This window comes from Streptomyces sp. NPDC023481 (assembly GCF_055560195.1).
Genome location: NZ_JBVHJE010000003.1, coordinates 281,544 through 335,303 on the forward strand (window position 1 = coordinate 281,544; position 53,760 = coordinate 335,303).

The window sequence follows — 53,760 nt, forward strand, 5'->3', positions numbered from 1 at the left end:
GGGTGCGCGTAGTCCAGCGGGACGGTGACCTTCGCGCACTGGAGGTCCTTCGGCATGTCCGGGCCCCGGCAGGCGGCCCAGGCCGGTTTCTGCCGGTAGAACCGGGACAGGTCGGGCTGGGGCCGGTCGGCGGCCACCGCGGGCAGCCCGGTGCCGAGCAGCGCCAGGGCGAGGGCCGAGGCGCCCGCGCAGCGCCGCACGGCGGCCCGTGTGGACAGCTTGGCCAGCATGGTCGCCTCCCGGGGCGCCGCCCGCCACGGACCGGGGGCGATGCCCTCGGATCACCATAAGCGGGCCCGGGACGGCCCGCCTCCCGGCGAGCGGGGCGCCGCCCACGGGCGTGAACTCCGCGTCCGCGTTCACCCCTTGATGATCATTGTGCGGCTTTGCATCCCGTTCGATAACAGTGCCGCTCGATGGGGTGAAAGACCGATAAGCCATAACTCGGATGGTTCGCCTGCGTTTTACGTGGTGCGAGTGAGTACTCGCGACGACGTCTGGAAGGCAGGAACTATGAGACGGGCTACCCGAAACGGTGTGATCGCCGTCGCCGCAGCGTCCGGCGCCATGGCCGTGGCGTTCCCGGTGTCCGCCGCCTTCGCGGCCGGCGGGGCCGACGCCGAGGGAGCGGCGGTCGGCTCGCCGGGGCTGGTCTCCGGCAACGGCATCCAACTGCCGGTGCACGTGCCGGTGAACCTCTGCGGCAACACGGTGAACGTCGTGGGACTGCTCAACCCGGCGGCGGGCAACGCGTGCGCCAACACCGGCGGCGGGAAGAGCGGCGGTACGGGGAAGGAGACCGCGTCGGGCGCCTCCGGCGGGGCCGTGGCGCACGGCGGCACCGCGGACGCGCCCGGCGTGCTCTCCGGCAACGGCATCCAGCTCCCCGTCGACCTGCCGGTGAACGTCAGCGGCAACAGCGTCGACGTGGTCGGCGTCGGCAACCCCGCCCTCGGCAACCAGTCGGTCAACGGCCCCGCCGAGACGCCGCGTCCGGTCCCGCGCGCCCCGGTCCCCAAGCCGCGCGCCCCGAAGCCCCCGGCCCACCACGCCGCCCCACGGGCTTCGACGCCCGCGCTGGCGCACACCGGTGCGGACCTGACGGCTCCGGCCGTCGGCGGCAGCGCCGCGCTCCTGCTCACGGGCACGATCCTCTACCGCCGCTTCCGCCCCGGCGTCCTTCGCTGACCCCCTCCCACGGCCCCACCGGACACCGGCCCGGTGGGGCTTCGTGCTGCGGGGCCGTCCCGGGGGAGCGGCTCGTGCAGCCGGCGCACCGAGCCTGACGAAGGCTTGCTCGGCACGCACAGGGGGACGCGGGCACGTACACCAACTCAGAAGCCACCTCCGGGAGTCGGTCGTCCGACGCGGTCGGCGACCGCACCCCGCACCCCGCACCCGACTCCCGTACCCCGCGTCCTCGTCGACCCCGTCGGCTGATCTCCCCATGGCGTGCCCGCACTTGATCCGGAAGGATGCGGTGGGCGGCGCGGCCGAGGGCCGGGCCGTATGGCAGGCGACCCCGATGGAGACGGAGCGTACCGATGACCTCTGCGGCCCCCCAGGACCTCGTCGTCACGCAGGCCACCCTCGCCGACTGGCCGGTGATCAGCGGGTGGGCGGCGGCGGAGGGCTGGAATCCCGGGCTGTCCGACGGGCCCGCGTTCTTCGCGCAGGACCCCGACGGGTTCTTCCTGGGCCGGATCGACGGGGAGCCGGTGTCGGCCATCTCCGTCGTCAACCACGGCCCCGACTTCGCCTTCCTCGGCTGCTACCTCGTCCGCCCCGACCTCCGCGGCCACGGACACGGGCTCACCACCTGGAAGACGGCCCTGGCCCACGCCGGGAACCGGACCGTCGGCCTGGACGGGGTCGTCGCGCAGCAGGACAACTACCGCCAGTCCGGGTTCCGGCTCGCACACCGCACCATCCGGTACACCGGCGCCGCCCCCGAGCGCGCGACCTCCACCGGCGTACGCCCCGCCACCCCCGCCGACCTGGCCGCGCTCACCGCCTACGACGGCGCCTGTCACCCCGCCGACCGCCCCCGCTTCCTCGCCGCGTGGCTCACCGCGCCCGGCCACCGTGCCGTCGTCCGCGAGGACGGCGGCCGCCCGACCGGCTACGGCGTGATCCGCCCCGGCCACGACACCCTGCGCGTCGGCCCCCTGTTCGCGGACACCGCCGACGACGCCCGGGCCCTGTTCGACGCCCTGACCGCCGGCGCGGCCGGCCGCGAGATCGCGATCGACGTGCCCGAGCCGAACACGGCCGGCGTCGCCCTCGCCGAAGAGGCCGGGCTGCGGCCCTCGTTCGAGACCGCCCGCATGTACACCGGTCCGGTGCGCGCCCACGTCCGGGAGCGGGTGTTCGGCGTGACCACCCTCGAACTCGGCTGATCCTCAGGGCACTCGGCTGTGGCTGCGGCGGTGCAGCTCCCGTACCGCGTCCACCAGCTCCGGCACCGGCCCCTCCACCGTCACCGCGGGCGCGACGTCCCGCACGGGCAGCGCGCGCACGGGCGGCGCGGGCGCCCCCAACTCGGCGAGCCAGCAGGAGAGCTGTCTGGCCGAGGCGACGTACACGATCCGGCCGAGCCCCGCCCAGGCGTGCGCGGCCGCGCACATCGGGCAGTGCTCGCCCGAGGTGTAGACGGTCGCCGCCGCCCGCTCCCCGGGCGTCAGGTGCGCGGCCGCCCAGCGGGCCAGCTCGAACTCGGGATGCCGGGTGCCGTCGCCGTCCGCCACCCGGTTGCGGTCCTCCGCCAGCACCGTGCCGTCCCCGGCCACGAGCACCGACCCGAAGGGTGCGTCGCCGGCGTCGAGCGCCTCGGCCGCCAGCTCCACACAGCGGCGCAGATGCCGCAGCTCACCGTCGCGTACCATCGGCACACCTCCTCCCGTCATGGTCCCCGGCCGGGCGGGCCCCGGCCACCGCGACCGGTCCGGCGGGCGAGGGTGCCCCGGGGGCGGCGGCCCGCCGGGCCGGGAAGGCGTACCGGCGCCCCGCGGCGACCGTCCCGAGCGCCAGCAGCACCGGCGGCAGCGCGGCCCAGGGCAGCGCCCCCGCGCCCGCCGCGTCCAGCACCAGCCCGCCGGTGAGGGAACCGGCCGCGATGCCCGCGTTGTACACCGTGGTCTGCAACGAGGTCGCCACGTCGGCGGCGGCCGGACCCGAGGCGTCGACCAGCGCGGTCTGGATCAGCGTCGGCGCCCCGCCGAAGGCCACGCCCCACAGCGCGACCGCACCGACCAGCACCCCGTGCGCCCCGGCACCGAGGCCCAGGGCCGCCAGCACGGCCGCCATCAGGGCGAGTGCCCCGAGCAGCGTGGGCCGCGGGTGCCGGTCGACCAGCGCTCCGGTGAGCCAGATCCCGGCCACCGTGGCGGTCCCGAAGACCCCCAGCAGCACGCCCGTCCGGCCGTACCCCACGTGCGCGGCGAACGGGGCGACGTACGTGTACATCACCTGGTGCCCCAGCAGCAGCGACAGCGTCACCGACAGCACCGGGCGGATCCCGGGGCGCGCGGCGACCCGGACCACGGGCACGCGCGCGTGCGGCGGCTCGCCCGGGAAGGCGGGGACCCGGAGCCGTACCCAGACCACCAGCAGCACGGTCAGCGCGGCGAGGCCCGCGAACGCGGGCCGCCAGCCCACCGCACCGGCCAGCGCGGTCCCCGCGGGCACCCCGAGCGCCAGGGCGAGCGTGATCCCGGCCAGCACGACCGCGATGGCCCGGCCGCGCCGCCCGGCCGGCACCATCCGGGCCGCGTACCCGGCGAGCATCGCCCACAGCGTGCCGCCCATCGCCCCGGCCAGCAGCCGGGCCGCGACGGTCAGCGGATACGACGACGACAGCGCGACCAGCGCGTTGCTCACGGCGAAGCCCAGCAGCGCGCCGCACAGCACCGGCCGCCGGGGCAGCCCGCGCAGCGCCGCGGTGACCGGGATCGCGGCCGCGAAGGAGGCGGTGGCGTACGCGGTGACGAGGAAACCGATCCGGGACTCGGCCACCCCCAGCGGGGGCGCCATCACGGGCAGCAGGCCCGCCGGGAGGAGTTCGGTCAGTACGGCGGTGAACGCGGCGCAGGACAGGGCGAGCAGCCCCGACCAGGGCAGCCGGCCGCCCTTGACCTGGGAGGACAGGGTCATGCGACCATGGTCGAAGCCTCACACCAGTGTGAAGGTCAAGCGCGGATCGGGAGGCCGGCATGCGGATCGGTGAGTTGTCCCGGCGTACCGGCGTTCCCACCCGGCTGCTGCGGTACTACGAGGAACAGCACCTGCTGACTCCGGAACGCACCGGGAACGGCTACCGCAGCTACCCGGAGACGGCGGTCGCCCAGGTGCGGCAGATCCGCGGCCTGCTGGACTCCGGCCTGACCACCGGGATGATCCGGGCGATCCTGCCGTACCTCTGCGGCCCCGGCGATCTCGTGCCGTCCCCCGAGTCCGTCCCCCGGGAGACGGCCGCCCTGCTGCGGGAACACATCGACCGCATCCAGTCCCGCATCGACTGCCTCGCCCGCAACCGGGACCGGCTCACCGCCTACCTCGCCGCGGTACGGCCGGACGACCGCCGGGACGCCTGAATCGGCTTGGCCCGCCGGCGCGTTCGTGCTGGAGTGTCACCATGGATCACGCCGCTGTGCTCGCCGTGTACGACCGGGACCTGCGTGAGGGCGCCCGGCCCGACGGACCCGGGGCCCGGATCGAGCGGGCCGGGAACGTGGTGCGCCAGGTCGCGGACCCGCCGGGCTGGAACGCCGTGCTCTGGTCCGGCCTGGACGCGGCGGACGCGGACCGGGCCGTCCGCGAGCAGATCGACCGCTTCACCGGCCTGGGTCGGGACTTCGAGTGGAAGCTCCACGGCCACGACGGGCCCGCGGACCTCGGTGACCGGCTGCTCGCCGCCGGGTTCCGGGCCGAGCCCACGGAGACGCTGATGGTCGCCGAGGTCGCCGGGCTCGCGCGGGACACCGCCCCGCCGGCCGGCGTCCGCTGCGTGGAGGTCACCGACGCGGCCGGCGTGGACCTCGCCGTGACGGCGCACGAACGGGCGTTCGACACCGACGGCACCGCGCTACGGCACCAGCTGCTCGCCCGGCTCGCCGCCGACCCCGGCACGGTCGTCGCCGTGGCCGCCCTCGCCGATGGCGAGCCCGTCGCCGCCGCCCGCCTGGAGCCGGTGCCCGGCACGCCGTTCGCCGGGCTGTGGGGCGGCGGCACCGTCGCGGCCTGGCGGGGCCGGGGCGTCTACCGCGCCCTGGTCGCCCACCGCGCCCGCGCCGCCGCCGACCGGGGCTACCGCTACCTCCAGGTCGACGCCTCGTCCATGAGCCGCCCGATCCTGGAGCGCCTGGGCTTCCACGCCCTGAGCACCACGACGCCCTACCTCCACGGGGCCTGACCCGGCGGCGGGACCGGGTCCCGGCTCAGCGCCGGGACCGGGCCCGGTCCAGCGCGGCCACACCCACGGCCGCCAGGGCGATCTGGATGAACCACTCGATCCAGTCGGGCCCCTTGGTGTCGGCCACCCCGAACCCGGCGGCGATCGCCGAGCCCAGCAGCGCGGCCACGATGCCGACGACGATCGTCCACAGGAAGCCGATGCGCTGCCGTCCCGGGACGACCAGCCGGCCCAGTACACCGATGACGATGCCGATGACGATGGCACTGAGGATGCCTGAAATCTCCACGGCCGCCCCTCCCTGACGCTGGTGCTCGTTGATTCCCGCTGCCCTGGTATGTGCCCGCTGTAAGCGGAGCCACTCAGCCCCGGTTGCCGTCGGGACGGCTCTGTTCACCGCACCTTCATGCCATGTACCTTTCAATAAATCGACGCGTGTAGAACCCTCAACCGGGTTCTACGCGCGCAGACTTGGCGCCCCCAACGCCTCTCCCCACCCCTCATGGAGGTTCGACGGATGCTCACATCCAGGAGATCCCGCCGCAGATGCACCACCGCCCTGGCCGGCCTGGGGCTGCTGCTCACCGGAGCCGCACTCCAGATCGGCACCGGCACCCCCGCCCACGCGGCGACCCCGCACCGGATCCTGTTCGACAACGCCCACGCCGAAACGGCGGGCAACGCCGACTGGATCATCTCCACCAGCCAGCCCGACCCGCTCGGCCAGAACTCCTCCCCGTCCGCCGAGACGGACTGGACCGGCGCCCTGTCCTCCTGGGGCGTCGCGCTGCAGAAGACGGGGAACTACAGCCTGAAGACCCTGCCGTCCGGCTCCAGTCTCGGCTACGGCGGCAGCTCCGCGACCGACCTGTCGAAGTTCGACACCCTGGTCCTGCCGGAACCCAACACGCTGTTCACCAGCGCCGAGAAGACGGCGATCATGAACTTCGTGAAGAACGGCGGCGGGCTGTTCATGATCTCCGACCACACCGGATCCGACCGCAACAACGACGGGGCGGACGCGGTCGAGATCCTCAACGACCTGATGACGAACAACAGCGTCGACTCCACCGACCCGTTCGGCTTCTCCATCGACTCGCTCAACATCGGCTCCGACCACCCGTCCGCGATCGGCGACAGCACCAACCCCGTGCTGCACGGCTCCTTCGGCACGGTCTCCAAGAGCCTGATCGCCAACGGCACCACCGCCACCCTCAAGCCCGCCGACAACCCCGGCGTCAAGGGCCTGCTCTACCGCACGGGTTACTCCGGCAACACCGGAGCCTTCTTCGCCACCAGCACCTTCGGCAACGGCCGGGTCGCCTTCTGGGGCGACAGCTCACCCGTCGACGACGGCACCGGCCAGTCCGGCAACACGCTGTACGACGGCTGGCACGACTCCAGTGCCACCAACGCGGCCCTCGCCCTCAACGCCACCGAGTGGCTGGCCGGCGCGAGCGGCAGCGGCAGCGGCGGGGGTGGCGGCTCGACGTCCTGCACCCCCGCCCAGCTCCTCGGCAACAGCGGCTTCGAGTCCGGCAGCGGCACCTGGAGCGCCACGAGCGGTGTCATCACCAACTCCACCGGCGAACCGGCCCGCTCCGGCTCGTACTACGCCTGGCTCGACGGCAACGGCACCGCCACCACCGACACCCTCGCCCAGTCGGTGACCATCCCCGCCGGCTGCTCGGCCCGGCTCGGCTTCTACCTCCACGTGGACACCGCCGAGACCTCGGCCAGCACCGCCTACGACACCCTCAAGGTCCAGGTGCTGAACAGCTCCGGCACCGTCCTCGGCACCCTGGCCACCTACTCCAACCTCGACGCCGCCTCCGGCTACACCCAGCGGAGCTTCGATCTGAGCGGCTACGCCGGGCAGACCGTCACCCTGAAGTTCACCGGCACCGAGGGCTCCAAGTACCAGACGTCGTTCGTCGTGGACGACACCGCGCTCAACGTGAGCTGAGCCGGCGCGGCGGGCGGGCCGCCCGGGCCCGCCCGCCGCGGCTTCAGGCCGCCGGCACCGTCCGCTCCGGCGTGTTCCACCCGGAGACCCGCACGCCCGGTGCCGAGCCGTGCAGGTCGGCGGTGCGGTAGGTGGCGGTCAGCGTCACCGACTCGCCCGGCCACAGGCTGACCTCGTTGTCCGACCAGCGCACCGGCAGCACCGGCCTGCCCTGCGCGTCCACCAGGTGGACGTCCGTGAGCAGCGCCGGCGTCGTCCCGGTCCCGGCGTGCCGCAGCGTCACCGTCGTGGTCGACGTGCCCTCCGACGACCTGGTGGCCGCCGTCGCCGACACCGGCACCCCGGCCATCGAGGACAGTCCCCTGAGGTCGGCGTAGCCGGTCGTCGGCGTGTAGTACCAGGTGGTGCCCTTCCAGTCGAGGGTGTCGGCCCGGGTGGAGAGCCAGTACACGTTCCGGCTCACCTCCGTGCCGTCCTGGTCCGTCAGCACCAGCCGGAGCAGGTACGTGCGCGCCAGCCCGGGCACCGACGACGGCAGGGTGAGCGGTGTGCCGTGCGCCCCGCCCCCGCCCACCGACACACCCGTGACGGTCCTGTCGTACCTCCGTGCGCCGTCGGGGTCGAACAGCGTGGCCCGGGCGGTGAGGCCCCGGGCGGGGGCCGTCCGGTTGTTCACGACCACGACCGAGCGGTTGTCGTACGAGTACTGGATGTGCAGCGGTTCGTTCGCCTTCTTGGCCCCGAAGTAGGAGCCGTTCTGGTCGAGATAACGGTCTGTCAGCTGCCAGTGCAGGGAGGTCCAGCCGCTGTTGAACATCCAGTGGATCACCCCGGTGGCCGGCCGGTCCGGGTCGCCCGCGTTGCGGCCGTAGGCCTCGAACTGGGCGCGGACGTTCTCGTACTGGGCGAGCTGGGCCTTGCGCACGTAGTCGGCGAGGCTGGTGGGGGCGCCGTAGCGGCCGGCGAGGGCGTCGTCGTAGATCCGGAGCGTGCCGAAGACGGTGGACGGCGAGCGGTGGTACTGCCGGGCGTCCGGGTCATGCCACAGGGTGTCGAGTTCGGCGGGGGTCATCATCCGGCGCAGGCTGTCGAGCGTGGGGATGCTCGGGCCCGCGCTGGTCTCGGAGTTGAACCCGGCGGCCCCGCCCTCGCGCTTGTCGTACCAGTAGCCGGGCGGCACCCAGTCGTAGGGGCCGGTCATCTTCAGGCCCGAGGCGCCCAGCCGGGGGGAGGGCCGGTCGGAGGCGGAGGAGACCACGGGGGTGGGCCAGTCCGCGGCCCGCAGGGCGTCCAGGTAGTTCTTCTCGATCGTCGCGTCGGGGGCGAAGTCGCTGCCGATCAGGAAGGACAGCACGCTCGGGTGGCCGCGCAGCCGGGCGGCCTCGGCGGCCATGGACGCCTTGGCGACCGGATAGTCCGCCGCGGTCCAACGCTCTCCGTTCTCCGTGCCGTTGACCTCGCCCTCCCACTTGCCGCAGCACTCCCAGCCCGGCAGGATCAGCAGGCCGAGGCGGTCGGCCTGGGCGAAGAACTCGTCCGGCTCCAGGTGGCCCTCCAGGCGGAGGGTGTTCAGGCCCAGGTCGAGGGCGTACTTCAGGCGGTCCTCGACGTAGCCGGGGTCCCAGCGCAGGAACGCGTCCGGGGACCAGCCGCCGCCCTTGACCAGCAGCGGGCGGCCGTTGACGCGGTACTGCCGGGCTCCGTCGGGGTTCAGCGGGGCCCGCACGTCCCGGATGCCGAAGGTCTCGTGCGCGGTGTCCGAGACCGTGCCGGCCACGGTCGCGGTGAGGTCGAGGTCGTACAGCGGGTGGCCGCCCATCCCGGCCGGCCACCACACCCTGGGCTTGGTGAGGTGCAGGCCGGGGGTGTCGGCGGGGGAGAAGGTGACGGTCTTCGTCTCGTGTGCGGCGAGCGTCACCCTCCTGCCGAACGCCGTATCGCCGACGGTGCCGCGGACCTCGGCGGTGACGGCCGCGCCCGTGTCGTTGCGGGCCCGGGCCTTGACCGTCAGGTCGGCCGTGGCGAGCGACGGCACGTCCAGCCGGGTCACCACGTGCGCGTCACGCAGCGCGACCGGGCCGCCCCTGCGCACCACGACGTCCCGGACGAGGCCCATGTTCCGGTCGGGCGGCGGCTGGATCCAGTCGAGCCAGCCGACGGTCAGGTCCTTGGCCGGGTCGGTGGGCCGCACCCGGAACGCGACCGTGTTGGTGCCGGGCCCGACCAGCGAGGTGATGTCCAGCTCGTGGTGGGTGTAGGCGCCGGTGACCTCCTTGGCCGAGGCGACCTGCCGGCCGTTGACGAAGACGTCGGCCGCCGAGACGACCCCGCTGAAGTCGAGGGAGGTGCGCCGGGTGGTGTCGTCGACGGTGAAGTCGGAGCGGTACCACCAGGGCACCTCGAAGTCGGACCGCGGGATCCTCTGCAGGTTCGTGGAGCGGAACGGGTCCGCGTACACGCCGTTCGCCAGCAGCGCGGCCAGCACCGTGGAGCGGGGGCCCGCCGGGTACCAGCCGCGCGCCGGGTAGCCGGGGGAGGACACGGCCGCCGCGGAGTCGCGCACCCGGGCGGTCGACTGGAGGGCGTAGCCGGTCAGCGGGGTGCCGGTGCCGGCGGCGGAGGGGACGTGGGTGATCCGGGCGGGCCGCCGGGGCTCCGCCGTGTCCCGCGGGGCGGCGGTCCAGGCGCCGGTGGTGAGGGCGCCGGCCAGGGCGAGGAGTGCGGCGGCGGTGGGGAGCCGGCGGGCGGCGCTAGGGAACACGGCGGTCTCCAGCCTCGTAAAGTTAGGAAACTTTACAAATCGGGGTCACGCTAGGGGCCGCCCCTGGCCGTGTCAACGACCCGCGCCGCCGTGGCCGTTGCCCGGGTCAGGTTCCGGCCGTCCGCCGTTCGAACACCAGGTGCCGGGCGGTGTCCAGGGCCGTGGCCACCGCGCCCAGCAGGACGGCGTCCGCGCCGAGCCGGCTCGGCGCGATCCGGGGGCGCAGCGGGGTGAGGGCGCGCAGCCGTTCCCGCACGGGCCCCAGCAGCAGGTCGACGCTGTGGCCGACCCCGCCGCCGAGCACCACCAGGTCCGGGTCGAGCACGGCGGCGGCCGCCGCCACGGTGTGCGCGATCCGCTCGGCCTCCAGCTCCACCGCTCGCACGGCCGCCGGATGGCCCTGCCGGGCCGCGTCGAACACCGCCTTCGCCGTGAGCTGCCCGCGCATCCCGAACTCCCGGGCCGCCTCCACCACCGCCACCCCCGACACCGCGTCCTCCAGCCGCTCCGGCTGCCGCCGGCCGTGCCACGGCACGAACCCGATCTCGCCGGCCAGGCCGTGGGCGCCGGTGAACAGCCGCCCCTCGCCGACGATCCCCATCCCGAGACCGGTGCCTATCAGGACGTACGCGAAGAGCCGGCTGCCCGCGCCGACGCCGTACGTGTACTCGCCGAGCGCCGCCAGATTCGCGTCGTTGTGCACCTCCAGCGGCACGCCCAGCTCCGCCCGGATCCGGTCCACGAGCCCGGCCCGCCCCCAGCCCGGCAGATGCATGGCGTACCGCACCCGCCGCCGCCCCTCGTCGTACACCCCGGGTGTGCCGATCACCCCGTGCACCACCTCCGCCGGGTCCACGCCCGAGTTGGCGATCACCTGGCGGGCGGTGGCCACGACCAGGTCGGTCAGGGCGGCGGAGGCGCGGGCCCGGTTGCGTACGTCAGCCCGGGCGACGACCGTGCCGTCCAGGTCGGCCACCGCCACCCGCAGCCAGCCCCGGCCGATGTCCACACCCAGCGCGTACCCGGCGGCCGGGTCGGGGGCGTAGAGCACGGCGGTGCGGCCGCGCTCCGGGGCCTGGGTGCCTACCTCGTGCACCAGGCCGGCCGCCGCGAGCGAGGCCAGCGCGCTGGACACCGTCGGCTTGGACAGGCCCGTGTCGCGGGCGAGTTGGGCGCGGGAAGCGGCGCCGAGCGCGCGCAGCCGGTCCAGGAGCAGCCGCTCGTTGGCACTGCGCAGGCGCCGGCGGCTCCAGGGCTCCTCCTGCTGCGCTACGACGTCAGGGGCGGGCATCGCACCATTGTCGTGCATCCGTGTCGCACCCTTGACGCTTCTGGTAAGGCTCCTTAACTTTGTCGCCCTGTCCGCCTCCGCCGGGAGCGTCGGCCCGGCCGGGGCGCCCGCCGCGTCAGGAGTGTCCATGTCCGGTAGCCCGCCGCCCCCGGGCGGTTTCGTCCGCCGTGTCGGCCTGTTCCAGGCCACGGCGATCAACATGAGCCAGATGTGCGGCATCGGCCCGTTCGTCACGATCCCGCTGATGGTCGCCGCGTTCGGCGGCCCGCAGGCGGTCATCGGGTTCGTCGCGGGCGCGGTGCTGGCCCTGTGCGACGGGCTGGTCTGGGCCGAACTGGGAGCCTCGCTCCCGGGCTCCGGCGGCAGCTACGTCTATCTGCGCCAGGCGTTCCGGTACCGCACCGGCCGCCTGATGCCGTTCCTGTTCGTGTGGACGGCGATGCTGTTCATCCCGCTGATCATGTCCACCGGCGTGGTCGGCTTCGTCCAGTACCTCGGCTACCTCGCCCCCGGCCTCGGGCAGACCGCCGGCGATCTGACCGGGCTCGGCGTCATCGCGCTGGTGGTGCTTCTGCTCTGGCGCGGTATCGAGCACATCGCCCGCATCACCGCGGTCATGTGGGCCGTGATGATCGCCTCGGTGCTGCTGGTGATCGTCGCCGCCGCCACTCACTTCAGCCCACACATGGCCTTCACCTATGCGCCGGGCGCTTTCAATGTGATGAGCCACCACTACTGGCTGGGCTTCGCCGCGGGACTGACCATCGGCATCTACGACTACCTCGGCTACAACACGACCGCCTACATGGGCGCCGAGATCAAGGACCCCGGCCGTACGCTGCCGCGCTCCATCCTCTGGTCGATCCTCGGCATCATGGCCGTCTACCTGCTGCTGCAGATCGGCACCCTCGGCGTCGTGGACTGGCGCCGGATGACCGACCCGCACGACATCGCCTCCACCTCGGTGGCCTCCGCGGTGCTGGAGGAGACCTGGGGCAGGAGCGCGGCCGACACGGTGACCGTGCTGATCCTGGTCACCGCGTTCGCCTCCGTCTTCACCGGCCTGCTCGGCGGCTCCCGGGTGCCCTACGACGCCGCACGCGACGGGGTGTTCTTCCGCCCGTACGAGAAGCTGCACCCGAAGCACCGGTCCCCCGTGCTCGGCCTGGCCACCATGGGCGTGATCACCGCCGTCGGCTTCCTGATCGGGCGCCACACCGACCTGGCGACCCTGATCCAGCTGCTCACCACGGTGATGGTCATCGTGCAGGCCCTGGCCCAGATCGTCGCGCTGACGGTGCTGCGCAGGCGCCGGCCCGACCTGCCCCGCCCGTACCGGATGTGGCTGTACCCCGTGCCGAGCGTGGTGGCCTTCGTCGGCTGGTGTGTGATCTACGGGTACGCCGACGACAACTCGCCGGGCCGCCATCCCATCGAGTGGTCCCTGGCCTGGCTGGTCCTCGGCTGCGCGGCCTTCCTGGTCTGGGCGCGGTGGGAGAGGGTGTGGCCGTTCGGCCCGCAGGAGCCGGGCGGGGAGGCCGGCGGGGTGCCCAACGCCCTGGAGATGAGCTAGAGTTCCCGCCGTCGAGACCATCCTCCCCGGCCGGACCGCGATCCGCCGGGGAGGCTTTCGTTCATGACCGACACCATCACCGCGGACGTCACCGTCCGCCCCGCGACCCCCGAGGACCGGCCCGCCGTGGAACGGCTGTGGCTGCTGTTCCGCCACGACCTGTCCGAGTTCGACGCCGCCCTGCCCGCCGCCGACGGCACCTTCCGCAGCGAGCGCGTGGAGTACGCCTTCTCCGCCCCCGGCTGGGCGCCGTACCTGATGACCTCGGGCGACCACCTGGCCGGGTTCGCCTTCGTGCGCGGGCTCGACGCCCCGGTGCGCGTCCTCAACAGCTTCTTCGTGGTGCGCGCGGCCCGGCGCAGGGGCGTCGGACTGCGGGCCGTGCGCGAGGTGCTCACCCGGCACCCCGGCCCCTGGGAGATCCCCTACCAGCAGGACAACCCGGCCGCGACGGGCTTCTGGCCGCGGGTCGCCGATGATCTCGCCGATGACGCGTGGACCCGCGAGCCGCGCCCGGTCCCGGACCAGCCGGAGCGGGCCCCGGACCTGTGGCTCTCCTTCACCGTGACCGGGTGAACCGGGACCTGTGACGGCGCTGGACCGGGTGGATCAGAGGCCTGTGACGGCGCCGGACCGGGTGAACCGGGGCCTGTGACGGACGGAGCGGCGGGTGCACGCCCCAGGCACGGCAGCGGGCACGCGGAGGCCGGTCCGCCCGGGCGGACCGGCCCCGCCGTCACCCTTCCTTCCTCTTCTCGATCTCCTCTTCTGCGGTTCGGGGGGCGCCTACGGCCTGGGGGCGCTCTTCGCCGCCGTGCCGGCACACACCAGTCCGAGGACGAGGGCCAGGGCTCCGATGACGATGTTGTTGATGATGACGCCCGCGTCCGGGCCACTGCCCACGATCCACGGAGCGATGATCATCCAGATGCCCATGGCGCACATCGCCCAGCTCAGGCCGTACATACGCTCGGGTGCCCGGCTGAATCCCAGGGCCAGCAGGCCTATCGCGATACCCATGATCAGGTTGTGCGTCGCGAGGGCGGGCTGGCTCAGCGTGTAGTGCAGGATCCACGGGGACGCGGCACAGTACAGGCCGAGCAGGAAGGCCGGACCGTCGACGAGCGCCACATCCCGACCGCCGAGCATGCGGGCGTAGCGATCCCGCATTTCGGAGACATCGGGGTGGCTCGATATGTCACCCCTGTGCAAGTTGGCCATGAGTCGTCTCCTTTGACTTCGGGCCAGACCGCGTCTGTGCGGTGTGCGGTAAGCGCCGCATAATCCATTTTGCTCTTATTTCACCCTTATGTGTAGGGCTGATTTCACCCGGGCGGCGGTGGCATGTCCTCGCCGATCGAGGGCAACCGGATCGGTACAAGCTGTACATTCCATCGGGTCCGCGACGCAGGAGGTGGCCGCCGTCATGAGTGCGAAGGTGTTGGAGCGTTTTCCCGCAGGTGCTCCGCGCGGATCGTGGCCCGCGGAGGAGTATGCCGCCGCACGACGTGCCGAGGGGGAGCCGGCGACCGTGGTGATGGACCTGAAGTCGGACGCCTTCCTCGTGGTGGTCGAGGGCGAGGAGGGCGCCGGACGCGCCTGACGGGCGTCCGACCCTGCTTCAGTTACCTCTACCGCTTTTCCACCTGCCCCTCCGCCAGTTCCCGTGCCCGGTGGACGAACGCGGTGTGCAGGTCCTGGGCCGCCCGGGGCGCCGACTCCGTGTGCCGGCGCTGGAGCATCAGCAGCACCCGCGTGGTGTCGTCGGCGAGCGGCCGGTACGTGAGGGTGCCGGACCGCTCCAGCGGGTCCCCGGCGACGCTGAAGTCCGGCAGCACGGTCGCCCCGAGCCCCTCGGCGACCATCAGCTTGCCCATCTCGGCACCGTCGGTCGAGTACGAGAACACCGGGGTGCGACCGGACAGCAGCCGGTGCACATAGCGGTGCATCACATACCCGGTGCGCATCGCGATCAGCGGTGTGCCGAGCAGGTCGTCGGCGCCGATCACGCTCAGCGCCGCGAGCGGACTGTCCGGCCGCAGGCACACCACGGGCCGCCCGCGCAGCAGCTCCGTGCACTCCATGCCCGCGGGGACGTCGTCGCCGTCGAGATGGTTGACCAGGCCGAGGTCGAAGCCGCCCTCCTCCAGCCCGCGCTGGATGTCCGTCTGCTGCGCGGCCACCACCTCGACCTGGGTCACCGGATGCGCGGCCCGGAACTCCCGCAGCACCGGGATCAGCAGCGGCACGGTCGCCGCGTTGACCGTGCCGACGCGCACCATACGGCTGATGCGGTGCTGTTCACCGGCCGCCGACCGCAGCCGGTCCACCGCCTCCAGCACCCCGGTGATGTGCGGCAGCAGCTCCCGTCCCGCCGCGCTCATCGTCGCCCCCGACCGCTTGCGCTCCAGCAGGTCGACCCCCAGCTCCCGCTCCAGATTGCGCACGGTTTCGCTCAACGCCGGCTGGGAGAGGCGTAGTTCGTCGGCCGCCCGGCGCAGTGAGCCGAGCCGGGTCACGGCCGCTATGTATTCCAGCTGTTCGGTCCGCACCCCCGCAGAATGCGCGGCCGCACAGGGCGGGTTCAAGGATTTCCCTGTCACACCTTCGTGAAATCCAATGGTCCGCGATACGAGACCGGTCGGGTTTTCCTTGACGGCTCTCACCGGCTGCTGCCACGATCGACGGCATGACGATGCGACTGGACCTCACGCGGCGACGCCATGTCGACCTCGCGCGCGTCTCCAGCGCCTCCTGTTGCCCCGCGGCCTGATCCGCCGCGTACGCCTCCCCTCTTCCGGGTTTCCCGGCACGCCTGAATTCCCCCTTTCCTTTCCCTGCCCCGGCGGGATGCGGCGTGCCCGGAATTCGTCGTGCTTTCCGCAACAGGAGTTCCGCATGCCCGCAGCACCCGTGAAATTCGCCTACTGGGTCCCCAACGTCAGCGGGGGACTCGTCACCAGCAGGATCGAGCAACGCACCGACTGGGGATACGAGTACAACCGCCGGCTCGCCGTCCTGGCCGAGGACAACGGTTTCGAGTACGCCCTCAGCCAGGTCCGCTACATGGCCAGTTACGGCGCCGAGTACCAGCACGAGTCCACCAGCTTCAGCCTCGCCCTGCTGCTCGCCACCGAGCGGCTCAAGGTCATCGCCGCCGTCCACCCCGGACTGTGGCACCCGGGCGTCCTCGCCAAACTCGGGGCCACCGCGGACCACCTGTCCAACGGCCGCTTCGCCGTGAACGTCGTCTCCGGCTGGTTCAAGGGAGAGTTCACCGCGCTCGGCGAACCCTGGCTGGAGCACGACGAGCGGTACCGCCGCTCCGAGGAGTTCATCACCGCCCTGCGGCGGATCTGGACCGAGGACCACGCCGAACTCGCCGGTGACTTCTACCGGTTGCGCGACTTCACCCTCAAGCCCAAGCCGCTGGCCGCCCCCGGCCGGCCGCACCCGGAGATCTTCCAGGGCGGCAACTCCAGCGCGGCCCGGCGGATGGCCGGCCGGGTCTCCGACTGGTACTTCTCCAACGGCAAGGACTTCGACGGGGTCGCCGAGCAGCTCGCGGACGTCCGCGCGGCCGCCGCCGAAGCCGGGCGCAGCGCACCGCGGTTCGGGCTCAACGGCTTCCTCATCGCCCGCGACACCGAGGCCGAGGCCCGCGAGACCCTGCGCGAGATCGTCGCCCGCGCCGACACCGAGGCGGTCGAGGGCTTCGGCGCGGCCGTGCGGCAGGCCGGGCAGTCCACGGCCGACGGCAAGGGCATGTGGCAGGACTCCACCTTCGAGGACCTGGTCCAGTACAACGACGGCTTCCGCACCGGGCTCATCGGCACCCCGGAACAGATCGCCGAGCGGATCGTCGCCTACAAGAAGCTCGGCGTCGACCTCCTCCTCCTCGGCTTCCTGCACTACCACGAGGAGGTCGCGTACTTCGGCAAGCACGTGCTGCCCCTCGTCCGCGAGCTGGAGGCCGCCCTGCCGGAGACCGAACCCGGCATCGTCTCCACCTCGGGTCCCGTTTCCGCCCGCGCCTGACCGCCGGGCCGGCACCCGCTCCCGACCCTCCTCCCGGGCCCGTCCCGCGCGTGCCCGGCGCACCCCAGAAACGAGGCACCCATGGCCACCGTCCTGTCCGTCTCCGGCAGCCCCTCGGCCTCCTCGCGCACCGGCCGCCTGCTGCGCCACCTCGACCAGCGGCTCGCCGCCCAGGGCCACGAGGTGATCCCGCTCGACGTCCGCACCCTCCCCGCCGAGGCCCTGCTCGGCACGGACTTCGGGCACCCCGCCATCGTCGAAGCCGCCGAACTGTTCGCCCGCGCCGACGGGGTCGTCGTCGGCACCCCCGTCTACAAGGCGTCGTACTCCGGTGTCCTCAAGGCCCTGCTCGACCTGCTCCCGCAGTACGCGCTCACCGGAAAGACCGTGCTGCCGCTCGCCACCGGCGGCTCCACCGCCCACGTACTCGCCATCGACTACGCCCTGCGCCCGGTGCTCAGCTCCATGGGTGCCGCACACATAGTCCAGGGCTGGTTCACCCTCGACAAGGACATCACCGTGCGGGAGGACGGCTCGGTGACCGTCGCGCCCGCCACCGCCGAGGCCCTCGGGCACGTGGTGGACCAGTTCGGCGCCGCCCTGGACCGCACCCCGCTGCTCGCGGCGGCGAGCTGACCGCCGTGACCGCACATGTCATCGCCGACGACGCGGAGGCGCTCACCGTCGCCGCTGCCCTGGCCGGCGAGTTCCGTGCCGGGGCCGCCCGCCGGGACGCCGGACGACGCCTGCCGCGGGCCGAGCTGGACCGGCTGTCCGCCTCCGGGCTGCTCGCCGTCACCGTGCCCGCCGAGCACGGCGGCGCCGACGTCCGCGCCGAGACCCTCGCGGAGGTCTTCCGGCTGCTCGGCACCGCCGACGGCAGCCTCGCGCAGATCCCGCAGAGCCACTTCGTCTACGTGGGCGTGATCCGCCGGCAGGGCACCGAGGAGCAGCGCAGGTTCTTCTTCGCCGAACTGCTCGCGGGCCGCCGCCTCGGCAACGCCCAGTCCGAGGCCGGCACCCGGCACGTCCAGGACATCCGCACCCGGCTGGAGCCCCGGCCCGACGGCTCGTACCTCCTGCACGGCGTCAAGCACTACAGCACCGGCGCCCTGTTCGCCGACTGGATCCCGGTGCTGGCCCGCGCCGAGGACGACACGCTGCACGTCGCCTACGTGCCCCGGGACGCACCCGGTCTCACCGTGGTCGACGACTGGGACGGCATGGGCCAGCGGACCACCGCCAGCGGTACGGTCCGCCTGGACGCCGTGCCCGTGCCCGCCGACCGGGTCCTGCCCCACCACCTCACCTTCCGGGGTCCGCAACTGCACGGCGCCACCGCCCAGTTGCTGCACGCGGCCATCGACACCGGGATCGCCGGGGGAGCGCTCGCGGAGGCGGCGGAGTTCGTCCGCACCCGCACCCGCCCCTGGTTCGAGAGCGGGGCCGAGACCGCCGCCGAGGACCCGCTGCTCGTCCAGCGCTTCGGTGAACTCGCCCTGCAGGTGCGGACGGCCGAGGCACTGCTGCGGGAGGCCGCCCGCGCGGTCGACACCGCACGCGACGGTCTCACCGACGACACGGCGGCCGAGGCGTCCATCGCGGTCGCCGCCGCCAAGGTGCGGGCGGCCGAGGCCGCCGTGGAGGTCGCGAGCGCGCTGTTCGAGGTGTCCGGCACCCGCGCGGCCCTGAACTCGCTGAACCTGCACCGCCACTGGCGCGACGCCCGTACCCACACTCTGCACGACCCGGCCCGCTGGAAGATCCAGCACATCGGCCGCCACCTGCTCAACGGAACCCGGCCGCCCCGGCACGGCCTGCTCTGAACGGAGACCCCACGTGTCCCTCACCTTCCACTGGTTCCTGCCCACCAACGGCGACAGCCGCCATGTCGTCGGCGGCGGCCACGGCACCCCGGCGACCGCCTCCGGCCGGGACCGGCCGCCGACGGTCGCCTACCTGAGCCAGATCGCCCGGGCCGCCGAGGACCTGGGGTTCGCCGGTGCGCTCACCCCGACCGGCGCCTGGTGCGAGGACGCCTGGCTGACCACCGCCATGGTCAGCCAGAACTCGGAGCGGCTGAAGTTCCTGGTCGCCTTCCGGCCCGGCTTCGTCTCGCCGACGCTCGCCGCCCAGATGGCGTCCACCTTCCAACGGCAGACCGGCGGACGGCTGCTGCTCAACGTCGTCACCGGCGGCGAGAGCCACGAGCAGCGGGCCTACGGCGACTTCCTCGACAAGGACGCGCGCTACCGTCGTACCGGTGAGTTCCTGCACGTCGTGCGGGACCTGTGGGACGGCAAGAGCGTCGACCTGCACGGCGAGCACCTGCGGGTCGAGGAGGCGCGGCTGAGCCGGGTGCCCGACCCGGTGCCCGAGGTGTACTTCGGCGGCTCCTCGCCCGCCGCGGGCGAGGTCGCGGCCCGGTACGCCGACGTGTACCTCACCTGGGGCGAACCGCCCGCGCAGGTCGCCGAGAAGATCGCCTGGATACGGAGGCTCGCCGCGGGGCACGGCCGTACCCTGCGCTTCGGGATCCGGCTGCACGTCATCACCCGGGACACCTCGGCGCAGGCCTGGGCGGAGGCGGACCGGCTGCTCGCCGGCTTCGACCAGGAGACCGTACGGGCCGTACAGGAGGGCCTGTCCCGCAGCGAGTCGGAAGGGCAGCGGCGCATGCTCGCCCTGCACGGCGGCGACCGGGGGAGCCTGGAGATCCACCCCAACCTGTGGGCCGGCATCGGGCTGGTCCGCGGCGGCGCGGGCACGGCCCTGGTGGGCAGCCACGACGAGGTCGCCGAGCGCATCGAGGAGTACCACGCCCTCGGCATCGACGAGTTCGTCCTCTCCGGCTACCCGCACCTGGAGGAGGCCTACTGGTTCGGCGAGGGCGTCCTGCCCCGGCTCGCCGCGCGGGGCCGGTGGATCCACCCCGACGGCAGGCAGGCCGCGTCCGCGGCACAGGTGCCGTTCGCGGGCTGAGCGACGACCGCCGGCAGGGGGGCGGGTTGCCCGTCGGTGCGACCACCGGCGCGGCTACCGCTGCTCCTCTGGCGCGAACTCCCCGCCCAGCGCCCGCAGATGCGCCGCACGTGTCTGCGCGGTCTGTCCCTGCACCAGCAGGAACAGGCCCTCCCGGGCCAGGCGTTGGGCGCGGCTCGTCAGGGCCAGCGCGCGCCCGCCACCGGCCACCACCGCCGCCGTGGTGGCCGCGCGCAGCACCTCGTACGCCGCCGCCCGCACCGCCAGCCGCTCCGCGGTCTCCTCCTCCCGCGCCGGAAGGTCGGCCAGGGCGTAGGCGCGCCGGCGGGCGGCGGCGAGACGGGCGCGCAGAGGGGCGGCCGTCCCGGCGTCCACGAGGGACAGGGCGGCCTCCGCCACGCCGAAGACCGCGGGGCTGGTGTGCAGGGTCCTGACCCGGTCCCCGGCGGCCCACTCCTCGTACGGCGTGTGCAGCGCGACCGCCTCGGCGGGCAGCCACAGGCCGTCCAGTTCCAGCGAGACCGTGGACGCGGCCGTGAGGGCCGCCAGCCGCAGCGGCGCGGACGCCCGCAGCCCGGGCTGTTCACGGGCTTCGGTGAACGCGAACAGCACCTCGCCCGCGTCGGTCACCCCGGCCAGCAGCATCACGTCGTTCAGGCCCCACCCGGTGTACCAGGGAACGGTCCCGTCGAAGCGCCAGCCGTCGCCGTGCCGGCGGACCCGCACCGGGCGGCGCGGATACGACCGCAGGTGGGCGTACGCCACCCCGGACAGCCACTCCCCACGGGACAGCGGCCCCAGCAGCCGCTCCCGGACCGGCAGTCGGCCGCGCGCCAGGGTCTGTACCGGCGTGTGGTGCTGGGTCTGGACGAACCAGGTCGCGCAGCACGCCCCCGCGAGGATCTCCGCGGTCTCCCGCAGTACGGCGGGCGGCGCGCCCGAGCCGCCGTACTCGGCCGGTGCGGCCACTCCGAGCAGACCCGACCGCTTCACCGCCTCGATGTGGCTCGCGGGCACCCGGTCCTGGTCCACCCGCTCGGCCTCGGGGAGCAGCAGGTCCGTGGCGAGCCGGCGGGCGCGTGCGACGAGCGGGTGCGGGGCGAGGGCGTCCATGCGGAAGATTCTCCCGGTCTTCCGGCCCCCGGTCCTCCGAAGATTCTTTCCGGGCCGCGGCGCGCGGTGTCGATGCGGGGCCCGGCCGTTCGTGTAGGAGGTGACAGTGAGCCCGCCCCGGGCCCGACGCCATGGAGGACGTCATGAAGCACTACCTGCTGAGCGTGGTACAGCCGGCCGGCGGCACCCCGCCCGCCCCCGAAGCCCTCGCCGGGATCATGCGGAACGTCGAGGCCTTCAACGACGAGCTGCGCGCGGCCGGCGCCTGGGTCTTCGCCGGCGGGCTGCACGGCCCGGAGACCGCGACCGTACTGCGTCCCGACGGCGGAGACGTGCTGGTCACCGACGGCCCCTACGCCGAGGGCAAGGAGTACCTCGGCGGGCTGTGCCTCATCCGGGCGGCCGACCTGGACGAGGCCCTGGAGTGGGGCCGCAAGGCCGCCCTGGCCACCACCCTGCCCATCGAGGTACGGCCCTTCGTGGACCGGCACTGACGGCGGGGCGGCAGTGATGGCCGGGCCCGCCGACATCGAGGCCGTCTTCCGTGCCGAGTACGGGCGCGCGGTCGCCGTCCTCGTCCGCTTCCTCGGCGACATCGACCTCGCCGAGGAAGCGGTCCAGGACGCCTTCGCCACGGCCCTGTCCCGGTGGCCCGGGACCGGGGTGCCGCCCAGCCCGGCCGGCTGGATCATCACCACCGCGCGCAACCGCGCCGTCGACCGGCTGCGCCGGGAGTCCTCCCGGGACGCCCGGCACGCCGAAGCCGCCCGGCTCCACGCCCCCGACGCACCGCCCGACTAGGGCCCCGTGCGCGACGACCGGCTCCGGCTGATCTTCACCTGCTGCCACCCCGCGCTCGCCCCGCAGTCCCGGGTCGCCCTCACCCTGCGCCTGCTCGGCGGCCTGAGCACCGCCCAGATCGCCCGGGCGTTCCTGGTGCCGGAACCGACCCTGGCCCAGCGCCTGGTGCGCGCCAAGGCGAAGATCCGGGACGCGGGCATCCCGTACCGCGTGCCCCGGGACGCCGACCTGCCCGACCGGCTCTCGGCCGTCCTCGCCGTCGTCTACCTGATCTTCAACGAGGGTTACACCGGCGATCCCGCCCTGTGCGCGGAGGCGCTGCGCCTGGGCCGGCTGCTCGCCGAGCTGATGCCGGACGAACCCGAGGTCACCGGCCTGCTCGCGCTGATGCTGCTGGTACAGGCCCGGCGGCCGGCCCGGCGGGACGCGGAGGGCGCCCTCGTCCCGCTGCCCGAACAGGACCGCGCCCGGTGGGACCACGGGCTGATCGCCGAGGGGCAGGACCTGGTCCGCCGCTGTCTGCACCGGGGCCGGCCGGGCCCGTACCAGATCCAGGCCGCGATCAACGCGGTGCACAGTGACGCGCCCACCGCCGCCGCGACCGACTGGCGGCAGATCCTCGCCCTGTACGACCGGCTGCTGGCCGTGGCGCCGTCCCCGGTCGTCGCCCTGAACCGGGCCGTGGCGGTCGCCGAGACCGAGGGGCCGGCGGCGGCCCTCGAGCTGGTCGACGCGCTCGACCTCGGGCGGTACCACGTGCTGCACGCCGTCCGCGCCGACCTGCTGCGCCGGCTGGGCCGGACCGCCGAGGCGCGGGCGGAGTACGGCCGGGCCGCCGAGCTGGCCCCGAGCGAGGCCGAGCGGACGTACCTGGAGCGACGCGGGAACGCCGAAGGAGCGCCACCGACGGGCGGCCGACCGCCCGGTGACCCTCGTCACCCCGGGGTGCCGTCGGAATGAACTTGAGGACATGAAAGGTTGGCGTTTACATCTGACCTGTCCGTCCACGCCCGGGCCCCGCCGGCCCGCGCACCCCAGCGAGGCACCCGTGACCCACTCCCAGCCCGAGCAGCCCGCCGACGTCGTGGCCCGGCTGCGCGCCACCTACGCCACCGGCCGCACCAGGCCCGTCGCATGGCGCACCGGCCAGCTGCGGCGGCTCCGCGCCCTGCTCACGGAGCGCGGCGCCGACCTCGCCGCCGCCCTCCGCGCCGACCTCGGCAAGAGCAGCACCGAGGCCTACCGCACCGAGATCGACTTCACCGTCCGGGAGATCGACCACACCCTGGAGCACCTGGCCGACTGGCTGCGCCCCGAGCCCGCGCCCGTCCCGGCGCACCTCGGCGCCGACGCCACGGCCTGGACGCAGTACGACCCCCTCGGCGTCGTCCTCGTCATCGCGCCCTGGAACTACCCGGCGCAGCTGCTGCTCGCCCCCATGGTCGGCGCGCTGGCCTCCGGCAACGCGGTCGTCGCCAAGCCGAGCGAGCTGGCCCCCGCCACCTCCGCCGCGCTGGCCGAGCTGATCCCGGCCTACCTGGACCCGGACGCGGTCGCCGTCGTCGAGGGCGGTATCCCGCAGACCACGGCCCTGCTGGCCGAGCGCTTCGACCACGTCTTCTACACCGGCAACGGCACCGTCGGCCGGATCGTCCTGCGGGCCGCCGCCGAGCACCTCACCCCGGTCACCCTCGAACTGGGCGGCAAGTCACCGGTGTTCGTGGACCACGGCACCGACCTGGACGTGGTCGCGGACCGGCTCGCCCGGGGCAAGTTCCTCAACGCCGGCCAGACCTGTGTCGCCCCCGACTACGTACTGACCGACCCGGAGACCGCGCCCGCCCTGGAGGCCGCGCTGGTCCGCGCGGTCCAGGGCCTGTTCGGCAGCGAGCCGGCGGCCTCGCCGGAGTACGGCCGGATCGTCAACGAGCGCCATTTCGACCGGCTCTTCGCGTTGCTCGGCTCGGGCCGCGTCGCCGTCGGCGGCACGGGCGACCGGGCGGCCCGGTACCTCGCGCCCACCGTCCTCGCGGACGTCGACCCGAAGTCCCCCGTCATGCGGGAGGAGATCTTCGGCCCGATCCTGCCGATCGTCACCGTGGGGGGCCTGGACGAGGCGATCGCCTTCATCAACGACCGGGACAAGCCGCTCGCCCTGTACGTCTTCAGCGAGTCGGACGAGACCCGGGAGCGCATCGCCGCCGAGACCTCCTCGGGCGGCCTCGGTCACGGTCTGCCCCTCGCCCATCTCACCGTCTCCGACCTGCCGTTCGGCGGAGTGGGGGAGAGCGGCATGGGCAACTACCACGGCCGCTACTCGATCGAGACGTTCAGCCACCGCAAGGCGGTTCTGGCGAAGCCGCTGGGCTGACCCGCGCCGCGGTCCCGGATCGCCGGGGCCGCGCACGCGCGACAACTCCTCCGCGCGGACTGGGTGTTCGCGACGCGACCGGCGCGTTTCTGACTGGTCTACACCCTTGACTGGTACAGACCAAGGCGGTTGAGTGTGCCCAACCCCCCACCACGGCCGTGCCCTCGCCGGGTTCGGCCGTGCCGCGCAGAGGAGTTGGTCCATGCCGAGGAACCGCATTGCCGCACTCCTGACCTCGCTCGCCCTGGGGCTCGCCGCCCTGGTGCTCCAGGCGGCCCCCACGGCCTCCGCCGCCGGCTTCGTGGTCAGCGAGGCCCAGTTCAACCAGATGTTCCCGAACCGGAACGCGTTCTACACCTACAGCGGCCTCACCGCCGCCCTCGGGGCCTACCCGGGCTTCGCGAACACCGGCAGCGACACCGTGAAGAAGCAGGAGGCCGCCGCCTTCCTCGCCAACGTCAGCCACGAGACCGGCGGCCTGGTGTACGTGGTCGAGCAGAACACCGCCAACTACCCGCACTACTGCGACTGGAGCCAGTCGTACGGCTGTCCGGCGGGCCAGGCCGCGTACTACGGCCGCGGGCCGATCCAGCTGTCCTGGAACTTCAACTACAAGGCCGCCGGCGACGCGCTCGGCATCGACCTCCTCCACAACCCGAACCTGGTGCAGAACAACGCGTCCGTCGCCTGGAAGACCGGCCTGTGGTACTGGAACACCCAGACCGGGCCCGGCACGATGACCTCGCACAACGCCATGGTGGGCGGCGCCGGCTTCGGCCAGACCATACGCTCCATCAACGGTTCCCTGGAGTGCGACGGCAAGAACCCCGCGCAGGTGCAGAGCCGGGTCTCGGCCTACCAGCGCTTCGCCCAGATCCTCGGGGTCTCGCCGGGCGCCAACCTGTACTGCTGACGCCCGGCCGGGTGCCGTGTGGGAGACTCCGCCGATGAGCGCAGCACCGGTCACCGCGATATCCTCCGGCACCTGGAAACTCGGCGAACTGCCCGTCCACCGCATCGGCTTCGGCACGATGCGGCTGACGGGCAGCGCCGCCTTCCACCTCGGCACCCCCAGCGACCGCGAACGCTCACTGGCCGTCCTGCGCCGGGCCGTCGAGCTGGGCGTGAACCACATCGACACGGCGGCCTTCTACTTCTCCTCGCTCCGGTCCGCCAACGAGCTCGTCAACACGGCGCTGTCCCCGTATCCCGACGGCCTGGTCATCGCCGCCAAGGTCGGCCCCTACCGGGACCCCGACGGCGAGTGGGGCACCTCCGCCCGGCCCGACCAGCTGCGCGGACAGGTCGAGGAGAACCTGCGCCAGCTCGGGCGGGACCATCTCGACGTCGTGTACCTGCGCCGCATGCGCCAGGACTCCATCGCCGAGCACTTCGGCGCCCTCGCCGAGTTGCGGGAGGCGGGGCTGGTCCGGCACCTCGGCATCTCCGACGCCGAACCCCGGCACCTCGCCGAGGCGCTGGCGATCGCGCCGGTGGTGAGCGTGCAGAACCGGTACGCGGTGGACCGCCCCGACCCCGTCGGTGACGAGGTGCTCCGGCTGTGCGGGCGGCACGGCATCGCCTTCGTGCCCTTCTACACCGTGGCCGGGGCGGGCGGGGCGCACGGTGCGACGGCCGCGCACGACGACGCGGTGCTCTCGGTCGCCCGGGCGCACGGCGCGAGTCCCGCACAGGTCCGCATCGCCTGGACCCTGCACCAGGGCCCGCACGTCCTCGCCATCCCCGGCACCGGGAACCCCGCCCACCTGGCCGAGAACGTCGCCGCCGGTGCGCTGCGGCTCACCGACGAGGAACTGGCCCGGCTGGGCGAGGCCCGTACCCGGGCGCACTGACCACAGACCACTCCGCGCCGACCCTTGTACCGCCGGAGGGTCGGCGCCCCGGACCCCCCCTCCCACCCCCGCGCCCGGGCCCGCCACCCGCCGCCGGCGACAGTCGGCATGACGCGCGTAGACCAGGACTGGCATCCGGTGAGTTTTACGTATAACCTCACCGGCTAACCAGGCCCACCCGGAAGGTCCCGCATGCGTCGTCTCGCCCTCGTCACCCTCGTCGTGCACGACTACGACGAGGCCGTCCGCTTCTACACGCGGGCCCTCGGCTTCCGTCTGGTCGAGGACGCCCCGCGCCCCGACGGCTCCCGCTGGATCGTCGTCGAGCCCGGGGACGGCTCGGGCACCGGGCTGCTGCTGGCCCGGGGCAAGGACGCGGACCAGCGGGCCCGGGTCGGGGACCAGACCGGCGGGCGCGTCGGCTTCTTCCTGCACACCGACGACTTCGCCCGCGACCACGCCCGGATGACCGCGGCCGGCGTGACCTTCCTGGAGGAGCCGCGCCACGAGCCGTACGGCACGGTCGCCGTCTTCCAGGACCTCTACGGCAACCGCTGGGACCTGCTCCAGCCCGCCGGCCACTGACCCACCACCGCACCACTCGCCGAGGAACGACACGCCCATGACCGCGTCCCGCATCGACACCGAGACCCTCCGCCGGCTCCCCAAGGCCGTCCTGCACGACCACCTCGACGGCGGCCTGCGCCCCGCGACCGTCGTGGAGCTCGCGGACGCGGTCGGCCACACCCTGCCCACCACCGACCCCGACGAGCTGGCCGCCTGGTACGTCGAGGCCGCCAACTCCGGCGACCTGGTGCGCTACATCGCCACCTTCGAGCACACCCTCGCCGTCATGCAGACCCGCGAGGGCCTGCTGCGCACCGCCGAGGAGTACGTCCTCGACCTCGCCGCCGACGGCGTCGTCTACGCCGAGGTGCGGTACGCGCCCGAGCTGAACACCAACGGCGGGCTCACGATGCGCGAGGTCGTGGAGACCGTCCAGGAGGGCCTCGCCGCCGGCATGGCGAAGGCCGCGGCGGCCGGCACCCCGGTCCGCGTCGGCACCCTGCTGTGTGGCATGCGGATGTTCGACCGCGTTCGTGAGGCCGCCGACCTGGCCGTCGCCTACCGGGACGCCGGCGTCGTCGGCTTCGACATCGCCGGCGCCGAGGACGGCTTCCCGCCCGCCGACCACCTCGCCGCCTTCGAGCACCTGCGCCGCGAGAACGTGCCCTTCACCATCCACGCCGGCGAGGCGCACGGCCTGCCCAGCATCCACCAGGCCCTCCAGGTGTGCGGCGCCCAGCGCATCGGCCACGGCGTCCGCCTCACCGAGGACATTCCCGACCTCGCGGCCGGCAAGCTCGGCCGCCTCGCCTCCTGGGTGCGCGACCGCCGTGTCGCCCTGGAGATGTGCCCCACCTCCAACCTGCAGACCGGCTGCGCCACCTCGATCGCCGAGCACCCGATCACCGCCCTGAAGGACCTGGGCTTCCGGGTCACCCTGAACACCGACAACCGCCTGGTGTCCGGTACGACCATGACCCGGGAGATGTCCCTGCTGGTGGAGCAGGCGGGCTGGACCGTCGAGGACCTGCGCACCGTCACGGTGAACGCCGTCAAGAGCGCGTTCATCCCGTTCGACGAGCGCAAGGCCCTCATCGATGACGTGGTCCTGCCGGGTTACGCGGCCGCGCTCTGAAGCAGCCCCCTGAGGTAGGCGGCCTGTCCGATGTGCTGGAGATCGTCGGACAGGACGCTCACCAGGCGGGCCCCCAGGGACACGGGGGGATCCCAGCGCTCGTCCACGATGCGCTCCAGATCCCCGGCGGTCAGCGAGCGCAGGGCGCCGAGGGTCTGCTCGTGGACGGCGTCGTAGTACCCGGCCAGCAGGTCCGCCGACGCGACCCGCACCTTCGCGACCTTGGCGGAGGTGTGCCCGTAACCGGTGTCGTGCCGGGGCAGGCCGAGGTCGAACCGTTTCTCCCAGCCCTGGGAGAGCCACACCTGGTCGAGTTCGAACGCGTCGGCGATGTGGTCGTCCTGCACCCGCGTGAGGTGCCAGACCAGCCAGGCGATCGGGTTGGCGCCCGGGGCCGGGCGGTGGTGCAGCTCGTCGGGGCCGAGTCCGTCGAGGACGGCGTGGACTTCTTCCTGGATGCGGCCGTAGCCGTCGATGAGGATGTCCTTCGCATGCATAGGGTCCACCCTCGCAAATCGCCGCCGCCCCCGCCCGCGGAACCCGGATTCCGGCAGGGCCGGCGGCGCCCGCCGCGGGCGGACGCGCCGGCACCGGGTGTCAGTCCGCCGTTCCGAGCAGGGTGACGAGCGCCCGGGCGGCCGGACTCGTGGCCCGCTCCGGCGGCAGCAGGGCGACCGTCTCGTACTCCTCGCCGCCCACGCCCTTCAGCGGCAGCGCCGTGAGGGTGGGCCGCTTGTGCCGGAAGTGCCGGGGTACGACGGCGATCCCCAGGTTCTCGTCCACCAGGTCCAGCAGGCTGTGCACGTCGTTGACCTCCAGCGCCACCGTGCGCCGGACACCGGCCGCGGCGAGCGCGGCGTCGGTGGTGCGGCGCGGCCCCCAGTCGGGGTGGAAGTCCACGAAGACCTCCCCGGCCAGGTCGTCCGGGCCGAGCACGGCCGGGGCCGCCGCCAGCCGGTGGCTGGGATGGCACAGCACGGTCATCGGCTCGCTGGTCAGCGCCACCGAGCGCAGCTGGTCGGTGTCGGCCTGGGTGCGGTAGGCGAACGCCAGGTCGAGCCGCCCGGCCGCGACCTCCTCGGCCAGCGCGCCCGAGCCGGCCTGCCGCAGCCGGATCTCCACATCCGGATGCCGCCCACGGAAGGCCGCCAGCAGCCGGGCCACGTGCACCCCCGCGATGCACTGCTCGGTGCCCAGCGCCAGCGTGCCCCGCAGCACGCCCTGCACCGCGGCCACCGCCTCGTGCGCCGAGCGCACCTGCGCCAGGATCCGCTCGGCCTCGACCAGCAGCGCCCGCCCCGCCTCGGTGAGCGTGACCCTCCGGGTGGTCCGCACGAACAGCGGCGCCCGCAGCTCCCGCTCCAGGGCCCGGATGGACGCGGACAGGCCCGACTGGGACACCATCAGGCGCTCGGCGGCCCGGGTGAAGTGCCGGTCCTCGGCGACCGCGACGAAGTGCTGGAGGTGGCGCAGTTCCATGACTGAGAAGCCTAGCCGCTGAATCCCATCCGATTCTCCTGTTGGACTGCTGTCCGCGGCCGGGGGAAGCATGGAACCGGTAGATCGCGTGCCCACACCTCTGGAGTCCCGTTGTACACCGCACACCCCGACCGCTATGCCGACATGCCCTACCGCCGGGTCGGCCGCAGCGGCCTGAAGCTGCCCGCCCTCTCGCTCGGCCTGTGGCACAACTTCGGGCCCGACCGGCCCGTGGAGACCCAGCGGGCCATCCTGCGCCGCGCCTTCGACCTCGGTGTGACCCACTTCGACCTGGCGAACAACTACGGCCCGCCGCCCGGCGCCGCCGAGTCCGCCTTCGGCGAGGCCCTGAAGGCGGACCTCGGCCGCCACCGGGACGAGCTGGTAATCTCCACCAAGGCTGGCTACCTGATGTGGCCCGGCCCGTACGGCGAATGGGGCTCGCGCAAGTCCCTGCTGTCCTCGCTCGACCAGAGCCTGAACCGGATGGGCCTGGACCACGTCGACATCTTCTACTCGCACCGCTTCGACCCGGACACTCCGCTGGAGGAGACGATGGGCGCCCTGCACACCGCGGTGCAGCAGGGCAAGGCCCTCTACGTCGGCGTCTCCAACTACTCCGCCGAGCAGACCCGGGAGGCCGCCCGCATCCTCGGCGAACTGGGCACCCCGCTCCTCATCCACCAGCCCCGCTACTCGATGCTCGACCGGCGCCCCGAGGACCAGGGCCTGCTCGACGCCCTGGACGAACTCCAGGTCGGTTCCATCGTGTACTCCCCGCTGGAGCAGGGCCTGCTCACCGGCCGCTACCTCGACGGCATCCCCGAGGACTCCCGGGCCGCGAGCGACAGCCCGTTCCTGAACTCGGACGCGGTCACCGAGGACCTGGTGGGCAGGCTGCGCGCGCTGGACGACCTCGCCAAGTCCCGTGGCCAGACCCTGGCCCAGCTCGCCCTGGCCTGGGTGCTGCGCGGTGGCCGGGTGACCTCCGCCCTGGTCGGCGCGAGCAGCGCGCGGCAGCTGGAGGACAGCGTCGCGGCCATCCGAAACCTGGACTTCGACGCCGAGGAACTGGCGCGCATCGACGCGATCGTGCGGCCGTAGCGCCGGACCCACGGGGGAGGGGCGCGCATTCCGGCCAGAACGGGCACCGAATATGCCAAGAGACTGGCCGGAAAGACATGGTGACAGTGGTTCAGCAGTGAACATACTCGACAGAGAGGACTTCACTTCCCGCGAGGCCCCGCTCACGCACCGCACATGATCCGCACCGAAAGCGAGGCCCGCCGGCAGGCGAACGACGCGACGGGGGAGTGCGCATGCACGACGAGTTCCTGTGCCACGTCACCGCGTACGGCACCTGCGGCGGCCGGCGTGTCGGCGTACCGCTGGGAACCTATCGCGCGCCCACCCTCGCCCTCGCCCTGTGGTGGCTGCGCGACCGTGCGAACTGGATCGCCGACCGCCTCGACCCGCAGCCCGGGGCGGAGCACTTCCCGCCCGGCTCGCTCGTCCCGGTCGCCGACACGGTGCCGGACGTACCGACCCTGCTGCGCGCGTGGTGCGGCGATCCGGACCGGCAGGAACTGGTCGCCGACGAACTGGCGGCGGGCAGGCTGGTGCGGATCGCGACCGGCGACGACACCACCGAGTACGAGCTGCTCGCGGAGTCCGTGGACGCGCTGCGCATGCAGCGCACCCTCCCCGCCCTCGTCGTACCCGTCGCCTGACACCCCGCCCGAGCCCGCCGGGCCGGGCGATCGGATGGGCAAATCGGTAGAATTCCGTCATGAACGCTGGTGGTGCCGTTCGCGTTCCCGGGGTGCGCGACCGCCCGGCCGCCGCGCCGGTGCGCGCGGGTCCCGACGCGGGGGCGGGCGGCCCGGACGCGGGGGCGGGCGGCCCGGACGCGGGGGCGGGCGGGCCATGACCACCCCCGGATTCCGGCCCACGCACGTCGTCCCGCCGCACGGCCTGCCCGCCTGGGAGGCCCCGGACCCGGCGCGGCCCACCGTGCCACTGGACCCGCTGCTGCCGGTGCAGCTCGTGGAGCGGCGCGGCGACTGGGGGCACATCCGCTGCGCCAACGGCTGGGCCGCCTGGGTCGACGGCCGCCTCCTCGTCGCCGTACCCGACGACCCGCCCGCCGGCGGCGAACCCGACGCCACCGCCGATCCACGCCCCCTGCTGGCACGCGCCGAGCAGGCGCTGGCCGGCTACCGGGCCGCCGTGGAGGACCTGGCGGCCGGGAGTCTGGACGGCGAGGCCTTCGAAGCGCGCACCGAGGGACTGCGGATCGGGATCGTGGTCGACGGCGCCTCCATGTGGCTGTACGACGCGCAGGAGGAGCGGTGGCTGTACGGGGACGGGCGGCGGCTGAGCACCTACGCCACGGACCGGTCGGTGGGCGGCGCGGACGACGACACCGGACGCGCCCCGACCCGGCTGGTCACCCCCGAGGGCGAGCGGTGATGACCGGCGAGGCCGGCCTGTTCGCGGGCCGCCCCTCGGCGGAGCTGGTCGGCCGGCAGGTGGCGGCCTACCGGATCGAGAGCGAGATCGGACGCGGCGGCATGGCGGTCGTCTACCGCGCCCGCGACCTGCGCCTGGACCGCACGGTCGCGCTGAAACTCCTCGCCCCGGAACTGGCCCGGAACGACACCTTCCGCAAGCGGTTCACCCACGAGTCCCAGGTGGCCGCGGCGATAGACCACCCGCACATCGTCCCGGTCTTCGAGGCCGGCGAGACCGACGGGGTGTTGTACATCGCCATGCGGTACGTCCCCGGCAGCGACCTGCGCCACCTCCTCGACGCGCGCGGCCCGCTGCCCCCGCCGGACGCCGTGCGGATCGCCGCCCAGGTGGCCTCCGCCCTGGACGCCGCCCACGAGCACGGCCTGGTCCACCGGGACGTCAAGCCCGGCAACATCCTGGTCGCCGAGGGCACCGACAGCGACCACCCCGAGCACGTGTACCTGACCGACTTCGGGCTCACCAAGAAGTCGCTGTCCCTGACCGGGTTCACCAGCGTCGGCCAGTTCGTCGGCACCCTCGACTACGTGGCACCCGAGCAGATCTCCGGCCGCCCCGTCGACGGCCGCTGCGACGTCTACGGCCTGTCCTGCGTCGTCTACGAGACCCTCACCGGCCGCCCCCCGTTCCAGCGCGAGGACGACATGGCCCTGCTGTGGGCCCACCAGTACGACGAACCGCCCCCGCCCAGCGGCACCCGCCCCGGTCTCGCACCGGCCGTCGACCCGGTCTTCGCCCGGGCCCTGGCCAAGAGCCCCGACGCCCGCCACGACACCTGCCTCGCCTTCGTCGCCGCCCTGCGCGCGGCCCTGACCGCCGGGCCCGTGACCGGGCGCCCGGAGCCGGTCCGGGCGGCGCCCGCACCACGGCCGCCGGGATGGGCGACACCGGTGTTCGGCTTGCGGGCGGCCCGGTGTTCCGGCACACAATAAGGGGAAATGTGCAGCCAATTGCACCAAAAAGGGTTTAGCGGAATCGTCCGAGTGAAGCCGCGCATCGGCGACGGGAACCCCGCAACGGGAAGCGTGTGCGCGACGGGAAGCAGGGCTCGTGAGCGTCGAACCTCCGTCCTCCGGCCGTCCCACCGGGCCGCCCTCCGGCCCCCTGTCGGGCTCCTCCCGGCCGCCCGCCGGCCCGCCGCCCTCGCAGCCCCCGCCCGGCGGCTCCGGGGGCAAGGAGCCGCACGGCCCGTGGTGGAAGTCGGTGCCCCGGGTGGCGGCGCTCACCGCGGCCCTGATCGCCGCCGTCGTCCTCGGAGTGTTCTTCACCCGTCCTGGCGGCGGCGGATCCACCGCGCGCGGCGAGGTCTTCCTGGAGGCCGCCAACAGCACCGGCCAGGAGCCGTTCACGGAGTCGACGGCGAAGCAGGGCACCACCCCGACCGCGCCCGGCACAACCACCACCCCGCCCGGTAGGTCGACGCCCGGCACGACGACGACCTCGCCCGGAACGGGCACCGCCCCGGGGCAGACCACCCCCGTCGCCCCTCCGCCCACCGGCCCCGTCGAGGTCCGCGGGGTGCAGGGCGGGGCGCCCGGCCTGTACAGCGGTGTCCGCAGTACGGCCAGCTGCGACGTCGAGAGGCAGATCAGGGCCCTGCAGGCCGACCAGCGCAAGAACCGGGCGTTCGCCTCGGCGATCGGTGTCCAGCCCGCCGGCGTCGCCGCCTACCTCCGCTCCCTCACCTCGGTGCAGCTGCGCGCGGACACCCGCGTCACCAACCACGGGTACCGCGACGGTGCCGCCACGAGCTACCAGTCCGTCCTGCAGAGCGGCACCGCGGTCCTGATCGACGGACACGGGGTGCCCCGGCTGCGCTGCGCCTGCGGCAACCCGCTGAAGGAGCCGGTCGCCCAGCACACCGCCCCGCAGGTGGTCGGCCAGCGCTGGCCCTCGTACCAGCCCACCAGCGTCGTCGTGGTGCAGCCCGCCCCCGTGGTCGTCAACGTCTTCGTGATCTACGACCCCCGCCACCACGAGTGGCTGCACCGCCACCGCGGCGACGACAGCGGCCGGCACGACCAGCGCGGCGCGCCGCCGAAGATCACGCGTCCCTGGGTCCCGGCGCCGTGCGCGACCGGCCATGGCTCAGGATCGCCCTGCCCGCCGACGTCACCCCACGCCAGCCCGTCGACATCGCCCTCGCCGTCGTCCCAGTCGTCGTCGCCCTCCTCCAAGTCGTCCTCGCCGTCGTCCCAGTCGTCGTCGCCGTCTTCGAAGTCGTCCTCGCCGTCCTCCGAGTCGTCGTCCTCCAAGTCCTCCTCACCGTCCTCGAAGTCGCCCTCGCCGTCCTCGAAGTCCTCTTCGCCGTCGTCCCAGTCGTCGTCGCCGTCCTCGAAGTCCTCTTCGCCGTCGTCCGCGTCGTCGTCGCCGTCTTCGAAGTCGTCCTCGCCGTCGTCCGCGTCGTCGTCGCCGTCCTCGAAGTCGTCCTCGCCCTCAGAGTCGAAGTCGTCCGCGCCGCCCGAGTCGAAATCCTCCGCGCCGGCGTCGAAGTCGTCGTCTCCCTCCGAGTCGAAGTCGACCGCGCCCTCGTCGCAGGAGAACAGCGCGCCGTCGAGCGAGAAGAGCCCGTCGGCGTCGCCCTCGTCCGCCCAGACGTCGGCTCCGTCGGCGGGGTCGCCATCACTGGAGAAGCCCGCCGTCACCCCGCCGTCCTCGCAGGCGTCCGCACCGGCCACCGAGAGCGCGGCGCCCCGGACCGGCGAACAGTCCCAGGCACCGCAGCAACAGCAGCAGAACCAGCAGACCCAGCAGCCTCAGCAGCAGGGTGGTTCCTGAGCCGCTGCGGGGTGCGCGGGGCGTCGTAGTGACTCTCGCCACTGTGCGCGGTGGGCGAACGGATCAGGTGGACTGGGGGGCCGGGCTCGGGGTACGAGGACTGGTGCACCATCGACCGGCCGGACCGGGTTTTCCGAGAGAGACAGTATGACCGAGCACCTGGGCGGGGCAGTGATACCGAGTGGTTTCGATGTTCCCGTTGAGCCGCTGCGGCGCGCGGCGCACTACACCGGCGAACCGGGATGCATCGCCGACGCGCGCGCCTTCGCCTCCCAGTTCCTCCAGCAGCTGCGCACCGAGTGGTGCGCCGCCGCCGACGGCCGGGTCGACGGCGAGCTGCTGCTGATGGTGAGCGAGCTGGTCACCAACGCCGACCGCCACAGCAACGGGCCGTACATCCTGGAGCTGGAAGGCACGGACGCCGCGGTCGTGGTGTCCGTGTACGACAGCAGCAGCGCCCTGCCGCGCCGCTTCCCGAAGGACCCCCAGCGGATCGGGCGGCACGGTCTGGAGATCGTGCACGCCCTGGCCTCGCGGGTCACCGTCGAGCGTGTGCCGGTGGGCAAGCGCGTGCGGGCGGTCTTCGAACTGCGCCGGGGCTGAGCGGGGCGTCAGGCGCAGCCGAGCTCGCCGAGCATCCCCTCGCGCAACCGGGCGATGATCCGCTTGATCAGCCGGGAGACGTGCATCTGGGAGCAGCCGAGGCGTTCCCCGATCTCCGCCTGGGTGGCCTCCTCGACGAACCGCATGTGGATGATCCGGCGGTCGCGTTCGCTCAGCTCCGCCATCAGCGGGGCGAGCGCGTGGAAGTCCTCCACGAGCCGCAGCCCCTCCTCTTCCACGCCGATGAAGTCGGCGAGCACCGCCTCGCCGCCGTCGGGGCCGTCGCCGGTGAGCGCGGCGTCCAGAGAGGCGCTGTTGTAGCCGTTGGAAGCGAGCTGCGCCTCGACCACCTCCTTCTCGGAGATGCTCATCAGCGTGGCCAGCTCGGCGGTCGTCGGGTCCCGGTCGAGCCGGCTGGACAGCTCCTCGCGCGCCTTGGCCAGCTCCACCCGCAGCTCCTGGAGCCTGCGCGGCACATGGACGGCCCAGGTGGTGTCCCGGAAGAACCGCTTGATCTCACCGACGATGTACGGCAGCGCGAACGAGGTGAACTCCACCTCGCGCGCCAGTTCGAACCGGTCGATGGCCTTGATCAGGCCCACCATGCCCGTCTGGACGACGTCCTCCATGTCGTCGCCGCGGCCCCGGAACCGGCCGGCCGCGAACCGCACCAGCGACATGTTCATCTCGATGAGGGTGTTGCGCGCGTACTGGTACTCCGGCGTGCCCTCTTCCAGCTCCGCCAGCCGGCGGAAGAACTGGCGCGACAGCTCCCGGGCGTCCCGCGGGGCGACGGACGCCGGGTCCGCGATGCCAGGCAGTGACCCCTCGCCCGTCCCGTCCTGCTCGGTCCGCTCCACGACCTCTGCCTGCGACCGGATCCCGGCGGCGGTGTTCATTGCCTCTCCCACGAATGTCACGGTTCGACGTCTGCCTCTGCGGCGTCTGTCGGATGCCCGCCCGGGTACCCGGTGTCCGGCGGTCCATGCGCGCCATGGAGAGGCTCACCCCCCGGGTTCCCCCGGTGACGGGGCGCATGCACCTCCCGCCGGACACTGGCGGGAAACAGCCGGTCCACTCCGCCGGGCGGGGCGGGGTTTCTTTCAGGGCGCAACACCGCGCTCTTGCCCCCGGCGGCGGCGCTCCTAGGCTGACGGGATGAGCAACCAGGTGAGCGACGAAGCCCGAGTGATCCCCCTGCGGCCGGCACCCGCCCGCCCGGCCGCGCCGGAGACCGAGCCCGCGCCCAGGGAGCCCCTCTGGCGGGATCTGGTCGGCGAGGTGCTGCGCCGTGAGCGCCAGGCGCAGGACCGCACGCTCAAGGACGTCGCCGACGCGGCCCGTATCTCGCTGCCCTACCTGTCCGAGATCGAGCGGGGCCGCAAGGAGGCCTCGTCCGAAGTGCTCGCCGCCGCCGCTCGGGCGCTCGGCCTGGGACTCGGTGACCTGCTGGCGCTCACCCATGGCGAGCTGGCCCGGCGCATGGCCGAGCGGCACCGGCCCGCCACCGCGCCGCACCGGCCCTACCGGGGACTCTGCCTGGCCGCCTGATCTGGCCGCCCGGCCGTCACGACGCGCGGCCGCCGGACCGATGAGTTTCGCGCCGTGGCGCGGTCGATACCCATGACCCGCGTTCCGCGCCCAGTCCCACTCCAGGAGAAGCTCATGACCACCGACGGATTCACCACCTGCCTCTGGTTCGACGGCCAGGCGGAGGAGGCCGCGCACCACTACGTGTCCATCTTCAAGAACTCCCGCATCGACCGCGTCGTCCGGTGGCCCGAGTCCGAGGCCGACGCCGCGTCCTGGCACGGGCCGGCCGGTTCCGTGCTGACCGTGGAGTTCACCGCCAACGGCCAGAGGTTCGTCGCGCTCAACGGCGGCCCCGAGTTCCGGTTCGACGAGGCGATCTCGTTCCAGATCATGTGCGCCGACCAGGACGAGATCGACCACTACTGGACGAAGCTCACCGAGAGCGGCGGCGAGGGCGGTCCGTGCGGCTGGCTCAAGGACAAGTACGGCGTCTCCTGGCAGGTCGTCTACGCCCCGCTGATCGACATGATCGCCGACTCCGACCCGGAGAAGGCCGCGCGTGCCGTCAAGGCCATGATGGGCATGGGCAAGCTGGACGCCGATGCCCTGGAGCGGGCGTACGCCGGCGAGCAGCCGTAGGGTCCGGCCGCCGTCACCGCGTCCCGGCCTCGGCGAGGATCCCGGCGATCACATGCCGGGAGTTCTCCGCCAGGGCCGGGTTGGTGTCCCGGTAGTACGGCAGCTGGATCAGCGAGACCGACAGTGCCCAGCCCCGGCCCCGCGATCACTCCGCGTCCCCGGCGCCCACGGCCTCGCGGAAGCTGCCCGGGCGGACGCCGGCAGCAGGTTCCAGTCCACGATCAGGTCCACGGCCGGGTCGCCCACTCCCGCGCAGCCGAAGTCGATGACCGCGCTCAGCCGGCCCTCGACGACCAGCACGTTCCCCGGGGAAATGTCCCCATGGGCCCACACCGGCGGACCGGTGTGGGCGGGGGCGCGAAGGGACTCCTCCCACAGGGCCGTGACCGCGACGGCGTCGACCCTGTCGCCCAACGAGGCAAGGGCCGGTGGACTCGTTGTTCCAGGACGCCGCGTAGGCGCCGGTCTCGAAGCCGGTGTCGAGCATGTTGCGGTGGTGGTAGCGCACCTTGCCGTCGATGCCTCGCCTGCGGGCCTGCTCGTTGGCGAACTCGGCCTGCTTGGCGGAGAGCGTGGCACCGTCGGCGTGCCCAGCCGTACCGCAGGTTCGCCACCACGCTGCCGCCACCGCGGCCGCAGCCGGCGTCGAAGACCCGGTCGGCGGGGGAGAGCGCCCCGAGGTGGGAGGCGAGCAGCTCGGCCTGGGCGTGTTCGAGCCGGTGCAGTTGGGCGGTGATCCGCTCCCGGCGCAGCGCGCCGTCCGGCTCGGCGAGCACCGAGCGGTCGGCCGCCCCGATTCCGTAGTGGTGGTGTAAACCAGCGGGCGGAGCGTCCCCCGGCGCTCGTGGTGATCACGCGCCGTCCGATGCCTCCGCGCGGGGCGCTCCCCGGTTTACGGCACCCGGCGTTCGGCGAGCGGGGCGGCGGCGGGGTGGCTAGCGTGAGGTAGCGGGGCAGAGCAGCCGACCGAGAGGGCTTCGATCATGGCCGTGCAACCCGAGGGAACGCCCTGCTGGGCCGATGCGATGTTCGGCGACGTCGAGGGAGCCAAGCGCTTCTACGGCGACGTCCTCGGCTGGACCTTCGGCGCGTCGACGTCGGAGTACGGCAACTACACCCAGGCCTACGCGGACGGAAAGGCCGTCGCCGCCGTCGTCCCGCCGATGCCCGGCCAGGAGGGCCAGTCGCAGTGGTGCCTGTACCTCGCCTCGCCGGACGCCGCGGCCACCGCGGAGAAGATCCGGCTCAACGGCGGTGAGGTGCTGATGGAGCCGATGCAGGTCGGCGAGTTCGGCACGATGTGCCTGGCCCGGGAGCCCAGCGGGGCCGTCTTCGGCGTCTGGCAGGCGGGCACCCACGAGGGCTTCGAGACCACGGCCACGCCCGGCGCCTACTGCTGGGCCGAGGTCTTCACCCGGGAGCCGGAGCAGGCGGACGCCTTCCTCTCGGCCGTCTTCCCGTTCCGGATGAAGGAGATCGACGACGAGGCCATCGACTTCCGGATGTTCGACATCGGCGAGGACACCGTCCTCGGAAGGATGCGGATGACCGACGACTTCCCGCCGGAGGTGCCGTCGTACATCAACGTCTACTTCACCGTGGCGGACTGCGACGCCGCCGTGGACCGGGCCGTCAGGCTCGGCGGGATCCTCCGCTTCGGCCCGATGAGCAGCCCCTTCGGCCGGTTCGCGGCGCTGAGCGACCCGCAGGGCGCGAACTTCTCGGTGATCGACATCACGACCACCGAGGGCGAGCCGCCCAGGGTCAGGGACGTCTGAGCGGCCCCGGGACGGTGCCGCCCGCGGCCATGGCATGATCGAGGACATGCGTGAACGTGTGGTGGCCGCGTGCGACGGGGCTTCGAAGGGGAACCCCGGACCGGCCGGATGGGCGTGGGTGGTCTCGGACGGCGACGAGCGGACCCCCGCGCGCTGGGCGGCCGGCCCGCTCGGCCGGGCCACCAACAACGTCGCCGAGCTGACGGCCCTGGAGCAGCTGCTCGCGGCCGTCGACCCGGACGTGCCGATGGAGATCCGGATGGACTCCCAGTACGCGATGAAGGCCGTCACCACCTGGCTGCCCGGCTGGAAGCGCAACGGCTGGAAGACCGCCGCCGGCAAGCCCGTCGCCAACCAGGACCTGGTGGTCCGCATCGACACGCTCCTCGGCGGCCGCTCCGTCGAGTTCCGCTACGTCCCCGCCCACCAGGTCGACGGCGACCCGCTGAACGACTTCGCCGACCGCGCGGCCAGCCAGGCGGCCTCCGTCCAGGAGGCGGCCGGCAGCGCGCTCGGCTCGCCGGAGCCCCCGCCGTCGCCCGACACCCCGAAGGCGGCCGGTGCCCCGCGCGCGAAGGCGACCCGGCGCACCGGCGGCGCCGCGTCCGCGCGCACGATCAAGGCGAAGTTCCCCGGACGCTGCCAGTGCGGCCGGCCCTACGCGGCCGGCGAGAAGATCGCCAAGAACGCGCAGGGCTGGGGCCACCCGGAGTGCCGTACCGCCGAGGCCTGATCAGACGTCGAACGTGTAGAACCTGGTGTGGTCCAGCATGTCCGCCGGGCGCACGGTGTTCCACGGCTTCATGGTCTCGTCGAGGTCCACCACATCCGGCGTCCCGCCCGTCGGCACGTAGCCGACGCCCGGGTGCCGCCGCTGCCACTGCGCCCACAGCTTGTCTATGAAGGCGTGGTGCAGCCAGAACACCGGGTCGTTGGGGGAGACCCCGGTGGCCATCTGCCCGCCGACCCACACGTGCACCCGGTTGTGCAGGTTGACCCCGCGCCAGCCCTCCAGGTGGTTGCGGAAGCCGTCCGAGGCGCTGTTGTACGGCGCCATGTCGTACGTCGTCATCGACAGCACCGACTCCACCTCGGCGGGCGTGGGCAGCTCCCGCACGCCGGTGCCGAGCGAGCGGCGCAGGAACGTACGGCCGTCGACCCGCACGGTGAGCGGCCAGTTGCCCGTGGACCCCGCGAACGGGCCGTCCATCACGCGGCCGTCGCTGCTGCGCCCGTTGCCGCCGAGGAAGTCCGGTGCCCACAGCGAGGCGCGTACCGTGCGGTCGGTGCTCCAGTCCCAGTAGGGCAGCGCCACCGAGGGGTCCACGGACTGCAGCGCCTGCTCGAAGTCGAGCAGGAATCTGCGGTGCCAGGGCAGGAAGGACGGTGAGCGGTGGCCGGTCCGCTCGCCGGTGTCGGTGTCCGACATGATGAACTCGTTGTGCGTGCGGACGAAGTCGTCGTAGCGCCCGCTGCGCTTGAGTTCGAGGACGGCGGCGACGAACCGCTTCTTCTCGTCGGCGGTGAGGGTGGCCTGGTTCTTGCGTACGGTCATGGTGCTCGTGGCTCCGGAAATCCTTGCGAGGGCGGTCAGTTGGCGGGGAACGGAAGCAGCGGCGCTCCCTGCAGCTCGTCCACCGCGGCACGGGCGGCGGCGCGCGGGGTGGGCACCGGGTCGTAGTGGCTGACGACGCTGATCCAGCTGCCGTCGGCGTTCTGCATCACGTGCAGCTGCACGCCGTCGACGAACACCTCGTATCCGCCGCCGTGTTCGTGGTGGTGTCCGCCGCCGCTCGCCGGACGGCCCTGTATCCGGCGGCCCTTGTAGACCTCGTCGAAGGAGCCGGGGGTGGTGGGCATGTGGTGGTCGGAGGCCGACGCGCCGGGCGTGGCGAGGGTGGCGGCGACCGAGGCCGTCGCGGCGACGGCGGCCGCCGCGGTGAGCGCGCGGCGCCGGGTGATGTCGGGCATGCGGGTCCTCCTCAGGAGTGGTCCGGTGGTGACCACGCATGCCTATCGGGACCTTCCGGGGCGGAAGAAATCATCCGGCACCGGTTGGCTGCGATCCGGACAATTAACCACATGTCGTACAGGGTTGAACTAAGATGATCTTGCTGTGGTGACAACCGGTTCCGCTCCGGAACGGGGAATTCCTTGCCGGCGCGACCGGGTTTCCGGTGATCCTTTCCGGTTGCCGCCCGTCCGAGTGGCGGGGCTCACCGCGCCAATCTGGCGTGATCGGGAGGCCCCTCACCCCTGCTACCCTCCGGTTCCGTCCGACCACGTCCGGTGACTGTCAGGGGTGTGCGTGTGAAGGTCGTCTGCGTCGGAGGCGGGCCCGCGGGCCTGTACCTCGCCATCCTGCTCAAGCGGCAGGACCCGTCCCATGACATCACCGTCCATGAACGCAATCCGGAGGGGTCCACCTACGGCTGGGGTGTGACGTACTGGCGCGGGCTCCTCGACCGACTCCGGGAACACGACCCGGAGACGGCGCGCGCGATCGAGGAGCACTCCGTCCGCTGGACCGACGGCGTCGCCCACGTCGGCGACCTGACCACCCGGCACCGGGGCGACGAGGGTCGCGGGATCGGCCGGCACCGGCTGCTCGGCCTGCTCGCCGACCGGGCCCGCTCCCTCGGCGTCCGCCTGGAGTTCGACAGCGAGCTGACGGAGCCGCCCGCCGGCGCGGACCTCGTCGTCGCGGCCGACGGCGTACACAGCGCCCTGCGCACCCGCGCGGCCGACCACTTCGGCACCCGCGTCAGCGTCGGCCGCAACCCCTACATCTGGCTCGGCACCACCAAGGTCTTCGACGCCTTCACCTTCGCCTTCACCGAGACCGAGCACGGCTGGATCTGGGCCTACGGCTACGGCTACAGCGGCGACCACAGCACCTGCGTCGTCGAGTGCTCCCCGGACACCTTCACCGGGCTCGGCCTGGACCGGGCCGACGAGGCCGAGGGACTCACCCTGCTGGAGAAGCTGTTCGCCGACGTCCTCGACGGCCACCCCCTCACCGCCCGCTCCGGCGCCTCCTGGCAGACCTTCCGCACCCTCACCAACCGGACCTGGCACCACGGCAACCTGGTCCTGCTCGGCGACGCGGCCCACACCACCCACTACTCCATCGGCGCCGGCACCACCCTCGCCCTGGAGGACGCCATGTGCCTGGCCGGCGCCCTGCGCGAACACGCCGGCCTGCCCGAGGCCCTCGGCGCCTACGAGCGCCGGCGCCAGGCCGAGCTGCTGTCCGTGCAGAGCGCGGCCCGCTACAGCGCCCAGTGGTACGAGAACCTGCCCCGCTACATCCACCTGCCCCCGCACCGGATGTTCGCCCTGCTCGGCCAGCGCCACTCGCCCCTGCTGCCGCACATCCCGCCGCAGCTGTACTACGGCCTGGACAAGGCGGCCGGACAACTGGAGCCGCTGCGCAGGCTCAAGCGCTGGCTCGGCCCCCGCGCCGCCCGCGCCCTGCACGCCCGCTCCACGGACCGCCGGGGCTAGATCCTTTCCTTCGGACCGGGCCGGCCTCGGGCGGCGAAACGTTGGTGAATACCCATTCACTCGATAGGGTGAATTCTTATTCACCTCGTCACCGCCGCCCGCAGGAGAGCCGATGGACCAGCCGCCCCCCATACTCCCGCGGCCCCGGCTGCGCGACCGGCTCACCGTGCCGGTCCTGGCGTCGGGCGGCATCCTGATGGCGGTCATGCAGACCGTGGTCGTCCCGCTCCTGCCGGACCTGCCCCGGCTCACCGGCGCGTCACCCGCCACCGTCTCCTGGATGGTCACCGCCACCCTGCTCTCCGGCGCCGTCCTCACCCCCGTGCTCGGCCGGGCCGGCGACATGTACGGCAAGCGCCGGGTGCTCACCGCCGCGCTCGCCCTCATGACCGTCGGCTCGGTGATGTGCGCGCTCTCCTCCGACATCGGCGTGCTCATCACCGCCCGCGCCCTCCAGGGCGCCGCCGCCTCCGTGGTCCCGCTCTCCATCAGCATCCTGCGCGACGAACTCCCGCCCGAACGCCGGGGCTCGGCGGTGGCGCTGATGAGTTCCACCGTCGGCACCGGCGCCGCGCTCGGCCTGCCGCTCGCCGCACTGGTCGTGCAGTACGCCGACTGGCACACCATGTTCTGGCTGACCAGCGCCCTGGGCGCGCTGGGTGTCACGGCCACCTGGTGGGCGGTGCGGGAGTCGCCGCTGCGCGAGCCCGGCCGCTTCGACGTCACCGGCGCGCTCGGCCTCGCCGCCGGGCTGGTCTGCCTGCTGCTGGGCGTCTCCCAGGGCGGCAGCTGGGGCTGGGGCAGCCCCCGGGTCCTCGCCCTGTTCGTCGCGTCCGCCGCCGTCCTCGCCCTGTGGTGCCGGCAGCAGCTGCGCGCCGCCCGGCCGCTGGTCGACCTGCGGCTGGTCACCCGGCCGCGGGTGGGCCTGTCCCACGTGGCGGCCCTCCTGACCGGCTTCGCCTTCTACGCCAACTCCCTGGTCACCGCCCAGCTGGTGCAGGCGCCGAGGGGCACCGGGTACGGCCTCGGCCTGTCCATCGTCGCCACCGGGCTCTGCCTGCTGCCCGGCGGCGTCACCATGCTGCTGTTCTCCCCGCTGTCGGCCCGCATCTCGGCCGCGCGCGGCCCACGCGTCACGCTCGCGCTGGGCGCCGCCGTCATCGCCTGCGGCTACGCGCTGCGCATCGCCGACAGCCGCGACGTGTGGATGATCATCCTCGGCGCGTCCGTGGTGGCGACCGGCACCACGCTCGCCTACTCCGCGCTGCCCACCCTGATCCTGCGCGCCGTACCGGCCGCCCAGACCGCCTCCGCCAACGGTGTCAACGTCCTCATGCGCACCATCGGCCAGGCCGTCTCCAGCGCGGCCGTCGCCGCCGTCCTCGTCCACCACAGCAGCCCCCTCGCCGGCGTCCCCGTCCCCACCCTGCACGGCTATCTGATCGCCTTCGCCCTGGCCGGCGCCGTCGCCCTCGCCGCCTGCGCGGCCGCCCTGTCCATCCCCGGCGACCGGCCCGAAGACGGCACCCGGCGACTCCGCGTCGCCACCCGGGGCACCCGTGACGAGGCGATGGAGGGAGCATGAGGACCGTGAGCACACCACCCGGCCGGGCGCCCGCCCCCGCGCGCCGGGACGCGGAGGCCACCAGGGACGCCATCCTGAAGGCAGCCCGCCACCTCCTGGCCCGGCACGCGCACGCCGACATCACCCTCAGGGCCGTCGCCGAACGGGCCGGGGTCAGCCCGCCGCTGATCCTGAAGTACTTCGGCAACAAGGACGCCCTGTTCGCCCGCGTGATGTCCTTCGACACGGACGCCGACGACCTGCTGGACGCCCCCCTGGACGACCTCGGCCGGCACATGGTCCGGCACGTGGTGTCCAGCCAGCGTGAACGGGGCGCCGACCCGCTGCTGCGCATCGCCTTCGCCCCGCTGCACGGCGACCACGGCGAGGTGCTGCGCGCCAACTTCCGCGCCCAGGTCACCGAACGCCTCGCCGCCCGGCTCACCGGCCCCGACGCGGGCCTGCGCGCCGAACTCGCCGTCGCCGCCCTGGTCGGCCTCGGCGTGATGTACGGCATCGCCCGCGGCCCCCACCTGCGCGGCGCCGACACCGACGCCCTCGCCGACCGCTACGGACCCGCCGTACAGGCGCAGCTCACGTGCGGCCGTACCGGATGACAGACTGACGCCATGGACGAACGCGTGATCGGCAGGTCGGGCCAGTGGGCGTCGGTGGTCGGCCTCGGCACCTGGCAGCTGGGCGCCGACTGGGGTGCCGTGGACGACAAGGAGGCCCTGTCCGTCCTGGAGGCGGCGGCCGAGGCCGGCGTCACCTTCTTCGACACGGCCGACGTGTACGGCGACGGACGCAGCGAGGAGACCATCGCCTCCTTCCTGCGCGGCCGCCCCGATCTGCACGTGCTCGTGGCCACCAAGATGGGCCGCCGGGCGGCGCAGGTCCCCGAGAACTACGTGCTGGACAACTTCCGCGCCCGGAACGACCGCTCGCGCCGCAACCTCGGCGTCGACCGGATCGACCTGGTGCAGCTGCACTGCCCTCCCACCCCGGTCTACTCCCGCGACGCCGTGTTCGACGCCCTGGACACCCTGGTCGAGGAGGAGCGCGTCGCCGCGTACGGGGTGAGCGTGGAGACCTGCGCCGAGGCGCTCACCGCGATCGCCCGGCCGAACGTGGCGAGCGTGCAGATCATCCTCAACCCGTTCCGCATGAAGCCCCTGTACGAGGTGCTGCCCGCCGCCCGCGCGGCCGGCGTCGGCGTCATCGCGCGCGTCCCCCTCGCCTCCGGGCTGCTGTCCGGCAGGTACACGAAGGACACGGTGTTCGCGGCCGACGACCACCGCACCTACAACCGGCACGGCGAGGCCTTCGACCAGGGCGAGACCTTCTCCGGTGTCGACTACGAGACCGGTGTCGAGGCCGCCGCCGAGTTCGCCGCGCTCGCCCCGCAGGGCTACACCCCGGCCCAGCTGGCGCTGCGCTGGATCATCGAGCAGGACGGTGTGACCACGGTGATCCCCGGCGCCCGCCACCCGGGGCAGGCCCGCGCCAACGCAGCCGCGGCCAAGCTGCCGCCGCTGTCCGAGGAGACCCTCACCGCGATCCGCGGGCTCTACGAACGACGGATCAGGGACCAGGTCGAACACCGCTGGTAGCCACGGGCACGCGGACCGTGCGAGCGGACCGTTTGAAGGGATCGCCGCGCGGTTACACGCAACCGCATGACGGAGGCAGGACAGCGCAGGGGGCGGAACGAGACCGAGGAGGAGCGGGCCGACCGGATGTGGGGCGAGCTCATCCAGGAGGTCCGGGTGGCCCAGACCGGGGTGCAGATCCTCTTCGGCTTCCTGCTGACCGTGGTGTTCCAGCCCAAGTACGTCCGGCTCACCGACACCGACCAGGCCATCTACATCGTGACCGTCGTGCTGGGCGCCTGTGCCACCGGTGCCCTCATCGGGCCGGTGTCCCTGCACCGCCTGGTGTCGGGCCGCCGCGTCAAGCCGCAGGCGGTACGGCTGGCGTCACGGATGACCTTCGTCGGCCTGCTCCTGCTGCTCGCCACGATGACGTCGTCGCTGCTGCTGATCCTCCGGGTCGCCACGCACGACGCCTATGTGCCGTTCCTGGTGGCGGCCGTCGTCGCCTGGTACCTGGTGTGCTGGTACGGCCTGCCACTGTGGGCCCGCCGTCGGCACACGTCCAGGACGGACGAACGCTAGGACCCCCGGCCGCCCCTTCCCCCCCCGCCCGCCCGGCCCGGCCGTAACGCCGGGGTACGGGCGGGATAACGGCGTTCGGGCACGGCCGGGTCGAAGCCCCGCGCCGGTACGCACCCGATCACCCGCCCACGCGGCTCCGCGACTCGGCCGTGGAGAGGACCGTCCACCCGGCCCGGCTGCTCGGCCGTGGCAAGGACCGCCCCCCGCCCGGCTACTCGGCCGTGGAGAGGATCTCCGCCAGCAGTTCGTCCGCCGGGAAGTGTTCCCGCCCCGGCGGGACGAGCTTGTGGGTCTCGCGCAGGAACGCGGCGACCGCGGGCGCCCAGGCGAAGACCACCGCGTGGTGCCGGCTGCCGTCCGGCCGGGTGTCCCCGAGGAACTCCAGGCGCAGCTCCTGCCAGATCCCGGTGGCCTCCGGGCGCAGTCGCACGTCACCGGCCCCGACCGGCCGGACCAGCCCCTCGCCGAGCATCTGACGGTCCAGCTGCCAGGAGGCCAGCACCCGGCCGTCGTGGGCGAAGACGGCGGTGACCGCGAACGGGTCGTCGGCGTCGTAGCTGAGGTGGGCCAGCACAGGGCACCGGCCGGTGCCCTGTGCGAGGAGCTGCACCACCAGGGTCTTGTGCACGAACGGGTTCACGCGGGGGCCTCCGGCAACAATCGGCGTAGGGCCCTCTAGTACCCCCGAAGTGACCAGGATGCTCACCCAAGTGACTGATTTCGCTGGATCCCGCCGCCGCGACCCGCCACCGGGCCGGACGGCGAACCGTCAGGCGAACGCCTTCCGCAGCGCGGGCAGCAGCGTCTTCGCCGACCAGTCGAGGAACTCCGGCTGCGAGTCCCCGCCGATCTGCACCAGGGCGACCTCCCCGAACCCGGCCTCCGCGTAGGGCCGTACGGCCTCCACGAAGGCGTCGGGGTCGTCACCGCACGGGATGGCGGAGGCGACGTCGTCCTCGGTGACGAACTGGGTCGCGGCCTCGAAGGAGTCCGGGTGGGGCAGTTCGGCGTTCACCTTCCAGCCCAGCCCGAACCAGCGGAACTGGGAGTGCGCGCGCTTGATCGCCGTGTTCCGGTCGGGGTCGTAGCAGACCGGCAGCTGGCCGACCCGGGGCTTGCCGCTGCCACCGTGCCGGTCGAAGGACTCCAGCAGGTCTGCCTTCGGTTCGGTCGCGATCACCAGGTCGGCCAGCTGCCCGGCGAGCTTGCAGGACTGCTCGCCGGAGACGGCGAGGCCGATCGGCGGCGCCTGCTCGGGCAGGTCCCACAGCTTGGCCGACTCCACGTCGTAGTGCTGCCCGTGATGGGTGACATGGCCGCCCTCGAACAGCGCGCGGATGATCTGCATCGCCTCTTCGAGCATCTCGTGGCGGACGTCGACCGGGGGCCAGCCGCCGCCCACGACATGCTCGTTGAGGTTCTCGCCGGCGCCGAGGCCGAGCCGGAACCTGCCCTCCGAGAGCAGCTGCACCGTCGCCGCCTTCTGCGCCACGATCGCCGGGTGGTAGCGCAGGATGGGGCAGGTGACGTAGGTCATCAGGGGGATCCGCGAGGTGGCCTGGGCGGCGGCACCCAGCACGCTCCACGCGTACGAGGAGTGCCCCTGCGAGCGCAGCCACGGGAAGTAGTGGTCGGAGATGACCGAGAAGTCGAACCCGGCCTCCTCCGCACGCACCACGTGGTCCACCAGGTCCCGGGGACCCGTCTGCTCGGTCATCATCGTGTATCCGATTTGCACCATACGAAGCGAGTCCCCGGCTCGGCGGCCTGAAAACAGCCCACGGGCACAACTCAGCCCTTCGGCGTCCGGAACGTCGCCAGGAACGTCCTCAGCGCCAGCCGGTCGGCCGAGTCACCCCAAGCGGCGGCCAAGGTGGTGAACCGCAGGGAGAAACCCCGCGTCCCGCCGAGCAGGAACCCCCGTCCGAAGGTGTGCGTCCGCGCCTTCCCGGACCCCGCGAGCCACTCCAGGTCGGCCGCCCTGTGCCCCTGGTAGGTGACGGCCCGTACGGCACCCACCCGCTGGTAGCCGGGCAGGCGCGCCAGCCCGGGCTCGACGTCGTCTCGCCAGACGGCGACCGGGTCGGGGCCCACCCGCTCGCTGTAGGTGACGGCGAGGGTGGGCGAGTCGCCGCCCCGGCCGAAGGTGACGCGGTAGGCGAGGTCGGCCACCCGGGAGGTGGCCAGCCGCTTCCAGCCGTCGGGCAGCGCCACCGAGAACCCCTCGGGGGCGCTGTACCTGCGGTAGCCGAACGGCAGCGTGGGGGAGGCGGGGGCCGCCGGGGTGCTCGGTGTGGCGGCCGGCGCGGAGGCGGTCGGGGTGCCGCCGCCGGTGTGCCGGTCGGTCGGCGTGGCCCGGGGCGGCGCCGGGGCCGGGCCCGTGCCGGGCAGCGCGTGGGTCGCGACCAGCACCGCCGCCACCGCGGCCAGGGCCAGCGCGGCGCCGACGGCCGGCACCCATCCGCTCCGCCGCGGGCCGGCCGGCCGTACGCCCCGGTAGGCGCCGCGCAGCCGGGGCGCGGGAGCCGGTTCCCGGTCCGCGTCGGTGTCCTCGGTCAGCGCCCGGGTCAGCGCCTCCCGCACGACCGGCCGGGTCAGCCGCTCCCGCGCGCTCTTGCGCAGCAGCCCCTGCACGGCCTGGGTGAGCGGGCCCGTCCGCAGCGGGGTGCGCAGCGGCAGCCGGTCCACCGCCTTCAGGGTGGCGTCGGGCCGGCCGCGGTCCCGGAACGGCGGCCGGCCCTCGACCATCGTGTACAGCAGCGCGCCCAGCGCCCACAGGTCGGCGGCCGGGCCGATGCGCTCGTCCCGGGCCTGCTCCGGGGAGGCGTACGACGGTGCCGTGAGCCGGGGGACCAGGGTCGCGCCCGCCAGGCCGAACCCGGTGACGACGACCGGCCCGCCGTCCCGCACGAACACCTGGCCGGGGCTCAACTCGCCGTGCGTGACGCCCTCCTCGTGCGCGGCCTGCAGCACGTCCAGCAGCTCCAGACCGATGCGGGCCGCCCGCACCGGGTGGAACGAGCCCTCCTCGGCGAGGAGTTCACTCAGGGGCGTACCGTCGATCCACTCGGTGACCGTCCACAGGATGCCCGCCTCCACCACGGCGTCGACGACCGCGGCGACCTGGCCGGGGCGCAGCAGCCGCATGGTCTCCGACGTGCGGACGACCCGGGCGGTGACGCGGCGGGCGGTGTCCTCGGCGGCGGGTTTCGGCAGGGCGGTCTGTGCCACCAGGCGCGGCTGCTGTGCCGTCACGTCCTCGGCGTACCACCACAGGCGGTTCGTCTCGCGGGCGAAGACCTCCAGGAGCCGGTACCGGCCGGCGACCAACTCGTGTGCGCGGACGTCTGCCTCGACCATGGTCATCCCTCGCTGGAACCCCTGCCTCGTCTTTCCCAGAGGTACGCGGGGGGCGCGGGGGTGTGTTCAAAGAATCCGCAATTCGAGCCCCTCCTGCCTTTTGTTCAAACGTTTTTTCGTTCCCACGCTCCCGCTCACAGCAGCCCGAAGGAGGTGGCCCAGCCGGTGAGTTCGCCCGGCGAGGTGTTGCCGCCGCACACCACGAGCCCGATCCGGGCGCCGTCGCCGGTCCGCTGAGCCACCTGCCGGGCCGCCGGCAGCAGACAGCCCGCGGCCGGCTCGGCCCACACCTTGGCATGCTCGGCGAGGTCCAGGCAGCCCTGCACCGCCTCCCGGTCCGAGACCACCAGGACCTCCTCGACCAGCGCGGACACATGGTCGTACGTCAGCTGTGACACCGAGGGCGCGCTCAACGTGGTCACCAGGGAGGACAGCGGCACCGGGACCGGGCCGCCGGCCGCCAGCGCGCCCGACATCGCCTCCGCGCCCGCGGTCTCCACGCCCCACACGCGCACCCCGGGCCGCAGTGCGCGCAGGGCCGCCGCGACACCGGCGATCAGACCGCCGCCGCCCACGCTGACGAGGACGTCGGTCAGCTCCCCGGCGTCCTCGGCCAGCTCCAGCCCCACCGTGCCCTGCCCGGCGATCACCACCGGGTCGTCGAAGGGGTGGACCAGCGTCAGGCCCTCGTCCCGCAGCCGGGTCACCAGCCGGAAGGCGCTGTCCATGCCGTCCGTCAGCCGCACCGACGCCCCGGCGTCCTCGGCGAGCGCGATGGAGCGCGCGGGCGCGGTACGCGGCATCACCACGGTGGCCTTCACATCGAGGGCCGCCGCCATCACCGCGAGGGCGATCCCGTGGTTGCCGCCGCTGACCGCGACCACACCTGCCGCCCGTTCGGCCGCGCCGAGCGACAGCAGCTTGGCGGTGGCGCCGCGGGCCTTGAACGAGCCGGTGCGCTGGAGCAGTTCGAGCTTGGCGGTGACCGGCACCCCGAGCAGTGCGCTCAGCCCGGGGCTCGGCACCGTCGGCGTCCGTACGACGTGCCCGGCGATCCGCTGTGCGGCGGTCTCGATCGTCGCGAGGTCGATCACGGTGCTCCACCTTCCGGCGCGGGTCGGCAACCGCGCCGTTCGCACCTTGGCCCGCCCGGGGGCCTGCGGTCAACGCCGTTCCGGATCATGGTCGCCCCGCGCGTCCCACGGGCGGGTCCGGCTGCCCGGCCGGGGCCCGGGGTCAGTGCTGCTGGGCCTTCTGAGGGGTCAGCTCGCTCGGCCGTACCACCACGAACCCCTCGCCCTGGAGCATCAGCTGCACGGCCTCACCCGAACCGCCGCGCAGCATCGAGCCGAGGGACTGCGAGCGGTGCAGCGAGGTCTGCAGGTGCGCCGTCCAGCCCACCACCGCGTCCGTGTCGACGTACACCGGCGCCTGCGCGGTCACCGGGATGACCAGCGGGTTGCCCTCGCAGACCAGGCCGAGCCGGCCCTGCCCGCTGAACACGCTGTTGAACAGGCCGCCGCCGGCGATGCCGGACCCCTTCACCGTCTTGATCTCGTACGACAGCGAGGCGTCGAAACACAGGACGTTGCGGCCGTTGACGGTGAACCGGTCACCGGGCTCGACGTCGACGATGAAGCAGTTCTGCGCCTCGTGCGCGAACCAGGCCTCGCCCTGCCCGCGCACCGCCATGAGGGGCAGTCCCTCACCGGTGACAGCGCGCTTGAGCATGCCGCCGACGCCCTGCCCCTTGCGCTCGAAGACGAGGTCGCCGCGGTAGGCGATCATCGCGCCCTGCCGGGCGTACATCTCGCCGTTCACGGCGTATCTGACGCACTTGGCGTTCTCGACGGACATGCCCGGCTCCACGGCCGGCCGCACCGTGTGCTGACTGGAAAAGAGATCACCCTTCATGGGGGCATGGTGTCCCGGACGGGGGCGTTCCGCCAAGATCACGGACCGTACCGGTCCCCTCACCGCGGGGCCGCGGTCGCGAACTCCCGTGCGGCACGGCCCGCTTCGGCCATGCCTCACGGCGCCGGATTGAGCGGATCGTCGACCACACCGGCCACCCGGTCGGTCTCGCCGACCGGGTCCAGGCCGTGGTTCAGATCGGCCGCGGCCGTGGTCAGAGCCCTGAGCGCGGGCACCAGAGCGGCCCGCTCCCGCGCGGGCAGCCGCTCGACCAGTGTGCGGATCTCCGCGCGCCGGTGACCGAGGACCTCCTCGACCAGCCGCTGCCCCGCCGCGGTCAGCCGGAGCACGACCTCGCGGCGGTTGTCCGGGTTCACGCGCCGGTCCATGAGGTCCAGTGACTCCAGCCGTTCGGCCATCCGCAGGGCCGTGGAGGGGGTGACGCCCAGGGTCGCGGCCATGGCGGCGAGCTTGATGGGCCCGCAGCTGTGCAGGGCGACCAGGGACCGCAGCTGCGGCAGGGTCAGGGGTACGTCGACCGAGGCCAGGGCGCGGGCGGAGAGCGCGACGATCAGCCGGGAGGCGGCCATCACCGCCAGGGTCACCTCCTCGGCCTCGCGGTCCAGCACCTCGTCCGCACCCCGGGGACCGGCCGGCGGTTCGTTCCGGCTGTTGCCCTGCTGCGTCATGGACTCCTCATTCCGGCTGCTCCTGCTCCACGGCCCGGCGTCCCGGCGTCCCCCACGTGACCATTGCACAGTGCAATGATAGATTGGTGTCCAAGACCAGGGGCCGTGCGGGCGCGGCGGCTTCGGTGCCGAGGGTGATGACCATGAGAACCGAACCGATACGGGAAGCCTATTCCTTCGTGTGCCTGCGCTGCGGGCACGCCTGGGAGGGCACGTTCGAGATCCGGCACGTCCGGGACGGCTCCGGCCGCCTGTGTGCCGCCTACTACGTGAAGGGCCGCCTGCGCGTGCCCTCACCGCTCATGGACAACACCTGCCGGGTGTGCGCGGGGCGCAGCATTCGCATCCTGCGTCCCGGGCGGGTCCGCTCGGCCCGCCCCGGGCCCGCGTGACGGCACCCGCCTGACCCCCCGCGGCGGACGCGCGACGAGGCGCGTCCGTCCGGCGTGCGCCGGTCCCGGCCCGGCGCGCCTCTTCCCCTCTTCTCCGACGTGTCCCCGTACGGGCAACGGCGCCCGCACGCCGTCCGGCCCGCCCGCCCGCCGCCTCCCGTGGAGTCCCCGTGCCCGCTTCCGTGTCCCCGAGATCCCGCTCCCATCCCGCCGACGGGCCGCCCGGCCCGGCCCCGCTGAAGATCCCGCACCTGGGGGACTTCCACGTACCGCCCCGCGTCGTGCTCATCGCGCTGCTCGCCGCGCCCGTCGGTGCCGTCGCCGCCGTCGTGGCCGCGGGGCTGCTCAAGCTGATCGGCCTGATCACGAATCTCGCCTTCCGCGGCCGTCTCGGGTTCGGCACCGCCGTACCCGCGGACACCCCGCACCGCTGGCTGCTGCTGGTGATGCCGGTGGTCGGCGGTCTCGTCATCGGCCTGATGGCCCGCTACGGCTCGGACAAGATCCGGGGTCACGGCATGCCCGAGGCCATCGAGTCGATCCTGGTCGGCGGCAGCCGGGTGCAGCCCAGGGTGGCCGTGCTGAAGCCGGCCTCGGCCGCGATATCCATCGGCACCGGCGGCCCGTTCGGCGCCGAGGGGCCGATCATCATGACCGGGGGCGCCGTCGGCTCACTGATCGCCCAGTTCCTGCGGGTCACCACCGACGAGCGCAAGGCCCTGCTGGTCGCGGGGTCCGCCGCCGGCATGGCCGCGACCTTCAACGCACCGCTCGCCTCCATCCTGCTCGCCGTCGAGCTGCTGCTCTTCGAGTGGCGCCCCCGTTCCTACCTCCCGGTGGCCGTGGCCGCCGTGACCGCCACCCTGGTCCGCGGCCCCCTGCTCGGCACCGACCCGCTCTTCGGCGGCTCCCATGTGCCTGCCCTCATCCCTCTGGGCGCGTACGGCCTGTGCG

At 73.3% G+C, this 53,760-nt stretch carries 57 protein-coding genes and 4 pseudogenes (2 of these 61 running past the window's edge); 38 read left to right on the plus strand and 23 right to left on the minus strand.

All coding sequences use genetic code 11. The features are described from left to right. On the minus strand, positions 1-230 hold the 5' portion of the coding sequence (locus ACZ3ZD_RS08735; RefSeq protein WP_467395030.1) for an alpha/beta hydrolase. The gene continues 1,366 nt to the left of window position 1, outside the view; 230 of the gene's 1,596 nt are visible here — the first part of the coding sequence; the start codon lies at positions 228-230; its stop codon lies off the left edge, out of view. Positions 231-513: 283 nt separating this feature from the next. On the opposite strand from ACZ3ZD_RS08735, the gene ACZ3ZD_RS08740 reads away from it, so the two are divergent. Together ACZ3ZD_RS08740 and ACZ3ZD_RS08745 are read left to right on the plus strand one after the other, a co-directional pair. After that, positions 514-1,188 (plus strand): chaplin, encoded by a 675-nt coding sequence (locus ACZ3ZD_RS08740; protein WP_467395032.1) that lies wholly within the window; start codon positions 514-516, stop codon positions 1,186-1,188. Positions 1,189-1,544: 356 nt separating this feature from the next. Next, positions 1,545-2,399, plus strand: a complete 855-nt coding sequence (locus tag ACZ3ZD_RS08745) for a GNAT family N-acetyltransferase (protein ID WP_467395034.1) — start codon at positions 1,545-1,547, stop codon at positions 2,397-2,399. 3 nt (positions 2,400-2,402) lie between these two features. Here ACZ3ZD_RS08745 and ACZ3ZD_RS08750 read toward each other — a convergent pair whose 3' ends face one another. Then, positions 2,403-2,885 (minus strand): nucleoside deaminase, encoded by a 483-nt coding sequence (locus ACZ3ZD_RS08750; RefSeq protein WP_467395035.1) that lies wholly within the window; start codon positions 2,883-2,885, stop codon positions 2,403-2,405. Further along, positions 2,869-4,152, minus strand: coding sequence for an MFS transporter (locus tag ACZ3ZD_RS08755; RefSeq protein WP_467395037.1), 1,284 nt, complete (start codon positions 4,150-4,152; stop codon positions 2,869-2,871). The genes ACZ3ZD_RS08750 and ACZ3ZD_RS08755 overlap by 17 nt, the downstream gene beginning before the upstream one ends. Positions 4,153-4,211: 59 nt before the next feature. Between ACZ3ZD_RS08755 and ACZ3ZD_RS08760 the strand changes: the two genes are divergently transcribed. Together ACZ3ZD_RS08760 and ACZ3ZD_RS08765 are read left to right on the plus strand one after the other, a co-directional pair. After that, positions 4,212-4,592: a MerR family transcriptional regulator gene (locus tag ACZ3ZD_RS08760; protein WP_467395039.1), complete on the plus strand. Its 381-nt coding sequence runs from the start codon at positions 4,212-4,214 to the stop codon at positions 4,590-4,592. A 41-nt stretch (positions 4,593-4,633) separates the two neighbouring features. Beyond that, positions 4,634-5,410, plus strand: a complete 777-nt coding sequence (locus tag ACZ3ZD_RS08765; protein ID WP_467395041.1) for a GNAT family N-acetyltransferase — start codon at positions 4,634-4,636, stop codon at positions 5,408-5,410. Between the two features lie 25 nt (positions 5,411-5,435). Here ACZ3ZD_RS08765 and ACZ3ZD_RS08770 read toward each other — a convergent pair whose 3' ends face one another. After that, the gene (locus tag ACZ3ZD_RS08770) at positions 5,436-5,699 is read right to left on the minus strand and encodes a GlsB/YeaQ/YmgE family stress response membrane protein (RefSeq protein ID WP_467395043.1); all 264 of its coding nucleotides are present in this window, start codon (positions 5,697-5,699) and stop codon (positions 5,436-5,438) included. A gap of 228 nt (positions 5,700-5,927) precedes the next feature. Between ACZ3ZD_RS08770 and ACZ3ZD_RS08775 the strand changes: the two genes are divergently transcribed. Beyond that, positions 5,928-7,376 (plus strand): hydrolase, encoded by a 1,449-nt coding sequence (locus ACZ3ZD_RS08775; protein ID WP_467395045.1) that lies wholly within the window; start codon positions 5,928-5,930, stop codon positions 7,374-7,376. Between the two features lie 43 nt (positions 7,377-7,419). Here ACZ3ZD_RS08775 and ACZ3ZD_RS08780 read toward each other — a convergent pair whose 3' ends face one another. Both ACZ3ZD_RS08780 and ACZ3ZD_RS08785 read right to left on the minus strand, forming a co-directional pair. After that, positions 7,420-10,137, minus strand: coding sequence for a glycoside hydrolase family 2 protein (locus tag ACZ3ZD_RS08780; protein ID WP_467395047.1), 2,718 nt, complete (start codon positions 10,135-10,137; stop codon positions 7,420-7,422). A gap of 106 nt (positions 10,138-10,243) precedes the next feature. Beyond that, positions 10,244-11,428, minus strand: coding sequence for an ROK family protein (locus ACZ3ZD_RS08785; RefSeq protein WP_467395049.1), 1,185 nt, complete (start codon positions 11,426-11,428; stop codon positions 10,244-10,246). 127 nt (positions 11,429-11,555) lie between these two features. Here ACZ3ZD_RS08785 and ACZ3ZD_RS08790 point away from each other — a divergent pair, with 127 nt between their 5' ends. Next, on the plus strand, positions 11,556-13,001 hold the full coding sequence (locus tag ACZ3ZD_RS08790) for an APC family permease (protein ID WP_467395050.1): 1,446 nt from the start codon (positions 11,556-11,558) through the stop codon (positions 12,999-13,001). 63 nt (positions 13,002-13,064) lie between these two features. Then, positions 13,065-13,577 (plus strand): GNAT family N-acetyltransferase, encoded by a 513-nt coding sequence (locus ACZ3ZD_RS08795; protein ID WP_467395051.1) that lies wholly within the window; start codon positions 13,065-13,067, stop codon positions 13,575-13,577. Positions 13,578-13,787: 210 nt separating this feature from the next. Here the strand turns inward: ACZ3ZD_RS08795 and ACZ3ZD_RS08800 are convergent, their stop codons facing one another. Continuing rightward, entirely contained in the window at positions 13,788-14,222 is a 435-nt protein-coding gene (locus ACZ3ZD_RS08800) for an SPW repeat protein (RefSeq protein ID WP_467395052.1), read from the minus strand. A gap of 205 nt (positions 14,223-14,427) precedes the next feature. On the opposite strand from ACZ3ZD_RS08800, the gene ACZ3ZD_RS08805 reads away from it, so the two are divergent. After that, complete coding sequence (locus ACZ3ZD_RS08805) at positions 14,428-14,604, plus strand: hypothetical protein (RefSeq protein WP_467395053.1); 177 nt, start codon at positions 14,428-14,430, stop codon at positions 14,602-14,604. 28 nt (positions 14,605-14,632) lie between these two features. Here the strand turns inward: ACZ3ZD_RS08805 and ACZ3ZD_RS08810 are convergent, their stop codons facing one another. Beyond that, positions 14,633-15,553 (minus strand): LysR family transcriptional regulator, encoded by a 921-nt coding sequence (locus ACZ3ZD_RS08810; protein WP_467395054.1) that lies wholly within the window; start codon positions 15,551-15,553, stop codon positions 14,633-14,635. Between the two features lie 143 nt (positions 15,554-15,696). On the opposite strand from ACZ3ZD_RS08810, the gene ACZ3ZD_RS08815 reads away from it, so the two are divergent. From ACZ3ZD_RS08815 to ACZ3ZD_RS08835, 5 genes are all read left to right on the plus strand, one after another. Beyond that, positions 15,697-15,774 (plus strand): putative leader peptide, encoded by a 78-nt coding sequence (locus tag ACZ3ZD_RS08815; protein ID WP_353962852.1) that lies wholly within the window; start codon positions 15,697-15,699, stop codon positions 15,772-15,774. Positions 15,775-15,899: 125 nt separating this feature from the next. After that, the gene (sfnG, locus tag ACZ3ZD_RS08820) at positions 15,900-17,039 is read left to right on the plus strand and encodes a dimethylsulfone monooxygenase SfnG (RefSeq protein WP_467395055.1); all 1,140 of its coding nucleotides are present in this window, start codon (positions 15,900-15,902) and stop codon (positions 17,037-17,039) included. Positions 17,040-17,120: 81 nt separating this feature from the next. Continuing rightward, positions 17,121-17,675, plus strand: a complete 555-nt coding sequence (gene ssuE / locus ACZ3ZD_RS08825) for an NADPH-dependent FMN reductase (RefSeq protein ID WP_467395056.1) — start codon at positions 17,121-17,123, stop codon at positions 17,673-17,675. 5 nt (positions 17,676-17,680) lie between these two features. Continuing rightward, the gene (locus ACZ3ZD_RS08830; RefSeq protein WP_467395057.1) at positions 17,681-18,865 is read left to right on the plus strand and encodes an SfnB family sulfur acquisition oxidoreductase; all 1,185 of its coding nucleotides are present in this window, start codon (positions 17,681-17,683) and stop codon (positions 18,863-18,865) included. 13 nt (positions 18,866-18,878) lie between these two features. Then, positions 18,879-20,021 carry an LLM class flavin-dependent oxidoreductase gene (locus tag ACZ3ZD_RS08835; protein ID WP_467395058.1) on the plus strand — a complete coding sequence of 381 codons (1,143 nt, stop codon included), beginning with the start codon at positions 18,879-18,881 and terminating at the stop codon, positions 20,019-20,021. A 54-nt stretch (positions 20,022-20,075) separates the two neighbouring features. Here the strand turns inward: ACZ3ZD_RS08835 and ACZ3ZD_RS08840 are convergent, their stop codons facing one another. Next, positions 20,076-21,134 (minus strand): acyl-CoA dehydrogenase family protein, encoded by a 1,059-nt coding sequence (locus ACZ3ZD_RS08840; protein ID WP_467395059.1) that lies wholly within the window; start codon positions 21,132-21,134, stop codon positions 20,076-20,078. A gap of 143 nt (positions 21,135-21,277) precedes the next feature. On the opposite strand from ACZ3ZD_RS08840, the gene ACZ3ZD_RS08845 reads away from it, so the two are divergent. The 7 genes and pseudogenes from ACZ3ZD_RS08845 to ACZ3ZD_RS08875 all read left to right on the plus strand — a co-directional run bounded on the left by ACZ3ZD_RS08845 (position 21,278) and on the right by ACZ3ZD_RS08875 (position 27,861). After that, positions 21,278-21,628, plus strand: a complete 351-nt coding sequence (locus tag ACZ3ZD_RS08845) for a YciI family protein (protein ID WP_467395060.1) — start codon at positions 21,278-21,280, stop codon at positions 21,626-21,628. Positions 21,629-21,644: 16 nt separating this feature from the next. Continuing rightward, positions 21,645-22,895: pseudogene (locus tag ACZ3ZD_RS08850) on the plus strand (RNA polymerase sigma factor). Positions 22,896-22,983: 88 nt separating this feature from the next. Next, positions 22,984-24,306, plus strand: a complete 1,323-nt coding sequence (locus ACZ3ZD_RS08855; protein ID WP_467395061.1) for an aldehyde dehydrogenase family protein — start codon at positions 22,984-22,986, stop codon at positions 24,304-24,306. A gap of 202 nt (positions 24,307-24,508) precedes the next feature. Continuing rightward, a complete protein-coding gene (locus tag ACZ3ZD_RS08860; protein WP_467395062.1) occupies positions 24,509-25,219 on the plus strand; it encodes a chitinase in 711 nt (236 codons plus the stop codon). A 34-nt stretch (positions 25,220-25,253) separates the two neighbouring features. Further along, a complete protein-coding gene (locus ACZ3ZD_RS08865) occupies positions 25,254-26,159 on the plus strand; it encodes an aldo/keto reductase (RefSeq protein ID WP_467395063.1) in 906 nt (301 codons plus the stop codon). A 192-nt stretch (positions 26,160-26,351) separates the two neighbouring features. After that, the gene (locus ACZ3ZD_RS08870; RefSeq protein ID WP_467395064.1) at positions 26,352-26,744 is read left to right on the plus strand and encodes a VOC family protein; all 393 of its coding nucleotides are present in this window, start codon (positions 26,352-26,354) and stop codon (positions 26,742-26,744) included. Positions 26,745-26,781: 37 nt separating this feature from the next. After that, complete coding sequence (locus ACZ3ZD_RS08875) at positions 26,782-27,861, plus strand: adenosine deaminase (protein WP_467395065.1); 1,080 nt, start codon at positions 26,782-26,784, stop codon at positions 27,859-27,861. On the opposite strand, the gene ACZ3ZD_RS08880 is transcribed toward ACZ3ZD_RS08875, so the two are convergent. Next, a complete protein-coding gene (locus tag ACZ3ZD_RS08880) occupies positions 27,843-28,358 on the minus strand; it encodes a mycothiol transferase (protein ID WP_467395066.1) in 516 nt (171 codons plus the stop codon). The genes ACZ3ZD_RS08875 and ACZ3ZD_RS08880 overlap by 19 nt on opposite strands. Positions 28,359-28,458: 100 nt before the next feature. After that, a complete protein-coding gene (locus ACZ3ZD_RS08885; protein ID WP_467395067.1) occupies positions 28,459-29,340 on the minus strand; it encodes a LysR family transcriptional regulator in 882 nt (293 codons plus the stop codon). 111 nt (positions 29,341-29,451) lie between these two features. Here ACZ3ZD_RS08885 and mgrA point away from each other — a divergent pair, with 111 nt between their 5' ends. From mgrA to ACZ3ZD_RS08915, 6 genes and pseudogenes are all read left to right on the plus strand, one after another. Further along, a complete protein-coding gene (gene mgrA, locus ACZ3ZD_RS08890; RefSeq protein ID WP_467395068.1) occupies positions 29,452-30,444 on the plus strand; it encodes an L-glyceraldehyde 3-phosphate reductase in 993 nt (330 codons plus the stop codon). Positions 30,445-30,659: 215 nt separating this feature from the next. After that, positions 30,660-31,070, plus strand: coding sequence for a hypothetical protein (locus ACZ3ZD_RS08895; RefSeq protein WP_467395069.1), 411 nt, complete (start codon positions 30,660-30,662; stop codon positions 31,068-31,070). A 59-nt stretch (positions 31,071-31,129) separates the two neighbouring features. Further along, positions 31,130-31,270, plus strand: coding sequence for a hypothetical protein (locus ACZ3ZD_RS08900; protein ID WP_467395070.1), 141 nt, complete (start codon positions 31,130-31,132; stop codon positions 31,268-31,270). After that, positions 31,267-31,812, plus strand: coding sequence for a hypothetical protein (locus ACZ3ZD_RS08905; protein ID WP_467395071.1), 546 nt, complete (start codon positions 31,267-31,269; stop codon positions 31,810-31,812). The genes ACZ3ZD_RS08900 and ACZ3ZD_RS08905 overlap by 4 nt, the downstream gene beginning before the upstream one ends. Next, the gene (locus ACZ3ZD_RS08910) at positions 31,812-32,804 is read left to right on the plus strand and encodes a serine/threonine-protein kinase (protein WP_467395072.1); all 993 of its coding nucleotides are present in this window, start codon (positions 31,812-31,814) and stop codon (positions 32,802-32,804) included. Before ACZ3ZD_RS08905 ends, ACZ3ZD_RS08910 begins: the two co-directional genes overlap by 1 nt. 586 nt (positions 32,805-33,390) lie before the next feature. Further along, positions 33,391-33,813, plus strand: a pseudogene (locus ACZ3ZD_RS08915) (DUF6777 domain-containing protein); the annotation flags it as partial. A 17-nt stretch (positions 33,814-33,830) separates the two neighbouring features. Here the strand turns inward: ACZ3ZD_RS08915 and ACZ3ZD_RS08920 are convergent. Beyond that, entirely contained in the window at positions 33,831-34,517 is a 687-nt protein-coding gene (locus ACZ3ZD_RS08920) for a hypothetical protein (protein ID WP_467395339.1), read from the minus strand. A 280-nt stretch (positions 34,518-34,797) separates the two neighbouring features. On the opposite strand from ACZ3ZD_RS08920, the gene ACZ3ZD_RS08925 reads away from it, so the two are divergent. Further along, positions 34,798-35,253, plus strand: a complete 456-nt coding sequence (locus tag ACZ3ZD_RS08925; RefSeq protein WP_467395073.1) for an ATP-binding protein — start codon at positions 34,798-34,800, stop codon at positions 35,251-35,253. A gap of 8 nt (positions 35,254-35,261) precedes the next feature. Here the strand turns inward: ACZ3ZD_RS08925 and ACZ3ZD_RS08930 are convergent, their stop codons facing one another. Continuing rightward, on the minus strand, positions 35,262-36,152 hold the full coding sequence (locus tag ACZ3ZD_RS08930) for an RNA polymerase sigma factor SigF (protein ID WP_467395324.1): 891 nt from the start codon (positions 36,150-36,152) through the stop codon (positions 35,262-35,264). Positions 36,153-36,411: 259 nt separating this feature from the next. Here ACZ3ZD_RS08930 and ACZ3ZD_RS08935 point away from each other — a divergent pair, with 259 nt between their 5' ends. Together ACZ3ZD_RS08935 and ACZ3ZD_RS08940 are read left to right on the plus strand one after the other, a co-directional pair. After that, complete coding sequence (locus tag ACZ3ZD_RS08935; protein WP_467395074.1) at positions 36,412-36,804, plus strand: helix-turn-helix domain-containing protein; 393 nt, start codon at positions 36,412-36,414, stop codon at positions 36,802-36,804. A gap of 114 nt (positions 36,805-36,918) precedes the next feature. Further along, the gene (locus ACZ3ZD_RS08940; protein ID WP_467395075.1) at positions 36,919-37,425 is read left to right on the plus strand and encodes a VOC family protein; all 507 of its coding nucleotides are present in this window, start codon (positions 36,919-36,921) and stop codon (positions 37,423-37,425) included. Between the two features lie 13 nt (positions 37,426-37,438). Here the strand turns inward: ACZ3ZD_RS08940 and ACZ3ZD_RS08945 are convergent. Together ACZ3ZD_RS08945 and ACZ3ZD_RS08950 are read right to left on the minus strand one after the other, a co-directional pair. Continuing rightward, positions 37,439-37,857, minus strand: a pseudogene (locus tag ACZ3ZD_RS08945) (phosphotransferase); the annotation flags it as partial. Continuing rightward, a pseudogene (locus ACZ3ZD_RS08950) lies at positions 37,853-38,237 on the minus strand (SAM-dependent methyltransferase); the annotation flags it as partial. The pseudogenes ACZ3ZD_RS08945 and ACZ3ZD_RS08950, both read right to left, overlap by 5 nt. Before the next feature lie 171 nt (positions 38,238-38,408). Between ACZ3ZD_RS08950 and ACZ3ZD_RS08955 the strand changes: the two are divergent. Both ACZ3ZD_RS08955 and ACZ3ZD_RS08960 read left to right on the plus strand, forming a co-directional pair. Next, a complete protein-coding gene (locus ACZ3ZD_RS08955) occupies positions 38,409-39,203 on the plus strand; it encodes a VOC family protein (RefSeq protein ID WP_467395076.1) in 795 nt (264 codons plus the stop codon). Positions 39,204-39,237: 34 nt separating this feature from the next. After that, entirely contained in the window at positions 39,238-39,936 is a 699-nt protein-coding gene (locus tag ACZ3ZD_RS08960) for a ribonuclease H family protein (protein WP_467395077.1), read from the plus strand. Here the strand turns inward: ACZ3ZD_RS08960 and melC2 are convergent, their stop codons facing one another. After that, entirely contained in the window at positions 39,937-40,758 is an 822-nt protein-coding gene (melC2, locus tag ACZ3ZD_RS08965) for a tyrosinase MelC2 (RefSeq protein ID WP_467395078.1), read from the minus strand. Positions 40,759-40,793: 35 nt separating this feature from the next. After that, entirely contained in the window at positions 40,794-41,174 is a 381-nt protein-coding gene (gene melC1, locus ACZ3ZD_RS08970; protein ID WP_467395079.1) for an apotyrosinase chaperone MelC1, read from the minus strand. 333 nt (positions 41,175-41,507) lie between these two features. Here melC1 and ACZ3ZD_RS08975 point away from each other — a divergent pair, with 333 nt between their 5' ends. From ACZ3ZD_RS08975 to ACZ3ZD_RS08995, 5 genes are all read left to right on the plus strand, one after another. Continuing rightward, entirely contained in the window at positions 41,508-42,710 is a 1,203-nt protein-coding gene (locus ACZ3ZD_RS08975) for an FAD-dependent monooxygenase (protein WP_467395080.1), read from the plus strand. Between the two features lie 112 nt (positions 42,711-42,822). Beyond that, positions 42,823-44,295: an MFS transporter gene (locus ACZ3ZD_RS08980; protein WP_467395081.1), complete on the plus strand. Its 1,473-nt coding sequence runs from the start codon at positions 42,823-42,825 to the stop codon at positions 44,293-44,295. Further along, entirely contained in the window at positions 44,292-44,891 is a 600-nt protein-coding gene (locus ACZ3ZD_RS08985) for a TetR/AcrR family transcriptional regulator (RefSeq protein WP_467395082.1), read from the plus strand. The genes ACZ3ZD_RS08980 and ACZ3ZD_RS08985 overlap by 4 nt, the downstream gene beginning before the upstream one ends. A 12-nt stretch (positions 44,892-44,903) precedes the next feature. Next, positions 44,904-45,887 (plus strand): aldo/keto reductase, encoded by a 984-nt coding sequence (locus ACZ3ZD_RS08990; protein WP_467395083.1) that lies wholly within the window; start codon positions 44,904-44,906, stop codon positions 45,885-45,887. A gap of 66 nt (positions 45,888-45,953) precedes the next feature. Then, positions 45,954-46,451: a DUF6328 family protein gene (locus tag ACZ3ZD_RS08995; protein ID WP_467395084.1), complete on the plus strand. Its 498-nt coding sequence runs from the start codon at positions 45,954-45,956 to the stop codon at positions 46,449-46,451. Between the two features lie 211 nt (positions 46,452-46,662). Here the strand turns inward: ACZ3ZD_RS08995 and ACZ3ZD_RS09000 are convergent, their stop codons facing one another. The 6 genes from ACZ3ZD_RS09000 to ACZ3ZD_RS09025 all read right to left on the minus strand — a co-directional run bounded on the left by ACZ3ZD_RS09000 (position 46,663) and on the right by ACZ3ZD_RS09025 (position 52,414). Then, positions 46,663-47,091, minus strand: a complete 429-nt coding sequence (locus ACZ3ZD_RS09000; RefSeq protein WP_467395085.1) for an SsgA family sporulation/cell division regulator — start codon at positions 47,089-47,091, stop codon at positions 46,663-46,665. A gap of 129 nt (positions 47,092-47,220) precedes the next feature. Then, positions 47,221-48,192, minus strand: coding sequence for an LLM class F420-dependent oxidoreductase (locus tag ACZ3ZD_RS09005; RefSeq protein ID WP_467395086.1), 972 nt, complete (start codon positions 48,190-48,192; stop codon positions 47,221-47,223). 50 nt (positions 48,193-48,242) lie between these two features. After that, the gene (locus ACZ3ZD_RS09010; RefSeq protein ID WP_467395087.1) at positions 48,243-49,817 is read right to left on the minus strand and encodes a serine/threonine-protein kinase; all 1,575 of its coding nucleotides are present in this window, start codon (positions 49,815-49,817) and stop codon (positions 48,243-48,245) included. Positions 49,818-49,945: 128 nt separating this feature from the next. Next, positions 49,946-50,905 (minus strand): threonine/serine dehydratase, encoded by a 960-nt coding sequence (locus tag ACZ3ZD_RS09015; protein WP_467395088.1) that lies wholly within the window; start codon positions 50,903-50,905, stop codon positions 49,946-49,948. 142 nt (positions 50,906-51,047) lie between these two features. After that, positions 51,048-51,725, minus strand: coding sequence for an AIM24 family protein (locus ACZ3ZD_RS09020; protein WP_467395089.1), 678 nt, complete (start codon positions 51,723-51,725; stop codon positions 51,048-51,050). A gap of 116 nt (positions 51,726-51,841) precedes the next feature. Beyond that, entirely contained in the window at positions 51,842-52,414 is a 573-nt protein-coding gene (locus ACZ3ZD_RS09025) for a MarR family winged helix-turn-helix transcriptional regulator (RefSeq protein ID WP_467395090.1), read from the minus strand. A gap of 143 nt (positions 52,415-52,557) precedes the next feature. On the opposite strand from ACZ3ZD_RS09025, the gene ACZ3ZD_RS09030 reads away from it, so the two are divergent. Then, positions 52,558-52,806 carry a hypothetical protein gene (locus ACZ3ZD_RS09030; RefSeq protein WP_467395091.1) on the plus strand — a complete coding sequence of 83 codons (249 nt, stop codon included), beginning with the start codon at positions 52,558-52,560 and terminating at the stop codon, positions 52,804-52,806. A 170-nt stretch (positions 52,807-52,976) separates the two neighbouring features. Further along, positions 52,977-53,760, plus strand: partial view of a chloride channel protein gene (locus ACZ3ZD_RS09035; protein WP_467395092.1) — the beginning only. 1,079 nt of this gene lie beyond the right edge of the window; the window shows 784 of its 1,863 coding nt (coding positions 1-784); the start codon lies at positions 52,977-52,979; its stop codon lies off the right edge, out of view.

What these genes read in the sequence shown, in the direction of transcription:
- ACZ3ZD_RS09005 (WP_467395086.1), bottom strand. Translation starts at nt 48,192, where the DNA reads ATGGTGCAAATCGGATACACGATGATGACCGAGCAGACGGGTCCCCGG.
- ACZ3ZD_RS08940 (WP_467395075.1), top strand. Translation starts at nt 36,919, where the DNA reads ATGACCACCGACGGATTCACCACCTGCCTCTGGTTCGACGGCCAGGCG.
- ACZ3ZD_RS09025 (WP_467395090.1), bottom strand. Translation starts at nt 52,414, where the DNA reads ATGACGCAGCAGGGCAACAGCCGGAACGAACCGCCGGCCGGTCCCCGG.
- ACZ3ZD_RS08845 (WP_467395060.1), top strand. Translation starts at nt 21,278, where the DNA reads ATGAAGCACTACCTGCTGAGCGTGGTACAGCCGGCCGGCGGCACCCCG.
- melC2 (WP_467395078.1), bottom strand. Translation starts at nt 40,758, where the DNA reads ATGACCGTACGCAAGAACCAGGCCACCCTCACCGCCGACGAGAAGAAG.
- ACZ3ZD_RS08900 (WP_467395070.1), top strand. Translation starts at nt 31,130, where the DNA reads ATGAACGCTGGTGGTGCCGTTCGCGTTCCCGGGGTGCGCGACCGCCCG.
- ACZ3ZD_RS08740 (WP_467395032.1), top strand. Translation starts at nt 514, where the DNA reads ATGAGACGGGCTACCCGAAACGGTGTGATCGCCGTCGCCGCAGCGTCC.
- ACZ3ZD_RS08795 (WP_467395051.1), top strand. Translation starts at nt 13,065, where the DNA reads ATGACCGACACCATCACCGCGGACGTCACCGTCCGCCCCGCGACCCCC.
- ssuE (WP_467395056.1), top strand. Translation starts at nt 17,121, where the DNA reads ATGGCCACCGTCCTGTCCGTCTCCGGCAGCCCCTCGGCCTCCTCGCGC.
- ACZ3ZD_RS08805 (WP_467395053.1), top strand. Translation starts at nt 14,428, where the DNA reads ATGAGTGCGAAGGTGTTGGAGCGTTTTCCCGCAGGTGCTCCGCGCGGA.
- ACZ3ZD_RS08960 (WP_467395077.1), top strand. Translation starts at nt 39,238, where the DNA reads ATGATCGAGGACATGCGTGAACGTGTGGTGGCCGCGTGCGACGGGGCT.
- ACZ3ZD_RS08935 (WP_467395074.1), top strand. Translation starts at nt 36,412, where the DNA reads ATGAGCAACCAGGTGAGCGACGAAGCCCGAGTGATCCCCCTGCGGCCG.
- ACZ3ZD_RS08775 (WP_467395045.1), top strand. Translation starts at nt 5,928, where the DNA reads ATGCTCACATCCAGGAGATCCCGCCGCAGATGCACCACCGCCCTGGCC.
- sfnG (WP_467395055.1), top strand. Translation starts at nt 15,900, where the DNA reads ATGCCCGCAGCACCCGTGAAATTCGCCTACTGGGTCCCCAACGTCAGC.
- ACZ3ZD_RS09030 (WP_467395091.1), top strand. Translation starts at nt 52,558, where the DNA reads ATGAGAACCGAACCGATACGGGAAGCCTATTCCTTCGTGTGCCTGCGC.
- ACZ3ZD_RS08760 (WP_467395039.1), top strand. Translation starts at nt 4,212, where the DNA reads ATGCGGATCGGTGAGTTGTCCCGGCGTACCGGCGTTCCCACCCGGCTG.
- ACZ3ZD_RS08885 (WP_467395067.1), bottom strand. Translation starts at nt 29,340, where the DNA reads ATGGAACTGCGCCACCTCCAGCACTTCGTCGCGGTCGCCGAGGACCGG.
- ACZ3ZD_RS08875 (WP_467395065.1), top strand. Translation starts at nt 26,782, where the DNA reads ATGACCGCGTCCCGCATCGACACCGAGACCCTCCGCCGGCTCCCCAAG.
- ACZ3ZD_RS08785 (WP_467395049.1), bottom strand. Translation starts at nt 11,428, where the DNA reads ATGCCCGCCCCTGACGTCGTAGCGCAGCAGGAGGAGCCCTGGAGCCGC.
- ACZ3ZD_RS08765 (WP_467395041.1), top strand. Translation starts at nt 4,634, where the DNA reads ATGGATCACGCCGCTGTGCTCGCCGTGTACGACCGGGACCTGCGTGAG.
- ACZ3ZD_RS09020 (WP_467395089.1), bottom strand. Translation starts at nt 51,725, where the DNA reads ATGAAGGGTGATCTCTTTTCCAGTCAGCACACGGTGCGGCCGGCCGTG.
- ACZ3ZD_RS08745 (WP_467395034.1), top strand. Translation starts at nt 1,545, where the DNA reads ATGACCTCTGCGGCCCCCCAGGACCTCGTCGTCACGCAGGCCACCCTC.
- ACZ3ZD_RS08980 (WP_467395081.1), top strand. Translation starts at nt 42,823, where the DNA reads ATGGACCAGCCGCCCCCCATACTCCCGCGGCCCCGGCTGCGCGACCGG.
- ACZ3ZD_RS08865 (WP_467395063.1), top strand. Translation starts at nt 25,254, where the DNA reads ATGAGCGCAGCACCGGTCACCGCGATATCCTCCGGCACCTGGAAACTC.
- ACZ3ZD_RS08800 (WP_467395052.1), bottom strand. Translation starts at nt 14,222, where the DNA reads ATGGCCAACTTGCACAGGGGTGACATATCGAGCCACCCCGATGTCTCC.
- ACZ3ZD_RS08750 (WP_467395035.1), bottom strand. Translation starts at nt 2,885, where the DNA reads ATGGTACGCGACGGTGAGCTGCGGCATCTGCGCCGCTGTGTGGAGCTG.
- ACZ3ZD_RS08870 (WP_467395064.1), top strand. Translation starts at nt 26,352, where the DNA reads ATGCGTCGTCTCGCCCTCGTCACCCTCGTCGTGCACGACTACGACGAG.
- ACZ3ZD_RS08880 (WP_467395066.1), bottom strand. Translation starts at nt 28,358, where the DNA reads ATGCATGCGAAGGACATCCTCATCGACGGCTACGGCCGCATCCAGGAA.
- melC1 (WP_467395079.1), bottom strand. Translation starts at nt 41,174, where the DNA reads ATGCCCGACATCACCCGGCGCCGCGCGCTCACCGCGGCGGCCGCCGTC.
- ACZ3ZD_RS08910 (WP_467395072.1), top strand. Translation starts at nt 31,812, where the DNA reads ATGACCGGCGAGGCCGGCCTGTTCGCGGGCCGCCCCTCGGCGGAGCTG.
- ACZ3ZD_RS08990 (WP_467395083.1), top strand. Translation starts at nt 44,904, where the DNA reads ATGGACGAACGCGTGATCGGCAGGTCGGGCCAGTGGGCGTCGGTGGTC.
- ACZ3ZD_RS08985 (WP_467395082.1), top strand. Translation starts at nt 44,292, where the DNA reads ATGAGGACCGTGAGCACACCACCCGGCCGGGCGCCCGCCCCCGCGCGC.
- ACZ3ZD_RS08955 (WP_467395076.1), top strand. Translation starts at nt 38,409, where the DNA reads ATGGCCGTGCAACCCGAGGGAACGCCCTGCTGGGCCGATGCGATGTTC.
- ACZ3ZD_RS08895 (WP_467395069.1), top strand. Translation starts at nt 30,660, where the DNA reads ATGCACGACGAGTTCCTGTGCCACGTCACCGCGTACGGCACCTGCGGC.
- ACZ3ZD_RS08790 (WP_467395050.1), top strand. Translation starts at nt 11,556, where the DNA reads ATGTCCGGTAGCCCGCCGCCCCCGGGCGGTTTCGTCCGCCGTGTCGGC.
- ACZ3ZD_RS08995 (WP_467395084.1), top strand. Translation starts at nt 45,954, where the DNA reads ATGACGGAGGCAGGACAGCGCAGGGGGCGGAACGAGACCGAGGAGGAG.
- ACZ3ZD_RS08840 (WP_467395059.1), bottom strand. Translation starts at nt 21,134, where the DNA reads ATGGACGCCCTCGCCCCGCACCCGCTCGTCGCACGCGCCCGCCGGCTC.
- ACZ3ZD_RS08815 (WP_353962852.1), top strand. Translation starts at nt 15,697, where the DNA reads ATGCGACTGGACCTCACGCGGCGACGCCATGTCGACCTCGCGCGCGTC.
- ACZ3ZD_RS08930 (WP_467395324.1), bottom strand. Translation starts at nt 36,152, where the DNA reads ATGAACACCGCCGCCGGGATCCGGTCGCAGGCAGAGGTCGTGGAGCGG.
- ACZ3ZD_RS08925 (WP_467395073.1), top strand. Translation starts at nt 34,798, where the DNA reads ATGACCGAGCACCTGGGCGGGGCAGTGATACCGAGTGGTTTCGATGTT.
- ACZ3ZD_RS08860 (WP_467395062.1), top strand. Translation starts at nt 24,509, where the DNA reads ATGCCGAGGAACCGCATTGCCGCACTCCTGACCTCGCTCGCCCTGGGG.
- ACZ3ZD_RS08905 (WP_467395071.1), top strand. Translation starts at nt 31,267, where the DNA reads ATGACCACCCCCGGATTCCGGCCCACGCACGTCGTCCCGCCGCACGGC.
- ACZ3ZD_RS09010 (WP_467395087.1), bottom strand. Translation starts at nt 49,817, where the DNA reads ATGACCATGGTCGAGGCAGACGTCCGCGCACACGAGTTGGTCGCCGGC.
- ACZ3ZD_RS08755 (WP_467395037.1), bottom strand. Translation starts at nt 4,152, where the DNA reads ATGACCCTGTCCTCCCAGGTCAAGGGCGGCCGGCTGCCCTGGTCGGGG.